The sequence below is a fragment of the Xanthomarina sp. F2636L genome (genome assembly GCF_026410195.1).
GTDB lineage: Bacteria > Bacteroidota > Bacteroidia > Flavobacteriales > Flavobacteriaceae > Xanthomarina.
Window position 1 is genome coordinate 1 of sequence record NZ_JAPMLM010000054.1, and the last position, 57,671, is coordinate 57,671.

Genomic DNA, 57,671 nt, shown 5'->3' on the forward strand with positions numbered 1-57,671 from the left:
TACGGATTAATAACAGAAGGAGGAGGAGATATTTGTGCGTCTTTAGATGTTGCAGGAGCACCAATTATGGTGACCAGCTGTGAAGCTGATGCAGGAACACTTATGGCGGATGCAGATACTGCCTGTTTAATAAATGGAGCAGCTACAATCTCTGCAACAGCAAATAACGATTCTAATGTTCCAGAAGGATATGAAACAGTTTATGTGTTAACAGAAGGTTCCGGATTGGTAATAGTAAATGCAGGAGCAATACCAAGTTTTGAAGTAACAGAAGGAGGAGATTATACCATCCATAGTTTGGTATACAATCCAGAGACTTTAGATTTAGGAATAGTTGTACCAGGCGTAACTACCGGTTTTGATGTTTACGGATTAATAACAGAAGGAGGAGGAGATATTTGTGCGTCTTTAGACGTTGCAGGAGCACCAGTTTCAGTAGAAAATCCACATGCAGGAACATTGTCTGCAGATATGGATTCAGTGACTTTAGTTGACGGCCTTGCAACAGTATCAGCAACAGCAAATGGCGATGCTAATGTGCCGGAAGGTTACCAAACGGTTTTTGTTTTAACTCAAGGTTCAGGATTAGTTATCATGAATGCAGGAGCATCGCCTAATTTTGAAGTTAGCGAAGCAGGAGATTATACCATTCATAGTTTGGTTTATAATCCAGAGACCTTAGATTTAGGAATCGTTGTTCCAGGTGTCACTACCGGTTTTGATGTTTACGGATTAATAACAGAAGGAGGAGGAGATATTTGTGCATCTTTAGATGTTGCAGGAGCACCAATTATGGTTTCAGAAAGTGAAGAATGTACAGCTTATGCAGGAACGATGTACTCAAACAACCCAATTAATTGTTTAGTAAATGGAAGTGCAACTATAGAGGCTATGCAAAATCAAATAGCAAATATTCCTACTGGATACGAGCAGTTGTTTGTATTAACGGAAGCTTTTTCTTTGACCATTTTAAATGTATCTTCAACTCCAGAGTTTACAGTTAATGACAGAGGGTTCTATAGAATACACAGTTTAGTTTATAACCCAGAGACTTTAGACTTAAGTGTTGTAATTCCAGGAGAAACAACAGGCTTTGATGTGATTAACTTAATTGATAACAATGATATTTGCGCTTCTTTAGATGCGCATGGAGCTGTTAATCTAGTGTTAGGTTACAATTGGTTCTGTTATTTCTTTAATAACTACTATTATAAAGTTGGTGAAGAAAACACAAAACAGTTAAACACCTATGTGAAAAGTTATGATAACTTTAAGGCGTTTGAAAAGGAATTTATTTTAGAAAATTCTGAAATAAGTTTATATCCAAATCCAGTAGTAACTAACTTAAACGTGAAAATTCAAGTGTTTGATGATGAAAATATGTCATTCAGAATAAACGATATAAGTGGAAGACAAGTTATAAGTGGTTCAAACTTAAATTTAAATAATGGAGCTATTTCAATAGATACAAACATGTTAGCAAACGGTATGTATATTATTAGCTTTGAATCAAATTATAGAACACTTACTAAGAAAATAGTGGTTAACAAATAAATGAAAAAGAAAATTTGATTAACATAAAAGAGCCACTCAACTTGAGTGGCTCTTTTTATTAATTTAATCGATAAACAGGATACTGTAAATAAGCTTTTTCAGCATGTTGAGATCGCTCATACAACCAATTTAATTGCGCATACCAATTGGCTGCAAAATCTTTATCGCTTTCTTTTTTCTTTAAAAATTCAGCTTTCAATTCAACATTAGCTTCTAACATGTTTTTGGCTGTGTCTTCAAAAACATAAGGAGAAAATCCTTCTTTTTTTTGAAGAATAGTATCGAAAAAATTCCAGTTAAAAAAGGAGTCCGGAGCTTCAGGTTCTAAGGTTTCTAATAAATAGCGTTTAGCAAGTTGATTTGTTGTTACAAAATAATCTCCTTTTCTGAAAGTTATTTTTTCTTTTGAAGATGTCACACTTGTATTATAATGTTGATAATGACCTTCGTAAGCATTTTTTCTGGTTTCAAAAGCAGCTATTTTATAAGCTGAAACAGTAACACTTGTATCTTTTTCAAAACGAGTCATTGCTACTTTGTTTAGTTGAAGTAATTCAATAACATCGTGCCAGCCTTGTGGAATTATATAGGCTTTTGGAACCATTACTTCAACACTTGGTTTAAAAAATTTTTTATATTCAACTTCTTTGGTAAAGGGCTTGTTTCTATTGTATTTTAAACGTTGAGAGCCAGTAACATCGCTGGTTATCATTTCGCCTTCAAAGCCTTTAAAGTTTAAAGTAGTCGATTTCGTTTCGTCTATAATCCAATCTAAAGGATACTTTGTGTTTTCTTTAAAATTAGAAACAGAGCCTTCTCTTAGTAAAGCAATCTTGTCGTAATTATCTTCAATAACTTCAACCATACTTATCAATAGATCATAAGTGCCTTCTACTCGTTGTTTATACGGTTTTAGCATATGGGTTTCAACCATCATACCTAACACATTCCATAAAGCTGTGTAGCCTGTTGAGTACCTTGGGTAATCCATAAACTGACTAAAACCAATTTCTGGCACCTGATTAAATACATTGACATAAGGTGTAATATCCCAATCTTTTTTTGCTAGTTTTTTCTCTAATTCAGGCATCATTTCTTGGTCTAAAAACAAACCTAAATTGCCGTTTAGTTTATTGTGTTGCGTAAATAAATGGGTTAATGTATATTGGTAATCTGCACCATTACTAACATGATTATCTATAAACACATCGGGTTGTACCAAATGAAAAATTTCAGTAAAACTCTTAGCATTTTTGGTGTCACATTTTATAAAATCTCTGTTTAAATCGTAATTTCTGGCATTTCCTCTAAACCCATATTCTTTTGGACCATTTTGATTGGCTCTTGTTCCCGTATTTCTATTTAAGCTGCCACCAATATTATAAATAGGAATGGTGACTAAAACGGTGTTTTTTGGAGCTTTAATTTTGCCTTGAGCTAAATCTCGATATAGCATCATAGTCGCGTCAATACCATCTGTTTCGCCTGGATGGATGCCATTGTTGATTAATAAAATGCGTTTGCTTTTTCTTATTTCTGAAAAATTAAATTGCTTTTCAGGATTGTAAGTTATTAAGTGTAAGGGTTCTCCAGAATCAGTTTTGCCCATTTCTTGAATTGATATTTCAGGATAAACATGACTTAAATTTCTAAAATAACTTATGACTTCTTGATAGGTTTCAGTTTCAGTTCCTCCACTTTTTTCAAAATTTGTAACAAACTCATGAGAAGTCTGAGATACTAAAATATTGAAAGACAAATAAATAAGGAAAAAAGCAGCTGTTTTTTTCATAATAAATGGTTTTAAGTATAAAACTAATCAATTAAAAATAATATAGCCTTGTGTTTAACCATATTAAGTCTATTTTTGCACCTCCAAAAAAAACACTAAAATGACAGAATTTATAAGAAGACGAACAGCTAATGCTAAAAACGATATTCTATCTGGTTTAACTGTGGCACTAGCTTTGGTTCCAGAAGCTGTTGCTTTTGCCTTTGTTGCAGGTGTAGATCCATTAGTTGGTTTGTATGCAGCTTTTATGGTGGGTTTAATTACGTCTGTTTTTGGAGGACGGCCAGGAATGATTAGTGGAGCCACTGGTGCCTTAGCTGTTGTGATGGTGAGTTTGGTGGCTGAAGGAAATGCCATGGGAGCAGCTGGAGAACAACTTGGACTTTACTATCTGTTTGCAACCGTTATTTTAATGGGAATTATTCAAATGTTGGCTGGTGTTTTTAAACTTGGAAAGTTTGTAAGACTTATTCCACATCCAGTAATGATGGGGTTTGTTAACGGCTTAGCTATTGTAATTTTCTTATCGCAATTAGGGATGTTTATGACTGTGGAAAATGGTGAGGAAACATGGTTACAAGGAACAAAGTTATGGACTATGATTGGGCTTGTAGCTTTAACTATGGGAATTATGTTTGGATTACCAAAGCTGACCAAAAAATTACCCGAAGCATTAATCGCCATATTAGCAGTTTCAGCTATTGTTATTTTTGGAAATTTGGATGTAGCAACTGTTGGTAGTTTTATTCGTGATGGTGGAGGTGAAGGTCTTAAAGGAGGTTTGCCTGCTTTTCAAACAGATATTTTTAATAAAGTACCTTTTACCTGGGAAACCTTAAAATTTATTTTTCCTTATGCTTTAATTCTTGCCGCTATAGGTTTAATTGAATCCTTAATGACTTTAAATCTAATAGATGAATTAACCGAAACCAGAGGAAATACCAATCGGGAATGTTTGGCTCAAGGTGGAGCAAATATCGTCACTGGATTCTTTGGTGGTATGGGAGGTTGTGCCATGATTGGGCAATCTATTATCAATATAAAAGGAGGAGGAAGAACCAGACTTTCTGGTATTGTGGCAGCTCTAGCCTTATTAGGGTTTATCTTATTTGCTTCAGGATTGATTGAACAGGTGCCTATTGCAGCATTAGTAGGTGTCATGTTTATGGTTGTTATTGGAACCTTTGCTTGGTCTAGTTTTAGAGTGGCGAGAAAAATTCCTAAAACAGATTTATTTGTGCTTATTTTAGTATCTGGATTAACGGTTCTTTTCGATTTGGCTATTGCAGTTATAGCTGGTGTTATAGTAAGCGCTTTGGTGTTTGCTTGGGAAAATGCTAGACGTATACGTGCCAGAAAACGTATTAAAGAGGATGGCACCAAAGTTTATGAAATATGGGGACCACTATTTTTTGGCTCAATACAAGCTTTTAACGAAAAGTTTGATGCTAAAAACGATCCAGAAAAAGTTATTATCGATTTTGTGGAATCACGTGTGAGTGATCATTCTGCTTTGGAAGCTATATTTAATATTGTTGAAAAATATGAAGCCGAAGGAAAACATATCAAATTAAAACATTTAAGTGAAGACTGCAAAGCTTTGTTGTATAAGGCCAATCCAAAATTTAGAGAAGTTATAGTTGAAGATATAGACGATCCACGATATCATTTAGCTGCAAATCCTGAAGATTTTCCGAAGCCTCTTTCAGAGTATAAACTATAGTTTGTTTTCAGCCTCAGAAGTAGTCGATAAGATTTTTATTTTCGAATTGTAGGTATCGCTTTGCGTATTTGAGATAGAATTCAAGCCAATTATTTAGCTCTCACACTTTTCGGAACCAAAACGGTATAATCCCCATTGTTTCTTATCACATCGCGAACAATACTAGAGCTTATATACGAGGTGCTAGCCGCTGTTAATAAAAATACGGTTTCTATTTTAGAAAGTTCTCTGTTGGTGTGTGCAATGGCCTTTTCAAACTCAAAATCGGCTGGATTTCTTAAACCACGAAGAATAAACTTGGCATCAACTTCTTTACAGAAATCTATAGTCATACCTTTATAGGTGGCTACTTTTACTTTAGGTTCGTCTTTAAAAGCATCTTTTATAAATTTTTGACGTTCTTCAAGACTGAACATGTAATTTTTATCAGCATTAATACCTATCGCAATTATAACTTCATCAAAAAGTTGTACACCACGTTTTATAATGTCGAAATGGCCTAAAGTTAATGGATCGAAAGATCCTGGAAAAAGTGCTCGTTTCATCGAAAATTTATTTTCATTCCCATGCAGGTGGGAATCTCTAATCCCAAATATAACATTTATTTACAGAACACTGTGACTGCAAACTGCATACTAGTTTAGTGCTTCTTCAATTGCATTTTCAAATAGTTCAGCTAGACTAATGCCTGCAGCTGCAGCTTGTTGAGGTAATATACTCGCTTTGGTTAAGCCTGGAACCGTATTCACTTCCAATAAATGTGGTTCTCCATCTTTAAAAATATATTCACTTCTACTAAAACCTGTCATTTTTAAAATGTCATAGACTTTTTTGGCTAATTCGCTTACTTTATCAGCCATGTCATCACTAATTCTTGCAGGGGTAATTTCTTTAGACTCACCTAAATACTTCGCTTTATAATCAAAGAAATCGTTATCACTAACAATTTCAGTTATTGGTAAGACTTTGGTTTCACCTTTATATTTAATAACACCTACAGAAACCTCCGTACCATCTAAATAGGATTCAATAATTATCTCATCATCTTCTTTAAATGCAACCTCAATGGCATTTTGCATCTCTTCTATTTTATAGACTTTGGTAATCCCGAAACTACTTCCCGCTTTATTTGCTTTGACAAAACAAGGCAATCCAACTTTTTTAACTATGGTTTCCGAGTTTATTTCGTCTCCTAAGTTAACATAAAAACTTTCGGCAGTTTTTATTCCAAAGGGTTTTAAAACACTTAAACAATCGCGTTTGTTAAAAGTGAGTGCTGCCTGATACATATCGCAACTGGTTTGAGGAATGTTTAAAAGCTTAAAGTAAGCTTGCATAAAGCCATCTTCGCCAGGAGTTCCATGAATGGCATTAAAAACGCAATGAAAAGTTATTTTCTTATTGTTAACTGAGATAGAAAAATCGTTCTTGTCTACCGGGAATTCTTTGTTTTCATCATTGACATAAACCCATTTGTTTTCAAAAACGTGAATTCTATACGCTGTGTATTTATCGTTGTTAAGCGTTTCATAAACAACGTTTCCACTCTTCAATGAGATTTCGTATTCGCTAGAGAAACCTCCCATAATGATGGCAATATTCTTTTTCATATAAATAAGAAACGATGGAAAAAACCGTTAAGCTAAAATATCACAATAAAAGCAAAAGAAAAAACAGTTCTGTTTTTATATCTTTGCTATTCAAATAAATTTAAAATGAGTCTTATAAAATTTCTTAAAAGTAAAACATTTTTAAAACAAATTGTTTTGGCTTTTGTGGCCATTTTTGTTTTGTCGTTTATTATGTTAAAATGGTTAAAAGCTACGACCAATCATGGGGAATTTGAAACAGTCCCAGAATTAAAAGGAAAATCTATTCAAGTGGCTAATATGGAGTTAAATGAAAATAATTTAGTCATGGAAATTTTAGATTCTTCTAACTATAATCCAGATTATCCTAAGTTTTCAGTTATTGAACAAGACCCTAGTGCTGGTGAAAAAGTAAAAGAAAACCGAAAAATATATCTAACCCTTAATCCTTCAGGATATAGAAAAGTCTTGGTGCCTGAACTACAAGAACGCACGTTTAGACAAGCAAAACCTACACTCGAAGCTTTAGGCTTTGAAGTTGGAAAACTAACTTATATAGATAATATTGCAAAAGACATGGTTTTGGATATGAGTTTTCAAGGTGAAAAAATAAAACCGGGAGATATGCTTCCAAAAACGTCTAAGATCGATTTGGTTTTAGGTAATGGTACCAGACCAAATTCAGAATAAAAATGACAGATTATACTCCAGAACAGGAAAGTGACGATGAATTATATGAACACCATGCGTTTACTGCAGACAAGGGGCAGCAACCTCTTAGAATAGACAAATATTTAATGAATTTTATTGAAAACGCCACACGTAATAAAATTCAATCAGCTGCTAAAAATGGTAATATTTATGTGAATGATGTACAAGTAAAATCTAATTATAAAGTAAAACCTTTAGACGTAATTCGTGTACTTTTCGAGCATCCACCTTACGAGAATTTATTAACTCCAGAGAACATTCCTTTAGATATTGTGTATGAAGATGATGATTTATTGGTTGTTAATAAACAAGCAGGCATGGTGGTTCATCCAGGTCATGGAAATTATTCTGGAACCTTAATAAATGCATTGGTTTATCATTTCGATAATCTCCCTAATAATTCCAGTAATCGTCCAGGCTTAGTACATAGAATAGATAAAGATACCAGTGGACTCTTAGTAATTGCTAAAAACGAAGAAGCCATGACACATTTGGCTAAACAGTTTTTCAATAAAACCAGCGAACGCGAATACGTAGCTATTGTTTGGGGAAATATGGAGGAAGACGAAGGAACTGTTGAAGGGAATATTGGGCGTCATCCAAAAAATAGATTACAAAATACGGTCTTTTTTGGTGAAGATGAAGACAAAGGGAAACCAGCAGTCACACATTATAAAGTTATTGAACGCTTAGGATATGTCACGTTAATTTCTTGTAAGTTAGAAACTGGACGTACACACCAAATTCGTGTACATATGAAACATATTGGACATACCTTGTTTAATGACGAACGTTATGGTGGCGAAAAAATATTAAAAGGAACCACCTTTACCAAATACAAGCAGTTTGTAGATAATTGTTTTAAAGTCTTACCAAGACAAGCGCTTCATGCAAAAACATTAGGTTTTAAACACCCAAGAACCGGAGAATTTATGAGTTTCGATTCTGAAATCCCTGAAGATATGCAGCAATGTATTGACAAATGGAGACATTATGTGAAGCATCAGGAAATGGAGTAAGTTTTTATATATTTCAACAATAATTAAACATAAAAAAAAGTTGAAAATTTTTAGAAAAGTTGGTTATATATATATTGCAATAACTTAAACCTACAAGATGATAAAAAACAACCTTTTCTACTTAGCACTATTAATTTCTTTAATAACAAATTTAAGTTGTAGTAAAGATGATGACTCAGCTGAGCAAGTCATTGAACAACCTGTTGATAATTTTTATATAGAGAGTTATCAATCAATTTATGCACAATACAATATCTATTTTTTTCCAAACCTAGCGTTTAGTGGTAGGATTTCATTTGAGTACGATGAACACAATAGAATAACAAAAAGACATGGAGATATATTACATATGAGCTCAAACGGAGTTGTAGGTGGATATCTTGACGACTCATTATATATCGATTTAACTTATGCTAACAATAAAGTATATCTTGAAAAAAAAGCTTCTCCATTTATAGATTATCAAACTCCTGAAAATGAAACCATAATAGAGTTAGACGAAAATAGTAAAATGATTCTCAAAACAGCGTTTCAAGAATATTTTAGCTTTACAAAAAGAGACACCACAAATTACACCTATAATGATGGGAAGTTAAGGTCATTTATTAAAACGACATATAGAGTATCAAGCAATGGCGATTGGATGGTTCGTTATTTTGATGAATCAAATCTGCATTATACCAATGATAATTTAGATAGTATTGTAACCATTTTTCTAAAAAAGAAAATTTAGTACCCTATACAATACTTTTAAAGAAAGAAACCGAGCATTTCAGTGGTTACGATACTGCTGAAAATCCATTTAGAAAACTTCAAATTTTTGAGGAAACATTCAATAGATCCTTATCTAAAAATAATTTTACAGAATATAGAGAAACTTCTAATAGGTACAATTATCCGAATGATGATTATTCTCAAGTACCAATTTTATACCCAACCCAAGAAGAAGCTTATCAAACTTGGAATTTGGCATACGATGAAAATGGCGAATGGATTTACGACCAATTTTAAAACTAAATTTTATTTTCTATACTTATTAAACCCTAAATCTTATGAAAACTTCCATTAAATTAATGACTATAATTGCCATATCATGCTTCACGATGCTACAAATTTCATGTAAAAGTGATGATGACAGTATTGTAGATGAATGTGAAGGTGTTACTTGTTCACCTGATATTTATATCCCTATCATTTTAATAATTGATGGGAACCAGAACCCAGTTGCTTTAGACTCTTATGAAGTGATTAATATTGCAACAGGAGATGTTCTAACTACGCCAATTCCACCAGCCATATTTGAACAATATCAGCAATCAGGTGAGTATCCATTGAAAACAGGTAATCTAGAATTACACCAAGAAAAAGATCTTTTATTTAAAGGGTTCATTAATGATATGGAAGTTATTAGAAGTAGTTATAAAGTTATAATGGGTTGTTGTGGTATAGGATTAGTCTCTGGAGATGTCATATTAGTACTTTAATAAAGGGTTACTTTTACCGTAACAAATCAAATATTTTTAGCTTCATTATAACATTTTGAATTCGTTATTTTATAGTTTTATCCGTAACTTTGAATAGCAAATTTGAAGACCTATGAAGCTTGTATTATCACCAGCAAAATCACTCGATTTTGAATCTAAATTGCCAACCACAAAATCTTCTGAATCTCAGTTTTTATCAGATTCTGAACGCATCCAAAAAGTGCTAAAAAAGAAATCGGCCAAGAGTTTATCGAAACTCATGAATATTTCAGATAATTTAGCCCATTTAAATTACGAGCGCAATCAAGATTGGCAACTACCTTTTACAAAAGAGAATGCCCGGCCAGCCATTTACACTTTTAATGGAGATGTATACAGAGGCTTAGATGTCTACTCTTTAGATGTTAAGAAATTAGATAAACTTCAAGATACGGTTAGAATTCTTTCAGGACTTTATGGTGTTTTAAAGCCCTTAGATTTAATGCAAGCTTACAGATTAGAAATGGGAACAAAACTTCCTGTTGGGAAAAATAAAAACCTTTATGAATTCTGGAAAAAGAAAGTTACCAAAGCCTTAAACGACGAATTGGAAGACAACGAGCTTTTTTTAAACTTAGCTAGTAACGAATATTTTAAAGCCATAGATACTAAAACTTTAAAAGTTCCAGTTATTGACATCGATTTTAAAGAGCTTAAAAATGGCGAATATAAAACCATTGGTATTTACGCTAAATTGGCAAGAGGATTAATGACACGTTATATTATTGAAAACAATGCCAAAACATTAGACGACATTAAAGGTTTTAATTTAGAAAATTATAGATTTCATGGACAACTATCCAAAGAAAACACTTTGGTCTTTACAAGATAATAAACGTACAGAAGACCAAAGAAATGCTTTTAAACCAACAGGTAAAAAGCCAAAAAATAAAACACCTCAGTATATTTTGGTGTCACTTTTAGTGCTATTTGTTGTGAGTTTTTTATTGCTTCAAATGTATCAAGAAGCTTTAGAAACCTGTATTACAGATACGTTTTGCATTAACTCTAAAGAGGATGTCTTGTTGTACACCCTCTATGTTTTTGCAAATATTTGTATTGTAGTTTTAGCTATTGTTGGCGCTTATGCCTTTGGTAGAAAAATGGCCAGAGAATTTAAGATTTAGGTTTCACTTTTTTATTAGGATCTAATTTATCCTCAAGACGTGGACGTTTTTTTATACGTGGACGTCTAACCCCATAAGAGCCTCTTTGAATTTTTCCTTTTTTGGTTTTTTTATCTCCTTTTCCCATGGTTTTTATATCTTTTGTAAGAACAGATAAAATACAAAAAATAAGCTTATAAATCAACAGATATATGTTCAAACATCTCCATCCTTACAAACCCTTTATTCCTGAGCATGCTACAAAATTAATTGTTGGTACGTTGCCACCTCCAAGGTTTACTATAGGAGATTTAAAGCCTGCAGATGTGGATTTTTGTTATGGAAGTAGCGACGGACAATTATGGAAAATTCTAGATGAATTGTTTGATCTGAATTTAAAATATGAAACCACAGAGGAAGCCATTCAGCAACGAAAACAATTCCTAATTGAGAGAGGTATTGGCATTTGCGATATGGTTGAAAGTGCCGAACGTGAGAAAATGGATGCTTCAGATTTAGGAATGCAAAATGTTGTTTATAGAGATTTAATTGGGTACTTAAAAGAATTTACAAATATAGATACCTTATTGTTTACAGGTGGAAATAGTAAAAATGGACCTGAATATTTTTTCAGAAGACATCTCAAAGAATATCATTTAAAATTGGAATTGGTTTCTAATGAGGTTCCAAGAATTCATCAATTTGAGTTATGTTATTCTGAGCCTTTCGACTTAGCTCAAGACAGGCTAAGTGAAGAAACTAAGACAAGTAATTGTAATGATGAGAATCCTCAATCGCAAAACTCATATCGGGAAGACAAAAGAATCATTAAAACCGTTTCACTAACTGCGCCTTCGGGTGCTGCCAACAGAGCGGTTGGAAGTATGCCTTTATACAAACAACTCAAACAAAAAAATCCAAAGTTTAATACCTTGGATTTTAGAGTGATGCAATATCGTGAGTTTTTTTAATTCTTTTTAAAGGCCTTTTCTATAGCTTTCTCGCCACCAACAATCGGTAAACTTAAAGATGTTTTATCTAAGTCTATGGTTAACTCTGTTCCTGGTTTTGGAAGTATCGTGTATTGATTGTCACTGGAAAAAATCATCAAACCTATTTGTTGTCCTTTAGGGATTATTTGATCGTCTGGTTGTAAATCGAAAGTCATACTATAGAATTTTCCTGGTTTTAAAGGTTCGCTTTCAGTCAAGGATTTATAGTTTTGAGGATCTGCCCAACCACGTGTAATAATATTATCTGTAATTTTTGCATCTTTTTCCCCATTCCATGGTAAAGACACCAACCAAACCGATAAGTTTGCTGCCGGTTTACTACTTGCAATATTTACTGTTATTTTTGCCAATCCAGAAATATGAACATCTTCAGATAAAGTTGGTGTTACATACAGTAAACGGTTTTTAGAGCTTTCGGCTTGAGCTAAATCCTCTCCAGAAATATTATGGTCGTCCACTAAAGTTTCTTTGCCTTGATTTTTAGATTTCTTATTAATTAGTACTCCGGTTTTTAAACCCTCTTTTTGAAGATGTAAAGTAACTGACGAAGCATCCGGATTTGGATATTCTTTATACGCTGTAGGTTCTTGTGGATTATCATTTTCTCTTACAATCCAAGCCTTAGCATCATTCTCTACACCATTATCAATACCATGCAAATAATGAGTAAACCATCTATTCATCATAGTTATTGGAGGTGGACCACCATGTCCGTTTTGGTGATAAAAAATTTGCGACGGAATACCTTGTTTTTTGGCAGCTTCGTAAATTCTATAACTGTGTTCGGGCATTACATTCCAATCGTTAAAACCATGAGCCATTAAAAGCGCGGCTTTCATTGGTTCCATATCATTTAGATAATCCCGGCCAGCCCAAAAATCGTTGTAATCTCCAGTAATTCTATCCAAACCATTTTTCATTTCAGTATTTCTTACAACTCGGTTGCTATAAGCGCGTTTGGATTCGTCTCCACTATGGATAAAATCGTATAATACATCAATATCTTCACCTAAATATCCTCCTGGCGATCTAACTAGACCATTCGATCTATAATAATGATAATAAGAGGTGTTTGGAGCAATAGGAATAATGGCTTCCAGCCCTTCAACTCCTGTAGTAGCAGCAGCTAGGGGTAGTGTTCCGTTATATGAAGTTCCTGTCATTCCTACTTTTCCGGTAGACCAATAGGCTTTAACTTCTTCGTTGCCATCTCTTTCAGTATAACCTTTTGCGCGACCGCATAACCAGTCGATTACAGCTTTTGGAGCTAGAGACTCGTTGTCGCCTCCAACCGTAGGAGAACCATCTGAAAGTCCTGTTCCTGGGGATGAGGAGTGAACCACGATATAGCCTCGGGGCACCCATTTTAAAATGTGTGAATTTGAAATGACAGGTCTTTCTCCCATGCGTTTAACTTCAACATGAGTACGTTCTTTAGCCGCTTCACCAAGCTCATGCTTGACATCCCAAAACAGGCCATCTTCATTTCTAGCTACGCCAGCAAAATAAGGACTGGTTACATAAATAACAGGAAGTTTTAAATCTTCAGAATCTGTTTGTGGTGGTCTGGTTACAGAGACATGCATTCGGTCTAATTTATCGTCACCATCTGTATCGAATTCGGTTTCAACCCATAAATCGTGTCTTATCCAAGCTTTAGGTTCGCTAAATTCTGGTACTATTTGAGCTTCACCATTTTCAAAAAATGGAACTGCTTTTTCTTGCGAAAAGGAAATTGTCACGCAAAAAAGAAATAGGAAACTGAGTAAAATTCTGAGATAAGTTTTCATGAGTATATGCTATTATTTGATGCTTACGAAGTTCGTTTTTTTTAGACTTAAAAACAAACTACAGATAATAATATGCCCAAGCCATTAGAACAAATTGAAGAGGTAGACGCAAAATTAAAATTGTTTTAGGAATTCCTGCACCTGCTTTTTCACTGGAAAGCATGTAGAAATGAACCAATAAGAATACAGTTAACATAGCTATAACCCCATAAACTGCAAGATCTCTAGTTTGATTAAAAAGTAATCCGAAACCTAAAACAATTTCAGCAATTCCACTTAATAAAACCAGAAATTTATGGTTTGGTAAATATTTTGGCATGATGCGCATATACATTTTAGGTTTTATAAAATGCATGATTCCAGCAAACACATAAATAGCTGCCATGAGGTATAAATGCCAGGGATTATTCATCTTTATATACTTTAAATGTTATTCCCATCCCGTAATTGTTTAAACCAGCTTTCAATAAACTAGAATCCTTAATATTACCTTTTTTAAATTGAATCCATTGGTTTCCTTGAACAAATACCCTTTTTATAAAGGTATTGTTCCCTGAAATTTCGTCAGTAAAAGGAAGGAGGGGTCTAAAGTTGGTTGGAATTCTTACCGTTTGTCCTCTACTTTTTATTTCCTTATATTTTTTATTTGGCAATAGTTTTCCAGCCTTATCTGTATAACCTAAGACTTGAAGAGAAACAAACAAACCAGACTCTGGAATGTAAATATCATAAGCGGAAATGTCTAGAGTAAAAGCATCCCCATCTTTTTCTGTTGCTCTAAATACAATGTTTTGATAGCTTAAAGGTTTTCCTGGAAGACCATTATCATTATAATAAATATTCACCTTAAATAAAGTTGAAAACGGCTTTTTCTCAGCATTCGATTTATGTCTTTTTTTCCAATCTACAGATTCTAAAGCAATGGGAAAATGAATTTCCGAAAGCTGCTTCAATTTAGCATCTGGGTTTTTAAAATACACAGCTATTTCAGATTCTATTGTTGGAAGCCAACATTTGTAATAATCATCATCCAAGTAGGGTTCAATACTTTCTTCTTTGTACTTTCTATCCAATTTAGCGCGAACAGTAACTTCATCTAATTGATCGACATGAGGTGTCAGTTCAAGGGTACTTTGTAAATTTTTAGTAGAAATATTCAAATCTTTAAATCCCAAAGCAGATATAAAAAGTGAGTCGATATCCGGATATATCTTACTTGTAAAATGAAATTGTCCTTCATCGTCTGCAAAAACGCCCTGTCCATCTCCAAAGGAAATAGTAGCATAAGACACTGGATATTTTGTTTGAGAATCTATAATCTTTGTTTGAGAAAAACCTAAAACTGAATAAAATAGAAACACAATTAAGATTACTTGTTTATGCATAAATTTAAAGAAACTAATAAAAATGAACTTTAAAGATAAAGATTCTAACACAAAATGAATTGTTTAAAAGATTAAAATACTCTAAAATTGAATGTCTGTGTTAAGAGGTTTATTCCTTATTGAAATAAATAGTTCTAAATAAAATGATTTGATAGTTTGGTATAAATTAATACCAGCGTTTTTTCTTCTTTTTGGAAGCTGCACTCTTCCTTCCTTTTTTATGTTTGCTTCCTGTTTGTTTAGATTTATGAATAATTGCTTTTGCTGCAGGATCTAAAGGATATGGGTGGTTTTCTTCAATAGGAATTTGAACTTGTAGTAATTGTTGAATGCTTTGTACATAGGTCTTTTCGTCTGCTCCACAGAAAGAGTAAGACATTCCAGAGTTTCCGGCACGTCCTGTTCTACCAATTCTATGAACATAGGTTTCCGGAATATTTGGTAAATCGAAATTAATTACAGCATCTAATTCGTTAATATCTATACCTCGGGCAGCTACATCTGTAGCAATAAGAATATTAACTTGTCCGCTTTTAAACTTTTTTAAAGCTGCTTGTCTATCGGTTTGAGATTTGTCGCCATGAAGCGTTTCCACCTGATAACCATTCTTTATTAAAGTTTTTTCTAATTTATCAACTCCAAATTTAGTGCGTCTAAAAATTAAAATACTCCCTTTTATTTCGTTTCTTAATAGATGTAAACACAGTTCAATTTTATTGCGTTTTGGTACATAATATAAAACTTGCCCTATGTTATTTGAACCAGATAAAGCTGCAGAAACTTCTATGCGTTCTGGACTTTTTAATATAGTATTAGCTAATTGTTCCACTTTAAAAGGCATGGTTGCAGAAAACAATAAAATTTGTTTTTTTTCAGGACATAAGCTAACTATATGTTTAACATCGTCTATAAACCCCATGTCTAGCATTAAATCTGCTTCGTCTAAAACCAATATTTCTACCTGATCAAGATTAATAACTTCTTGTTTTTGTAAATCAATTAAACGCCCAGGAGTTGCTACTAAAATATCGACACCTTTAGTTAAAACATCTATTTGTGGTTCTACAGGAGCTCCTCCAAAAATAACTGTGGTTCTTAAATTGGTGTGTCTTCCATAAGCTTTAAAGTTATTTCCAATTTGTAAGGCTAATTCTCTGGTAGGACTTACTATTAAAGCTTTTATGGTTTTCCCTCTTTTTACTGCATCTTGGTTTTTAGAAAGCAATTGCAAAATTGGCAAAGCAAAAGCAGCAGTTTTTCCAGTACCAGTTTGTGCTGAGGTAATAACATCTTTTTTTGCTAAAACAAAAGGAATGGTTTTCTGCTGAACTTGAGTAGGCGTTTTATAGCCTTGCTCTTCAATAGCTTTTAAAAGAGGATTGATAAGTTGTAAGTCTTTAAATGACATGCTGATATATTTCCAACAAAGATAGTTGAATTTTAAAGGAATTAATTTGTGAAAGAGACATTTTCGTTTTATTCGATAATCCTGATAAAATATATGATTTTTACGCTTGAATATTAATTTAGTTGCTTTGATAAATAAATCCTTGCTCTCGGACAATGATATAGCTGTTTCGTCCCTTAGCACTTGATATACTACTCTTCAATAACATACCTTTAAACATCTCCAAAGTCTGATCCTTATCTTAAATGGGTTTGTTGAAAACCATTTATTATATCATTATCACTTATTTCAATAATCATTTGCAATCGTTGCAAATACAGCTATTAATCAATTAAATTTAATTATTATGTTAAAAAAATGTATCACATCATTAATGATGTTAGTCATGGTCTTAGGAGTTTCATTTCAAACAAACGCACAAGACAAAAAAGATTATACCATGTGGGAGAATGTTATGCTAACTCCAGATTATACCAATCTTAAAGTGTTTGGTGAAAATATGAGAAAGCACAATGAGACCTACCATAAGGAAGGTCCTTACAAATCCACAGTTTACAATATTACAACTGGACCTAATTCCGGAAGTATGATTTGGCAAATGGGACCAATGATGTTTAAGCACAACGATTCTAGGCCAAAAGGAGCTCACGACATCGATTGGAGAGACAATGTTATGCCTTATGTAAAAAAAATAGAGACTGTAGAATATTGGACTCAAGATGAAGATTTATCGAATACAAGTATGCTTGCAGGAGAAAGTGTTAAGTATCCTATCTTGTTTGTGAGAGTTATGGAAATTGATAATGATCATCAATATCTAATGAATGACTTTTTCAAGAAAGTAAGTGAAACCATAAAGTCTCTACCAGGAGATAACCCTTGGGGATTATATTATAATGAGTTTATACAAGGAGACCTTGGACGACACGTAGCTTCAGTTAATTTTAGTAAAAACTGGACAGAGTTTGATGTAGAAGGACCGAGTTTTATTGAAGCTTATGAAAAAATAAACGGAAAAAACACGATTCAAAACTTAATGGACACAAGAGACAGTCTGTTTAAAGATACTTTTGATGAAATTTGGGAGTATAATAAGGAATTGAGTGGCGATTAAAAAAACCAATAATCAATTAACTTTATTAAAAAAAAACCACCTTGTTTTGCAAGGTGGTTTTGTATTTATCTATATTGAGATTACTTAATCATTTAGCTTCAATGATTATTTTATCATCTCGTAACTGCGTTTAATAAACTCGCTTAATTCTTTCCCTTTAAGCAATCCTTGAGACAATCTGGCTAAATCTAAACTTTGCGTAATTAAACGTTCTTGTTTCTTTTTAGTTTTAGTAGCTAAAATGTCACTTACTAAATCAGAATTTGTGTTTACAACCAAGTTGTACATGTCTGGCATGTTACCCATTCCAAACATTCCCCCACCGCCAGTTTGTTGCATTTCTTTCATTCTACGCATAAACTCCGGTTGGGTAATCATAAACGGAGTAGAAGAACTATCCATAGTTTCTAATTGTACAGAGAACTTTTCAGCAGGAATTACTTCTTTTAAAAGTGTTTCTAGCTCTGTTTTTTGCTCGTCTGTTAATTTAGAAATCTTAGTGTCTTCTTTCTTAATTAAATTATCTACGTGATCTGCATCTACTCTGGCAAACGTAATATTCTCTTTAGTAGACTCTAATTTCTGCATTAAATGACTAATAATTGGAGAATCTAATAATAAAACTTCGTAACCTTTAGCCTTAGCAGCTTCTATATAACTGTGTTGAGAATCTTCATTTGAAGCATAAAGAAGTACTAATTTTCCATCTTTATCTGTTTGATTGGCTTTTACTTTATTGAAAAGCTCCTCATAGGTATAATAGGTTCCATCAACTGTCGGATATAAAGCAAAAGCATCTGCTTTTTCAAAGAATTTATCTTCTGAAAGCATACCATACTCAATCACTATTTTTATATCATTCCATTTTGCTTCAAAATCTTCTCTATTTTCATTAAATAAAGATTTTAATTTGTCTGCAACTTTTCTCGTGATATAAGATGAAATCTTTTTAACAGCACCATCAGCTTGTAAATAAGAACGAGATACGTTTAGTGGAATGTCTGGCGAATCAATAACACCACGTAACATGGTTAAAAATTCTGGAACAATTCCTTCTACGTTATCTGTAACATATACCTGATTTTGGTATAATTGAATTTTGTCTTTCTGAAGATTTAAATCGTTTGTCATTTTTGGAAAATACAAGATTCCTGTTAAATTAAACGGATAATCAACATTTAAATGAATGTGAAATAAAGGCTCTTCAAATTGCATTGGATACAATTCTCTGTAGAAATTTTTATAATCTTTGTCTTCTAAATCTGCTGGTTGTTTGGTCCAAGCAGGATTTGGATTGTTAATGATATTATCTACAGTAATTTGTTTATGCGGCTCTGTAGTTTCCTTGCCGTCTTTGTCTTTAGTTGTTTTAGGTGTAAAATCTGGATCGTTTACTTCTTTAGTTCCAAATTTAATTGGAATAGGCATAAATTTGTTATACTTAATAAGCAATTCGTTAATTCTAGCCTCTTCTAAAAACTCTGTAGAATCTTCAGCTATATGAAGAATGATTTCTGTTCCTCTATCCGTTTTATCATGAGCTTCTAAAGTAAACTCAGGACTTCCGTCACATGTCCAATGCGCTGCCGGTTCATCTTTAAAAGATTTGGTTATAATTTCTACTTTTTCTGCAACCATAAAAGCTGAGTAAAAACCAAGACCAAAATGACCGATAATTCCAGAGTCTTTTCCAGAATCTTTATATTTATCTAGAAATTCTTCTGCGCCAGAAAATGCAATCTGGTTGATGTATTTTTCAACTTCATCAGCTGTCATTCCTAAACCTTGATCGATTATATGAAGTTTTTTACCTTCTTTATCGATTTTAATTTCAATTTTCGGATTACCATATTCAACCGAAGCTTCGCCAATACTTGTTAAATGTTTCAGCTTTAAAGTGGCATCTGTAGCGTTACTAATTAACTCACGTAAAAAGATTTCGTGATCGCTATACAGGAATTTTTTAATTAATGGGAAGATATTTTCTACCGAAACATTAATATTTCCTTTTGTCATAATTTAATTTATTTATCATTCCTTCCAAGAAAGGAATCTTATTAATAATATGTTTATTTCTAATGATTTTACTAAGTCAACAAAAATGCCAAGTGTTAAAAAGTGACAAACTGACACGATGATTAACGATTGGCAATTTTAGATTGTTAATTTTTCGATTTCTTATTCTCACATCTAAAAGAGGTAGAGGTATTATTGTATATTTAGTTTTTAAAATATTCCAATGTGAAATTAGATTACGATTATGTTATTATAGGAAGTGGTTTTGGAGGGTCTGTATCTGCTTTAAGACTTTCTGAAAAAGGTTATAAAGTCCTAGTTATTGAAAAGGGAAAATGGTTTCAAGACAAAGATTTTCCGAAAACAAATTGGAACCTGAAAAAATGGCTTTGGGAGCCAAAAGCACATCTACACGGGTTTTTTAAAATGACTTTTTTAAATCACGTTACGGTACTCTCTGGTGTTGGTGTTGGAGGAGGCTCTTTGATTTATGCCAATACTTTGCCAGTTCCTAAAAAGGATTTTTTTAACACTGGAAGTTGGGCTAATCTAAATGATTGGGAAAACGAATTAAAGCCTTTTTACAATACGGCATATAAAATGCTGGGAGCAGCCACAAATCCGAAATTATATGAATCTGATTTACTGATAAAAGATTTAGCTAAAGATATTGGAAAAGAAGCTCATTTTGAAGCAACTAAAGTGGCCGTATATTTTGGAGAAGCTGGTAAGAAAGTGGCAGATCCTTATTTTAATGGAAAAGGTCCGGATAGAACAGGCTGCGTATTTTGTGGTGCTTGTATGACGGGGTGTAGATATAATGCTAAAAATACCTTGGACAAGAACTATTTGTATTTAGCACAACAATTAGGTGCTGAAATTATTGCAGAAAAAGAAGTTTTTAATGTCTCTGTTTTAAAAAGTAAAGATGGTTCAGAAGGTTATAAAATAGATTATAAATCCAGTATTGGTGAAAAGAATAAAACAAGTATTACAACCAAAGGTGTTATTTTTTCTGGAGGCGTAATGGGAACGGTCCCTTTATTATTGAAGTTAAAAGAAACTACTTTGCCTAACTTGTCTGCTGCTGTTGGAAAAAACATCCGTACCAATAATGAATCCTTGTTATTAATAACTTCCACAGATAAGAACCCGAAAGATTACTCCAAAGGGATTGCCATAGGTTCTATTTTACATACAGATAAAAACAGTCATTTGGAGCCAGTCAGGTATGGTGAAGGTTCGAGTTTTTCTAAAGCTTTAACCATGCCAACAATTCATAATAAATTTGTGATTTTTAGATTATTTGGAATTATAGGTCTGTTTTTTAAACAGCCAACACGTTTTTTTAAAACTATCTTTTCAAAAAAATATGCTCAGAGAACAACCATTCTTTTGTTTATGCAAACTTTGGATAGTACGTTACAGATAAAATTAGGCAAGTTTACCAAAATGAAAACGGTTAAAGAATCTGGGCCAAAGCCAAATGCATTTATTCCTGAAGCCATGGAGTTAGGGGAAAAAGTAGGAAAAAAGGTGAATGGGATTCCGTATGCAAACTTTACAGATGCTTTGTTAGGAACACCCACAACAGCTCATATTTTGGGTGGAGCCGTTATGGCTGAAGATGATTCAAAAGGAGTGATTGATAAACATAATAAGGTGTTTGGTTATAAAAATATGTTGGTCTGCGATGGCTCGATGATTTCTGCAAATCCAGGTGTAAACCCATCTTTATCTATTACAGCAATTTCTGAACATGCCATGAGTAAAATAGAAGTAAAAAAAGGATAGTAAAATAAAATGTTTCATTGATATCGTCGAATCTTTGAATTCAGAATGAAGCGATGAATTTTTAAAATTTAAAATTGTCATTCCTTCGAAAGAAGGAATCTTATTTGATGAATATTAGATTTCTTACGACATTCGAAATGACAAAAATTAGCTAATAGGATGATATAAAAAAAACCACCAAATAGGTGGTTTTTTATTCTTATTAATTATAAGTTGTTAATTAGTTTCAGATTCAGATTCAGATTCAGTTTCTGGTCTGTTTTTTACATTGTTTTCAAGCCATTCATCTTGTTCCCAAAGCATGTGTAGAATAGACTCTTTGGCAGCGTAACCATGACTTTCCTTTGGAAGCATCACTAATCTAACTGGAGCTCCTAAACCTTTTAAAGCATTAAAATAGCGCTCACTTTGCAACGGATAGGTTCCAGAATTATTATCTGCTTCTCCATGAATTAAAAGCATTGGAGTCTTCATAGTATCTGCATGCATAAAAGGAGACATATTATAATAAATCTCTGGTGCTTCCCAATAATTACGCTCTTCACTTTGGAAACCAAAAGGCGTTAAAGTTCTATTATAAGCGCCACTTCTGGCTATTCCAGCTGCAAATAAGTTGGAATGAGATAATAAATTGGCTGTCATAAAAGCACCATAACTATGTCCTCCAACAGCTACTTTGTTTCTGTCGATATAACCTAATGCATCTACGGCATCTATGGCTGCTTTTGCATTAGATACTAATTGCGCGATAAAGGTGTCGTTTGGTTCTTCGTCTCCTTCACCAACAATTGGAAAAGAGGCATCATCTAAAACCACATAGCCCCTGGTTACCCAGTAAATTGGAGAACCATAATAAGGATAGGTAAACTCATTAGAACTTTTGGTGTTTTGTCCGGCACTGCTCTTGTCTTTAAATTCTTGCGGATAGGCCCACATAATCATCGGATATTTTTCTCCTACCTTATAATCAGTAGGTAAATAAAGTGTTCCTGTTAACTCTAAGCCATCAGCACGGTTGTATTTAATGACTTCTTTTTTAACATCTTGAATGCTTTTAAACGGATTGTCAAATTGCGTTAAGGGTTGTAATCCAATACGCTTTTTTATGTTTCTTATGTAATAGTTTGGATATTCATTTTTAGATTCAATTCTTACAATAAATTCGCCTTGTTTCGCATTTAAAGCCATGGAAATATCTTCCACTTGGTCGGTTAATGTTGAATGGTACAATCTGGTAGTTTTTAGAGTCTCTAGGTTTATTTCGTCTATAAAAGGAAACTTTCCAGCCTCGCTATAACCATCTCCAACTAAATAGGCCTTGTTTTTATCTAAGTCTAAAACAGTCTCATCATAATCGTTTTTGGTAGAGACAAAATTCCCGGGATTGCTATAGACATCTTGGTAATTTCTATCGAAAACAACTTTAGGTTTTTGTTTGTTATCTGAAGGATTGAATAAATAGGTTCTTGTATTTCTAGTATTCCACCAATAATCGTGAGCAATGGCCGTTTCGTCATTTCCCCATTGAATATATCTAAAGCGGTCTTTGGTTTTTAAAAGGGAAGTCGCTTTTCCAGTAAATGGAGCTGTTTGTTGAAAGACTTCGTCTCTAAAAGGGACTTCTTTTTCAGGATCTCCTCCATCTAAAGCTTCTGTCCAAACAAGGGTTGCAGGCTTATCGTTTCTCCAAGTTACATCTCTTTTTCCAGTTCTTTCAGCCATAAAACCTTTTGGTAAATCCTCAATTAAGGGAACTTCTAAAAAGGTGCTTACAAAATCGCCATTGGCTTTATAAATAGTGGTTGTTGAAGGGAATCTGTAATAAGGAACCAAATAAGAAAAAGGTCTTTTTATGGTGGTAACCATCACATAGTTTCCATCAGGTGAGAATGAAGTGTTCCGATACATGTCGCTTTTTTTCCAAAGCTTGGAACTTCCATCAATATTGATTTTATAAAGCTCAGCTTGTGTTAAGACTTCAAAATTATACTCGTCGTTTTTATTTTTAAGTAAATCTTGATAGGTTCTGTTTTGTGCCTCTACACCAGCTTCACTTATAGAGATTGTTGGTCCGGTAGGGATAGCTTCTTTGGCATCTATTAAGGCTTTTCTGTTAGTGGGAAGTGTTCTTACCAAAAGAGATTTACTGTCTTTAAACCAAGTAAATGGTCTTCCCGTGTTGGCATTTAAATTTGGCTGACTAATTTTAGTAGCTAGGGCATTATTAATGTCTAAAACCCAAAGTTCAACACCAGACGTTACCGTATTTGTAAAAGCCATATAGGCTTGGTTTGGCGACCAGGAAAAATTGGCAAAACGACCATTTTCTGGCAAGCCTCTAACATTTATCTCTTGAGCATCTGTTCCTTTTTTAACTTTTAAATCGATATAATATCTGGTTCTGCTACCAATATTTGTTACAGGATTGATACGCAAGCCTCCCAAACGCATTTCTGTTTCAGAAAGTTCTTCAATGCTTTTGTAATTACTTCTATAAAGAAAGACAATGTTATTTCCTTGTCTATCTATTTGAATGCTAGGAGCCAAAGGCGCTTCGGCTAATTCCAAAATATTTTGATGAGGTTTTTGATACGTCAGGTTTTCTTGTCCGAAACTTAAAAAAGTAACAAACAAAAACAGACTAAGTAAAGATGTTTTCATGTGGTTTATGTTTTGAATCTTAAAACTACTAAAACTTAAATATGAAATTACTAAAGCCTTGTTAAAAATTATACACTTTTGTGAAATTCATATTTTAAGAATTAAAAATTATAAGAATGCTATTTTTAATGTTTAAATTGCGAGTCTGATTAAACGACTAAAAACACATATTTATGTATAATTCAAAAATTATTGGTTTAGGAAAATATGTTCCCGATAATGTGGTAACCAACGACGATTTGTCAAAAATGATGGATACTAATGATGCATGGATTCAAGAGCGTACTGGAATTAAAGAAAGACGTTGGGTAAAACCAGGATCTGAAGACACTACATCTGTTATGGGTCTAAAAGCAGCTAAAGTTGCTATTGAACGTGCTGGGATTGATAAAAACGAAATAGATTTTATAGTTTTTGCAACTCTAAGTCCAGATTATTATTTTCCAGGGCCAGGTGTGTTTATTCAAAAAGAACTAGACATAAAAACAGTTGGAGCTCTTGATGTTCGTAACCAATGTTCTGGTTTTGTTTATGCCTTATCTGTTGCAGATAATTTTATAAAAACAGGGATGTATAAAACAGTACTTGTTATTGGTAGTGAATTGCATTCTCATGGTTTAGACAAAACAGATAGAGGTAGAGGAGTTTCCGTTATATTTGGAGATGGAGCAGGGGCAGCTGTTTTAACGAGAGAAGAAAATAATTCTAAGGGGATTCTATCTACGCATTTACATTCTCAAGGTGAATATGCTGAAGAATTGGTAGTTAAAGCACCAGGAATGGGAACCCGTTGGGTAACCGATATTATTGCTGAAAATAATCCAGATGACGAAAGTTTCTTTCCTTATATGAATGGACAATTTGTATTTAAAAATGCGGTGGTTCGTTTTAGTGAAGTAATTAATGAAGGGTTAGAAAAAAATAAGTTGAAGGTGGATGATATTGATATGCTAATTCCGCATCAAGCCAATTTACGAATTGCACAATTTATTCAGAAAAAATTTAGATTGTCAGACAATCAAGTGTTTAATAACATTCAGAAATATGGAAATACAACTGCAGCGTCTATTCCTATTGCTTTAACTGAAGCTTGGGAGGAAGGAAAAATTAAAGAAGGAGATACTGTGGTGCTTGCTGCTTTTGGTAGTGGTTTTACATGGGGCTCCGTAATTATTAAATGGTAAACTCCTTTGTAAGTAGGGTTTTTGAATACAAAATCAGTATTTATATTGATTGCACAAGATATTTTAATACAAAACAAAAAACCCGAAACAAGTCTGTTTCGGGTTTTTCTCTACTAACCAATTTTAACTAACACTAACCATAAAAAGTTTTTACAGTTAATTTACTTAAACTTATCACTTAATACTATAGACGTAGAAAAGATGATTTTATTTCATTGAAACCTTTATTTAACTATCATTTAACAATTCAAAATCAAAAACCCAAAGCTTTTGGCTTTGGGTTTTCTTAATTTAATAGCCAAACTTAACACTAACCATCAACTATTATGTAGGCTATTAAATATATTATAAGTTCATTTTAAGAATTCTAATTTTGTACTTAACTAATAGACGTCTATTTTTGACTATTGTTACTTTTTTTAATAAGTATTAACACAAATTTATATATGTATAAGAAAACATTAGTGCTTGGAGCTTCTTTAAAAGCTGATAGATATTCGAATATTGCAGTCAACCGACTAAAACAATCTGGGCATGAAGTTGTTGCTTTGGGCTTAAGAAAAGGAACAATTAATGGTGTAACCATCGACACAGATTTAATGCCTTATAAAGATATAAACACAGTAACACTTTATTTAAACCCCAAAAATCAAGTGACTTATTACGATTATATCCTGTCTTTAAATCCGAAACGTGTTATTTTTAATCCAGGAACAGAAAACTCAGAACTCTATAATATTCTAAAAATGAATGATATCGATTTTGAAGTAGCTTGTACCTTAGTCTTACTGTCTACAAATCAGTATTAATTATAAGAGGTAAAAAGAATAGCTCTATAAACGTCTTTTATTCTATAGTAATACACAGCGTAGTACTTAAGCTTTTCTCTTAATCATTAGTAATCCTATGAAAGTCAATAATCCATTTAAGATTAAGATAAAGAATCCAAATTCAAAATTAAGTTGTGCTGCACTAATCACACTTATTATATAGGATAATATTGGTGAAAGAATGGCTATTATAGGAACTAGCTTATCCTTTATTTGCCATTTTGTAAATAGTCCAAAAGCATATAAGCCTAATAAAGGCCCGTAAGTATATCCAGCAAAAACAAAGAGTTTGGCAATTACACTTTCGTCTTTTATTACATATTTAAACGAAATAATAACAAGAATTAAAATAACTGAAAAAAGGACATGAATTTGTTTTCTTTTAGCAACTTGTGCTTTTTCGTCTAATGTCTTTTCAATACCTAAAATATCTATACTAAAGGAGGTTGTTAAAGCGGTTAAAGCACTATCGGCACTGCTATATGCTGCAGCAATTAACCCTAAAAGGAAGAATATAAAGACACCTGTTCCTAAGTAATTTTTGGCAAGTAACGGGAATAAATCGTCTTTATGAGCATCAATTCCGTTTTGTTCTGCATACACTGTTAATAATAAGCCTAAACATAAAAATATAAAGTTAACTACCGTTAAAACAATGGTAAACCAAAACATGTTTTTTTGTGCATCTTTCAAAGTTTTACAAGTCAGGTTTTTTTGCATCATATCTTGATCCAGACCAGTCATGACAATCGCAATAAAAGCCCCAGAAATAAATTGTTTCCAAAAGTAATTACTTGATTTGAAATCGTCGAAAAAGAAGGTTTTCGATAAATCGCTATCTAATACAAATCCTAAAATATTGCCACCTGTTAAACCTAGTTCATCACTTACAAAATAGATGGTGACTCCAACAGCAATTAGCATAAACAATGTTTGTAAAGTGTCTGTCCAAACAATGGTTTTTATTCCAGATTTAAAGGTGTATAGCCAAATAAGCAACACAGTAATAATAACTGTTTGCCAAAAAGCAATCCCAATCTCATCAAACAAGATAACCTGTAAGACGTTGGCAACCAAAAACAACCTAAAACTAGCTCCAATGACTCTAGAAATCAAGAAAAATGAGGCACCAGTTTTATAGGAATAATCGCCAAAACGTTCCTCTAAGTATGTGTAAATGGATGTTAAATTAAGTCTATAATATAAAGGGAGTAGAACTGTTCCAATCACCAAATACCCAACAATATATCCTAAAACAACCTGCATATAGCTAAATTGGGAAGCTTCAATCCAACCTGGAACCGAAATAAAAGTAACTCCAGAAAGCGAGGCGCCAATCATTCCAAAAGCTACTAAGTACCAAGGGGATTGTTTGTTTCCTTTAAAAAAAGCATCGTTTCCAGATTTCTTTCCTGTGAAGTAGGAAATTAAAATTAAAACGCCAAAATAGCTTGTAATAAGTAGGATTATTTGAGTTGGATTCATAAGAATGTCTGTTTCAAGGGTTCAAATTACACGTATTATGACGCAAATTCCAAATTTTTATTTAAGAAGCTTTTTGTTGTAAAAAGAATTAGGTAAAATTAGTGTAATTTGAGGTTTAGTAGTAAATTCGCAGCTATGGAATTTTCGTCGAAACTTTTAGAAAAAGCAGTCAATGAGATGTCGCAATTACCTGGAATAGGGAAGCGCACAGCTTTGCGTTTGGTACTGCATTTACTAAGACAGCCTGAGGATCAGACTCTTCAGTTAGCAAAAGCATTAGAATCCATGAGAACAGATATAAAATTCTGTAAAAGTTGTAATAATATTAGCGACAATGAGATTTGTGAAATTTGCGCCAATCCACATAGAAGCAACGAAATTATTTGTGTGGTAGAGGATATTCGCGATGTTATGGCTATAGAAAATACGAGTTCTTTTAAAGGGTTATATCACGTTTTAGGAGGGAAAATTTCCCCTATGGATGGAATTGGTCCAAACGATTTAAACATCCAACCTTTAGTAGGGAAAGTAAAGCAAGGTCTTGTTAAGGAGCTTATTTTTGCTTTGGGTTCTACCATGGAAGGAGATACTACTAATTTCTATATTTATAAACAAATTCAAGATTATAAGGTTACCACTTCAACTATTGCTCGAGGGATCTCGGTTGGAAACGAATTAGAATATACAGACGAAATAACCCTTGGACGAAGCATTATTAACCGTATTCCTTTTGAGGCGTCATTAAAATCTTAATTACATACTTTTGAAGTTATCTGTTATTATCTTAAACTATAATGTACGCTATTTTTTAGAACTTTGTCTAAGAAGTGCTGAAGCTGCCATCTCTAATATGGATGCTGAAATTATTGTTATTGATAATAACTCTTCAGACGACAGTTGTCAAATGGTAAAGCAATTATTTCCTAATATAAAGCTTATTGAAAATAAGTCTAACGATGGGTTTTCAACAGGAAACAATATTGGTATAAAACAGGCTCAAGGAGAATATCTTTGTATTTTAAATCCAGACACGGTGGTTGCCGAAGATACTTTTGAAATCCTCTTGAAATTTGCAGATGCCACTCCAAATTTAGGTATTTTAGGATGTAAACTGATAGATGGAAAAGGTGGGTTTCTGCCAGAAAGCAAACGCAACATTCCAACACCAATGGTTTCAATACAGAAATTATTTGGGTATTCAAAACCATATTATGCTCATCATTTAAAATCAGATCAAACGGGAAAAGTGTCTATGCTTGTTGGGGCTTTTATGATTATAAAAAAGAGTGTTTATAACGAAGTGGGCGGTTTAGATGAAGACTATTTTATGTATGGAGAAGACATCGATTTGTCTTATAAAGTTTTAAAAGCTGGGTATCAAAATTATTATAATTCAGAAACTACGGTTATTCACTTTAAAGGGGAAAGTACTTTAAAAGATAAAACCTATGCGAAGCGTTTTAATGGCGCCATGCAATTATTCTTTTTAAAACACTTTAAACCCAATTGGCTATTTAACATCATACTTTGGATTGGGATTAAGATTATTTCAATTTTTTATCCTAAAGGGAAAGAATCTTCAAATAAGATTAATGAATACGTTTTTATTTCAAATGAAAACCATCAGCAATTACAGGCAACTCTTAATAAAAAAATAACCACTCAAGCTACTATAGCCAATTATCTGCCATATTATGAGTATATCTTGGATACAGATTTTTTAGATTTTAAGAAAACCATAGATATTGTAGCTAAAAACAATACAAAACATCCAAGTACTTTTAAATTCTTATTAAAAACATCTCAAGTTATATTAGGAAGCAATACGTCTAAAAGTCGTGGAGAAGTCATTCATATAAAAAATAATTAATTAAAGAAACTGCAATAGATTCAATGAATTTTCATTAATTTTGCAGTCATTATTTAAAAAACCACTTTTCCATTACAGATATGGCAAAATTTGAATTAAAACTCCCTAAAATGGGTGAAAGTGTTGCAGAAGCAACCATTACTTCTTGGTTAAAAGAAGTAGGTGATACTATAGAAGCAGACGAAGCGGTTCTGGAAATTGCAACTGATAAAGTAGATAGCGAGGTACCAAGTGAAGTGACAGGTGTTTTAGTTGAAAAATTATTCGACGTAGACGATGTAGTTCAAGTAGGACAAGTTATTGCAGTAATTGAAACTGAAGGTCAAGGGGCAGCTGATACTGTTGCAGCTCCAAAAGCTGAACCAGCAAAACAAGAAGCTGTTGCTCAAGTAGCACAAACGGTTGAGACAGCAAAAGAAGTTGCGACTTCAGTAAGTTCTTCAGAAGATAGATTCTATTCGCCTTTAGTTAAAAATATTGCTAAGAAAGAAGGGATTACACAAGCAGAATTAGATGCGCTTTCTGGAACAGGCAAAGATGGTCGAGTAACAAAGCACGATATTCTAGCACATTTAGAGTCTAGAAGTTCTGCACCACAACCTGCAAAAACAGCCGAAACTCCAAAAGAAGCTCCTGCTAAATCTGCAGCAGCTCCTATTATAGCTAGTGGAGACGACGAGATAATAGAAATGACCAGAATGGGCAAAATTATTGCGCATCACATGGTTGAGTCTGTTCAAACGTCTGCTCACGTACAAAGCTTTATTGAAGCCGATGTAACAAAAATATGGAACTGGAGAAAGAAAGTTAAAGATGGCTTTGCAAAACGTGAAGGAGAAAACTTAACCTTTACGCCAATCTTTATGGAAGCCATTGCAAAAGCTTTACGCGACTTCCCAATGATGAATATTTCGCTGCAAGGAGATACCATTGTTAAGAAAAAACATATCAATTTAGGAATGGCTGCAGCTTTAGGAGATGGAAACTTAATCGTTCCTGTTATTAAAGATGCCGACCAACTTAATTTAGTTGGAATGACCAAAAAGGTTAACGATTTAGCTAACAGAGCCAGATTAAACCAATTAAAACCAGACGATATTCAAGGAGGTACTTATACAGTTACCAACGTGGGAACTTTTGGTAGTATTATGGGAACCCCAATAATCAATCAACCACAAGTAGGTATTCTTGCGCTTGGAGCTATTAGAAAAGTTCCTGCAGTTGTAGAAACTCCTGAAGGCGATTTTATAGGTATCCGTTATAAAATGTTCTTATCGCATTCTTACGATCATCGTGTTGTAAACGGTGCTTTAGGTGGACAATTTGTAAAAGCCGTGAAAGATTATTTAGAGGCTTGGGATTCTAATAGAGAGATTTAAAACAATTATTCCGAGTTGTCACACTGAGCTTGTCGAAGTGTTATCGAAGAATCTTATATAAAAACGAAAAGCACAATCTTAAGATTGTGCTTTTTTGTTTTGATAAAGAAAGACTCTTATTGCTATGTGTATTATACTTTATGTGTTAGCCACAAAGCCTTCCCAGCGTCTCATATAATCAATAAAAATTTCGCTTAAACCTTCATTTTTTAAATAGCTAACCGACACTGGATTTTCAATTGGTATAAAGTTTGGGTTATCAATTACACGTTTCGGAAAATCGTGATGTAAAATTCCAGAGCGTCCAATAGTTACAAAGTCAACTCCAGCGTCTAATACTTTATGTACGTCTTCTCCGGTTCTTATATTTCCGGCAACAGTAAGTTTTACGTTTTTAAAATCTAAATCGGTTACCTGTTCTAATAATGTTTTTTTACTATCCAAATAATCTTCAGCCGGTTTAAAACAATCCCAAAGCGATAGGTCTAAGAAGTCAATATAATTTTCATCAATCAGTTGTTGACTAACTATTTTTATTTCCGAGAGTTTCATCCCAAAGCGTTCTGGAGACAAGCGTACACCAAGTAAGAATGTTTTACCACAAGCCTTTCTAATGCCTTCAATAATTTCAAAAAGTAAACGTGATCGGTTTTTCAAAGAACCACCATATTCATCGGTACGTTTATTGATATCGCTACTTAAAAACTGAGTTAAAATATAACCATGGGCACCATGAACTTCAACACCATCATATCCACATTTTTGAGCGCGAATAGCGGCTTGAATAAAATCCTCTTTAAGTTGTTTCACTTCTTCTAATGTTAAAGCCCTGGCATGATGCTTTTCGTTATCAGATGGACAAACGGCTTTTTGTTTAATAACCTCAAAAGGCGAACGCATTCCAGCATGATGCAACTGTATTACCGCCAGACTACCATAAGACTTTACTTTAGAAGTTAATTTTTTATGTCCATCTATTAAGTTATCTGAAAAGATACCTAGCTGTCCAGGAAAGCCTTTGCCAATTTCTTGAACATGAGATGCACAAGTCATAACCAAACCAAAACCACCTGTTGCACGCATAGTGAGCCAGTTGTATTCATTATCAGATAACTGTCCGTTTTCATGACTTTGCTGATTGGTTAAAGGTGCCAGCATAAACCGGTTTTTCATTTTTGTTCCACAGGAAAATTCGATAGAGTCAGAAGGCTTGTATTTCATAAAGTTTTTCGATTTTTGTTGTGTAAATTTCGGATATTCTAACAACAATTCAAATTCTAAGAATAGGTTTATAGTTTTAGTATTTCTAACTACCTTTGTCCAAAATTAATTTTTATGCAACTTAATCTTACAAAACCCATCTGCTTTTTCGATTTAGAAACCACAGGCGTTAATATTTCAAACGATAGAATAGTGGAAATTGCCATCATAAAAATTTATCCAGATGGAAAAGAAGAACGTTATACACGTTTGGTAAACCCTACCATTCCAATTCCAGTTGAGGTGACTAAAATCCATGGAATTTCGGATGCGGATGTGGCAGATAAACCAACCTTTAAAGAGTTGGCTAAAGAAATAAATAACCTGATTAAAGATTCAGATTTGGGTGGTTTCAATTCCAATAGATTTGATATTCCATTATTAGCTGAAGAAATGCTACGTGCCGATATCGATTTTGATATGAAAAATAGATTATCTGTTGATGTACAAACCATTTTTCATAAAATGGAACAAAGAACGCTAGTGGCTGCCTATAAGTTTTATTGCGATAAAAATTTGGAAGATGCACATAGTGCCGAAGCCGATACGTTTGCTACTTACGAAGTTCTAAAAGCACAAGTAGCAAAATATGATGATTTAGAAAACAACACCAAGTTTTTAGCGGAGTTTAGCTCTCGTAAAAAGTTTGCTGATTTTGCGGGTTTCCTTGTCTATAATAAAGAAGGAGAAGAATGCTTCTCTTTCGGAAAGCATAAAGGCAAACGGGTAGTAGATGTCTTAGAAACAGAGCCTGGATATTTTGGATGGTTATTAAATGCCGACTTCCCTTTATATACTAAAAAAGTTTTGACATCTATTAAGTTAAGGTCTTTTAATAACAAACTGGATTAATACTTTGCAATTATAATTTAACAACAAACGTCTAAACACAAGGTACATCAATGAAGATTATTTGCATCGGAAGAAATTATACAGACCATATTAAGGAATTGGAAAACGAAAAACCAGCAGATCCTGTCGTGTTTTTAAAACCAGATACAGCTATTTTATTAAAAAAGCAACCTTTTTTTATTCCTGATTTTTCAAACGATGTGCATCATGAAGTAGAAGTTTTGGTAAAAATCGCCAAAGTTGGAAAGTATATTGATAAAAAATTTGCACACAAATATTATAACGAAATTAGTTTAGGAATTGATTTTACGGCTCGGGATTTGCAAGCCAAACTAAAAGAAAAAGGTTTGCCTTGGGAAAAGGCTAAAGCTTTTGACGGTTCTGCAGTCATAGGAAATTGGATGTTAAAAGAAGAAATTAGTGATATAAATAATGTATCTTTTACGTTAGAGAAAAATGGAAACGTCGTTCAAACAGGAAATACCAGTCACATGCTCTGGAAAATTGATGAGTTGATAGAATATGTCTCAAAATATTTCACTTTAAAGATTGGAGATATTATCTTTACGGGAACTCCTGCTGGAGTTGGAAGAGTAATTGCTGAAGATAAATTGGGGGGATTTATAGAAAACAAACAAATGTTTTCAATAACAGTAAAATAAAATGGAACAACATTATAAATTATATCGCGTACGCGAACTTGCCGATGGCGATGAAGATTTTGTAAAAGCTTTGGCAGAAGCCTTTTTAGAAGAAGTGCCAGAAGATGCCGAACGTTTAAAAAAGGCAGTTTCAGAAAAAGACTATTACAATGCCTATCAGGCAGCGCATAAAATGAAACCAACTGTAGATTTATTCGAACTTGGAGTGCTTCAAGATTTAATAGAGGTTCAGGATTGGGGAAAATTTGAAAAAACAGGCTTAGATGTTTCAGATAAATTAAACCTTGTTTTAACAGCTGTAGATAATGCCTCTCAAGAATTAAAAGCAGACTTTAATCTGTAATGCAAGCAGAAATAATTACCATAGGAGACGAAATTCTCATTGGTCAGATAATAGATACCAATTCAGCGTTTATAAGTAAGGCTTTAAATAGTATTGGTGTTTCAGTGTACCAAATTGAGTCTATTCAAGATGATAAAGCACATATTTTAAAAGCTTTAAAAGAAGCTGAGAGCAATGCTGAAATCATCATCATCACAGGTGGATTAGGACCAACAAAAGACGATATTACCAAAAAAACCATTGCAGAATACTTTAACGATACTTTAGTGCAAAGCGATGCTGTGTTAAAAAACATCCAATATCTTTGGGAACATCACATCAAGCAACCTTTAGCTCAAGTAAATATTGATCAAGCTTTAGTGCCTTCAAAAGCTCAGGTTTTAATGAATGTTAATGGGAGTGCTCCAGGCATGTGGTTGGAACAGAATGGTAAAATATTTATTTCTCTTCCCGGAGTGCCTTTTGAAATGAAAGCCTTGATGGAAAATTTCGTAATTCCTAAATTAAGAGAAGCTTATCGGTTTCCATATATAAAGCATACCACCATTTTAACTTATGGTTTAGGTGAAAGTTCTTTAGCCGAAAGAATTGAAGCTTGGGAAGACAAGCTTCCAGATTTTATAAAATTGGCTTATTTACCAGGATTAGGAAGAGTGCGTTTGCGTTTATCGGCTAAGAATATAGATAAAAATTTGGTTGAAACTGAAATGCAAAATCAAATCGATAAACTGCTGCCTCAATTAGATGGCATCTTTGTGGGGTTTGAAGCGGATGATTCTATTGAAGCCATTTTAGGAAAACAACTAACTCATTTAGGAAAAACTCTGGCCACTGCCGAAAGTTGTACAGGAGGAAAAATTGCAGAATCTCTCACTAAAATTCCAGGGGCATCACATTACTTTAAAGGGAGTGTAGTAAGTTATGCTACCCAATCGAAAATTGATGTTTTAAAGGTTCCGGAAGCACTTATTAATAAGTATTCTGTGGTAAGCTCGCAAGTAGCAGAAGTCATGGCCAAGAATGTTTTAGAAATGTTTCAAACAGATTATGCCATAGCAACCACTGGAAATGCAGGACCTGATAAAGGAGATTCTAATGCTGAAGTGGGAACGGTTTTTATTGCTATTGCTACAAAAGACACCGTTTTCTCTGAAGAGTTTAACTTAGGAAATCACAGAACTAAAGTCATTAGAAAAGCTGTAAACAAGGCTTTTGAGATGCTTCAAAAAGAAATTTTAAAAAAGTAACAATTTTAGTTTGTTGATATTATAAAGTTTTACTAAATTTGCAGCCTGTTTAAAAACATCTATATAGTTTTTTAAGAAACAGAAACAATTAACAATATTTAAAGTTAGAAGAAATGTCAAGAGTTTGTGAACTTACTGGAAAGAAAGCGATGGTTGGAAACAACGTATCTCACGCAATGAACAAAACAAAACGTAAATTTGATGCAAATCTTATTAAAAAACGTTTTTATCTTCCAGAAGAAGATAAGTGGGTAACTTTAAAAGTTTCAACTGCAGCTTTAAAGACTATCAATAGAATTGGTATTGCAGCAGCACTAAAAGAAGCTAGATCTAAAGGGTTTTATAAATAATAACCTATAAGGTTCAGATTTCCTCCTTAGAGGGAATTAAAAATTAATATATTTTACAATGGCAAAGAAAGGTAACAGAATACAAGTAATTTTAGAGTGCACAGAGCATAAAGAGTCTGGACAACCAGGAACTTCTAGATATATTACTACTAAGAATAAAAAGAACACGCCTGATAGAATGGAAATTAAAAAATTCAATCCTATCTTGAAGAAAATGACTGTTCATAAAGAGATTAAATAATAATAAAACTAACTATAAGTAAAGTTTTAAAAAGCATAAGACATGGCAAAGAAATCAGTTGCATCGTTACAAACAGGATCTAAAAGATTAACAAAAGCTATTAAAATGGTAAAATCTCCTAAAACAGGAGCTTACATGTTTGTTGAATCAATTATGGCACCAGAACAAGTAAACGAGTGGTTATCTAAAAACTAACTCAAACTTGTTATACAATATTTTAAGCTGCTTTCTATTTAGAAAGCAGCTTTTGTTTTATATTTACATCAGTAAATTAACAAATGTGTAGCAAATCTAATAAGACAAGATTTTAGCTAAAAATAATATCATTGAATTGACATAAAATGAGTTTTTTTAAAAAAATATTTTCTTCTGAAAAAAAAGAAACACTGGATAAAGGTTTAGAAAAATCTAAAACTAATTTCTTTAATAAGCTAAGTAAAGCAGTTGCTGGGAAATCTAAAGTGGATGATGAAGTTTTAGATAATCTCGAAGAAATCCTTGTAACTAGCGATGTAGGCGTAGATACTACACTAAAAATTATCAAACGCATTGAAGCTCGTGTGCAAGAAGATAAATATCTTGGTACAGACGAACTTAATAAAATCCTTCGTGAGGAAATTGCAGGCTTATTAAGCGAAACAAATTCTGGTGAGGATACCGAATACACCATTCCAAAGTTGCCTGCAGATTCTCAGGGAAATAAAACACCTTATGTTTTAATGGTTGTTGGAGTTAACGGGGTTGGAAAAACTACAACTATTGGAAAGCTAGCTTATCAGTTTAAAAAACAAGGTTTAAATGTCGTATTAGGTGCAGCAGATACTTTTAGAGCAGCTGCTATCGATCAACTTCAGGTTTGGGCAGATCGCGTAGAGGTGCCAATGATTAAACAAGCTATGGGAAGCGATCCAGCTTCTGTAGCATTCGATGCAGTACAATCTGGTGTTACACAACAGGCTGATGTGATTATTATTGATACAGCTGGACGTTTACATAACAAGGTGAACTTAATGAACGAGTTAACCAAAGTAAAACGTGTCATGCAAAAAGTAATTCCAAATGCGCCTCACGATGTACTATTAGTTTTGGATGGTTCTACAGGGCAAAATGCTTTCGAGCAAGCCAAACAATTTACAGCGGCAACCGAAGTCACATCGCTTGCAGTAACCAAATTAGACGGAACAGCCAAAGGTGGTGTGGTAATTGGTATTTCAGATCAATTTCAAATTCCAGTAAAATATATTGGAGTAGGCGAAGGTATTGAAGATCTTCAGGTATTCAACAAATATGAGTTTGTAGATTCTTTCTTCAAATAAGATAATAGTTTGTCACACTGAGCTAAGCCTGTGCTGAGCGAAGCCGAAGCATCGAAGTGTCTATCAAAAAAACAATTAATTAATCAAAGTTGTGAATAAAGAAAGCTTCAAGTTATTCTTGAGGCTTTTTTTAGTTAATTAGATTGTATCTTTGCAGTCTGAAAAAATAGTATTATTAATAAAAGAGATTCCTGTTTCATCAGGAAACGCATATGAGAACAAAATCGCTTAAAAAGAACAAAATCAATGTGGTAACACTTGGCTGTAGTAAAAATGTGTACGATAGCGAAGTGCTAATGGGACAACTTAAAGCCAGTGGAAAAGAGGTTGTACATGAAGAGGAAGGCAATATTGTGGTAATAAATACCTGTGGTTTTATTAATAATGCCAAGGAAGAAAGCATCAATACCATTCTCAATTTTATGCAGAAAAAGGAAGATGGCGAAGTGGATAAAGTCTTTGTGACTGGTTGTTTAAGCGAACGTTACAAACCAGATTTACAAAAAGAGATTCCAAATGTGGACCAGTATTTTGGTACGACTGAATTACCAGGCTTATTGAAAGCTTTGGGTGCAGATTATAAACACGAATTAATAGGAGAACGTTTAACAACCACGCCAAAAAACTATGCCTATTTAAAAATTGCTGAAGGTTGCGACAGACCCTGTAGTTTCTGTGCCATTCCTATTATGCGAGGAAAGCACAGATCGACACCTATTGAGGACATTGTTATTGAAGCTGAAAAACTAGCCGCTAACGGAGTAAAAGAGTTAATTCTTATTGCCCAGGATTTAACCTATTACGGATTGGATTTATACAAAAAACGAAATCTGGCCGAATTACTTGAAGCTTTAGTAAAAGTGGAAGGTGTGGAATGGATTCGTTTGCACTATGCTTTCCCTACAGGATTCCCAATGGATGTCTTAGAGGTCATGAATCGAGAACCAAAAGTATGTAATTACTTAGATATTCCGTTGCAACATATTTCTGATGATATTCTTAAAAGTATGCGTCGTGGAACCACCAAAGAAAAAACGACGAAGTTACTTAAGGAATTCAGACAAGCTGTCCCAGAAATGACGATTAGAACAACGCTAATTGTTGGGTATCCAGGAGAAACAGAAGAAAATTTTCAAGAGTTAAAGCAATGGGTTTCAGACATGCGTTTTGAGCGTTTAGGCTGTTTTACCTATAGTCACGAAGAAAATACCCATGCTTATAATTTAGAAGATGATGTGCCAGAGGACGTAAAACAAGATCGTGCCAATCAGATTATGGAAATCCAGTCACAAATTTCTTGGGAGTTAAACCAAGCAAAAATCGGACAAACCTTTAAAGTGGTTATCGATAGAAAAGAAGGCGAGTATTTTATTGGACGTACAGAATACGATTCCCCAGATGTGGATAACGAAGTGTTAATTGATGCTACTAAAACTTATTTAAAAACGGGTGAGTTTGCAACTGTAAAAATTACTGAAGCAGCAGATTTTGACCTTTATGGAGAGGTTGCTGTTGTTTAAAATGTGCCACTAAGCGAAGTCGGAGTATAGAAGAATTTATGATTGTTCAAAAGTTTTCTCATGTCGTTAAAATAATAAAGTTAATTAACGACATGAAGATTGATTTGTAAATGGCCTTAATCGTTACAGCGTAAACTGTATTCATCAATAATTTCTATATACATCTCAAGGAAAAATTCTGTATCTAATTTATCTTCCTCCTTCTGTTTGTTTTTGGAACCTTTTATTAGTTTCAGTTTCTCTTTTTTCTTCTTTTTAAAATTTTTATACTTTTCTTTATTAGCTTTTCTCTTGTCTTTATTTCCGAATGATTTTTCCTGTTCATCTAAATATGTTAAAAAGGCTGGACAATCACTTCCTGCTTCTTTAAACGATTTGATAAATTTATCATCGATTTTACCTAAATTAAATATATTAATTCTATTGAAATCTATTGGGATATAAGCGAATTCTTGATTTATATTTTTAATATAAACTATCACGTACATCATTTCACAATTGTTATCATTAAGGCAGTTGTAGGCTCTCAATCCATATAAATTTATTTCAGCTTCTCTTATTAGAGGCATCATAACTTTCTTGTCTAAATCAACGACTTCATTTTTGGTGTTTATGGTTTTTAATTTTAATTTTTCGTAGGTAACGGTATCTGAGTCCATTATAACAATGGAATGAATGTTTTCTAAACCCAGTTTTTCAAAATCTTCATCGAGATTTCTTTTAAACTTAAAGGTTTGTTTGTCTAGGTTTAATTTTGATTCTATGGAACTAAAATCGTAAGCAGGTGTTCTAAATTCAAAAGATTTAGGTAAAGTGAAATCTTTAATATAACCATTCAAAATAGTACCATTGTTCATTACAATTTCACTAGGAATATAATCTTTAGTATAATTAGTAAATACAATGTCTTGTGCTTTAACGAGCGTTGTGAAAAGGATAATAATGAGTAGGCTAAGTTTTTTTGTCATGGTATTTTTAATTTGTTTTAAGCAATATATATATTTACTCATTTACCAACAAATCTCCAGATTGGCAAACCAACGCTTTACAAATTGCTTCCAAAGTTGATAAAGCGTAAATTTTTTTATGTGTTTTGGTTGCTAATCGATGTATAATTAATCTATCCGTGTATGGTTTCCTGTTTTACACCTAATTTCCATTTTTTAATAAAAGTCCAAATGTAAATATGTCATTTTATTGTGAGTAAATATGACAATTATTCAGAATTATGACAAAATTTCATAGAATATTAGTTAAAATTCCTAACAAAAGTCCTTTACTCGATTTTGGTATTTTATTTGTTTATTTATGGATGAAATCGAGAGAGATTTCAAATTTGAAATAATGTTTAATTTAAAATTTTGTAATTATGAGCAATTTAGCAACTGTTCCTAAAAACGGAACTTTATCAAACAGAAATTCAAATGGAAATTATTTAAATGTTTCCGATTGGTTAGATGACATTTTCAATAGGGATTTACCTTCCGTATTTACTTCAAATTTTAATACGGGAATGTCTTTACCGAAAATAAACATCAAGGAAACTGCCGATGCCTTTATGGTGGAAATGGCGGTTCCAGGTTTAAAGAAATCAGATTTCCATATTGACCTCGATAATCAAGTATTATCAATTTCTACAGAAACGAAGGAAGAAACTGAACACAAGGAAGAAAATTATACTCGTAGAGAGTTTGGTTACTCCTCGTTCAAAAGATCCTTTAATTTACCAGAAAGTATAAATGATGAAAAGATTAATGCGAACTATGAAAATGGTATTTTGAGTATTCTTTTACCAAAAAAAGAAGAGGCTAAACAAAAGCCTGCTAGAAGCATTAAGATTTTGTAGTTGTTTCACTAAATTTTAGGGTAAAATATTGAGATGGATGCTGATTTTTTCAGCATCCTCTTAATAATAAGTTTAATTCTTTAAAATTTTTATGTTATGCCAAGAAAGTTCAAATCTGGGGATTGGGTAAAAGTCAAAGGAAAACTTACCACCCCAAAAATGCAAGTTCTCAAATATGTTCCAAAAAATGATTTACTAATTGGTTTAGTTGATAATGACAGCTATTTGGAATGTGTTTGGTATAAAAATGGGGAGCGAATAAGTGAAGTGTTCCACCAAAATAAATTGATTAAAACCATAGAAACGGGTGGCTTGTTCAGAACATTTTTGCCAAGACCAAAATTAAGTTTAACTTAAAACCTAAAGTGATGAAAAAGCATGTTTTATTATTTATGGTTGGCCTGTTAAGCGTTAGTTGCAACGGTCAAAAAAATGAACACAAAAAAGCCGATGCAAATGAGAGTGATGGAAAATTAGTTGAACAGCCCAAAGGTTCTTGGAAGGTTGAGAGAGAATTTGATAATAGCGGGAATTTGATTAGATATGACAGTATTTATTCTTGGTCATCCGATAATAAGTTGGATAATCTATCATCGTTAGATCGTGATAGCTTGATGCAATCTTTTAAATCAAAATTCTTTGAGAATTATTCAGGATATGCTAATCAGGGGTTTGAGGGTGTTTTTTCTCAAGATTCACTTTTTAGTAAATATTTTTTTAATGATGATTTTTTCGGAAGTGATTTCGGTAATGACTTTATAGATATTGATAGGTTAAGACAACAAATGATTGCAAGGCAGAAGAAATTTTTAGAAAAATATCAGTCACAGTTTATTAAACCTGAAGACGAAAACTAAATGGTTTTCGTCTTTTTTCTTTTTAGTTTGGGCTTTTCTTACATTACACACAACTTGCTTATACAAATCCGTTTTAATGATGTATATATAGTGAAAACGAATTTAACTTTTTAAAATTAAAATGTCTATTCATTCACCAACAAATCTCCAGGTTGACAGTCTAAAGTTTCACAAATAGTTTGAAAAGTACTAAAACAGATGGCTTTGGCTTTTCCGTTTTTATGAGAAATAAATTAGGTAAATTTAATTCATGTTGCTTTTACCCATGTATGGTTTCCTGTTTCCCATATCTTTGAATGACTTCTGCTTCAAAATCTATCAGTTCTTGCCAGCGTCTATCTACGTCTACATCTTGTCCATACTTTCTAGCAAAACCTATAAAAAGCGTATAGTGTCCAGCTTCGCTAATCATTAATTCATGATAAAATTTTGAAAGTTCAGGGTCTTTAATTTTTTGAGATAAAAGTTTAAAACGTTCACAACTTCTGGCTTCAATCATGGCAGAAAACAAGAGTCTGTCTACCATAGATTGAACCCGACTACCACCTTTATTCATAAATTTATAAAGCTCATTAACATAACTATCCTTTCGTTCTCGTCCAAGCGTATATCCTCGTTTTTTGATGATATCATGAACCATTTGAAAATGTCCTAATTCTTCTTTTGCCAATTCAAGTAAATCAGTTACCAAATCTTCATATTCTGAGTTTTGAGTAATAATTGTTATCGCATTGGTTGCTGCTTTTTGTTCACACCAAGCGTGATCGGTTAGAATTTCTTCAATATTCGACTCAACAATGTCAACCCAACGTGGATCTGTAGCTAATTTTAAACCTAACATAATTAATTTTTGGGTAAAGATAAGTAATCTTTCTTAGCTTCTTTCCAAGGATATTTTAAGTTATTTTTAAGACTAGAAACCGTATCTTTACTTTTTAAAACTGCAAAGCGTAACTATGCCAACAGACTGTATCACGTATAAAGACACCAACTATTTTTCAAGTTTAATTTGCGATTATTTAGATGAAAAAGAGACTTTAAAACCGTATTATAATAGGTTCCCAAGCCTTGAAAATTTTAAAGCGCAAATAGATGAAAAAAAATCTCAGTTCTCTGAAATTTCTAGAACTGTTTTAGTTGAAAGTCTTAAAGCTCAATACATAAATGTTGAAACTTCAAATGAAACTGAAGCTAATATCAAATCGCTTTTACATAAAGATACCTTCACCATAACAACCGGCCACCAATTGAATTTATTTACCGGGCCTTTGTATTTTTTCTATAAAATTATTTCAACTATTAATTTGTGTAAAGAATTAAAAGCAGCATATCCTCAACAGGGTTTTGTACCTGTTTATTGGATGGCTACGGAAGACCATGATTTTGAAGAAATTAATTTCTTCAATTTTAAAGGCAAAAAAATCCGATGGAATAAAAATGCTTCGGGAGCAGTAGGAGAATTAGATTTGGAAGGCTTGCAACAGATTTTAGACCAGTTTGGATCACACTTAAATACCGGCAAAAACGCTGAAACCTTAAAGAATTTATTTCAAGACGCTTATATCAAATGTAGCAACTTAACCGAAGCGACTAGGTTTTTGGTGAACGAACTTTTTTCTGAAACGGGTTTAGTCATCATCGATGGAAACGATAAAGAGTTAAAACGTTTATTTCTTCCTTTTGCTAAGGAAGAATTACTTAACCAAACCTCATTTAGAAAGGTGACTGAGACCTCTCAACAACTTAACAACTTAACAGCTAACTACAAAATACAGGTTAATCCACGTGAGATTAATTTATTTTATTTAAAAGAAAACTTGAGAGAACGAATAGTCTTTGAAGATGAATTATACAAAGTCCTAAACACTAATATTACTTGGAACAAGAGTGAGTTAATAAAACACCTCAATGAGGTGCCGGAACGTTTTAGTCCCAATGTTATTTTAAGACCTTTGTACCAAGAAGTTATTTTACCCAATCTCTGTTATATTGGTGGAGGAGGAGAGCTGGCCTACTGGTTTCAGTTAAAATCTAATTTTGAAGCTCAAGACGTGACTTTTCCTATATTATTACTTCGGAATTCAGCCTTATTAGTTTCAAAAAAGCAACAGGATAAGCTAGAGAAGTTAGATGTGTCAAGCGCTGATTTATTTTTAAAACAAGACCAATTACTCGAAAAAGTAACTAGAGAACGATCCGCAGTTAAAATCGATTTTTCTAAGCAACAATCATTCTTAAAAAAACAGTTTGAAGACTTATACGACTTAGCCGAAAAAACAGATAAATCATTTCTTGGAGCCGTGTCTGCACAGGAAAAAAAGCAGATAAAAGGCCTTGAGAATCTTGAAAAAAGATTGCTTAAAGCTCAAAAAAGAAAATTAAAAGAGATTTTAGATCGTGTAACCTCACTTCAAAATGAATTATTTCCAAATATGAGTCTTCAAGAACGTCAGGCTAATTTTTCTGAGTTTTATTTAGAATATGGAGACCAATTTATTCAGCAGTTAATGTTAAATTTGCAACCTCTAAACCAGGAATTTTTAATATTAAACTTAGAGTAAACCCATGCACAAAATTGATATAGATCTAATAGAAATGACCTTAGACGTCATGAAATTTGCTATTGGTAGAATTTCAGCTACCGAGCATCCTATTGGAAAACCTAAAAAATACGAAGAACTTAAAGCACTTGTTGGCGAAACAGTTACCGAAAATGGCGTAGGAGGTGAATACGCTTTCAACCTATGGAAGGAGCATTTATCCAAAGCAAATGTTCCAGTAGATCACCCTAGAAATTTAGCCTTTGTACCAGCAGCTCCAACCCGTGCCGCTATTATGTTCGATTTAGTGACTTCAGCTTCAAGCATTCATGGCGCATATTGGATGGAAGGTGCTGGTGGAATTTTTTGTGAAAACGAAGCCATGTCGTGGATTGTGTCCTTAACAGGTTTACCAAAAGGAGCTTTTGGAGTATTTACAAGTGGAGGAACAGCAGCCAATTTATCGGCTATTGTTACAGCTAGAGAACACTGGAGAGAAGACGAAACTTATTCAAGGGAAAAAGGATTAATCATAACTTCTATTGGAGCGCATTCTTCAATAAAAGCTATGGCCAAAGTTGCCGATGTAGATATTTTGTTAGTAGATTCTGAGGAAGAACTAACAGGAGATGATCTTAGAAAAACAATCGACAAATTAAATTTTCACCAACGAAAACGTCTGTTTGCAGTTGTTGCCACAGGAGGGACAACCAATGCTGGAATTATTGATGATTTAGATGGAATAGCAGAAGTTTGCGAAAAAGAAAATATTTGGTTTCATGTGGATGCAGCCTACGGTGGAGGTGCTTTGGCAGCAGATTCTGTAAGGCCTTTGTTTAATGGAATTGAAAGAGCTGATAGTATTACTATCGATCCACATAAATGGATGTTCTCTCCATACGATTGTGGTGCCGTTATTTATAAAGATCCAGAATTAGCTAAAAATGCCCACTCTCAACAAGGCTCGTACTTAGATATTTTTAAAGATGAAGGGGCGCATGGTTTTAATCCAACAGATTATCAAATTCAGTTAACACGTCGTGTTCGTGGTTTGCCTTTATGGTTTTCATTAGCTACTCATGGCACTGATCAATATAAAAAATCAGTAGAAAGAGGCATCGAATTAGCTCAGATTGCTGGTAGATTAATTGACGAAAATCCGAATGTGGAATTAGTTAGAGAGCCAAGTTTATCTTGTGTTCTCTATCGAAGAATAGGATGGAAGCCTGAAGATTACACGCATTGGACATACGAAAATCATGAAAAAGGGTTTGCTCTGGTAACGCCTACTAAATGGAAAAATGGCGATACTTTTGAAACGGTTTCGCGTTTTTGCTTCATCAATCCAGATACTACAGAAAAAGATATCCAGATGATTTTGGAGTCTATGAATTAATTTCAAAAATTGGTTTGCTAAACTGATAATTAAAAAATCAATTACTATTTTTGCTCATGCAACACAACAAAGTACTTATTTTAGATTTCGGCTCGCAATACACACAGCTTATTGCTCGTCGAGTAAGAGAACTCAATATTTATTGTGAAATTTATCCATACAATAAAATTCCAAAAGAGGTAGAAGAATACAATGCCGTCATACTTTCTGGGAGTCCTAATTCTGTAAGAGCAGAAAACGCACTTCATCCAGATTTATCACAAATTAGAGGAAAGAAGCCTTTATTAGCCGTTTGTTATGGAGCGCAATATTTAGCTCATTTTTCTGGAGGCGAAGTAGCACCTTCAAACACTAGAGAATATGGTCGCGCAAAATTATCATATATTAAACCTAAAGAGGCGTTCTTTAAAAATATAAACGAAGGATCACAGGTGTGGATGAGTCATAGCGATACCATAAAAGATCTTCCAACCAACGGGTTGTTATTGGCAAGTACGCACGATGTGAAAAATGCTGCCTATAAAATTGAAGATGAAGACACCTATGCCATTCAATTTCACCCGGAAGTATATCATTCAACAGATGGGAAACAGTTATTAGAAAACTTTCTAGTACATATTGCACAGGTAGAGCAAGACTGGACACCACAATCTTTTGTGGAAGAAACCGTAGAAGATTTACAAAATAAAATAGGAAACGATAGAGTCGTGCTAGGACTTTCTGGAGGAGTTGATTCTTCAGTAGCAGCCATGCTATTACACAAGGCCATTGGCAAGAATCTATACTGTATTTTTGTTAATAACGGCTTATTACGAAAAAATGAATTTACAGATGTCCTAGATCAATACAAAGATATGGGACTTAATGTAAAAGGTGTGGATGCTTCCACTCGTTTTTTGGATGCACTTGCAGGATTAAGCGATCCGGAAGAAAAACGTAAAGCTATCGGCCGTGTTTTTATAGAAGTATTTGACGATGAAGCTCATGAAATTTCTGATGTGAAATGGTTGGCTCAAGGGACTATATATCCAGATATTATTGAGAGTGTTTCGGCAACTGGTGGCCCAAGTGCAACCATTAAAAGCCACCATAATGTAGGAGGTTTACCGGATTTTATGAAACTTAAAATCGTAGAACCTCTTAAAGCCTTGTTTAAAGATGAAGTACGTCGCGTTGGAGCTTCCATGGATATGGATAAAAATCTGTTAGGGCGTCATCCATTTCCAGGACCTGGATTGGCCATTCGGATTTTAGGAGATATTACTGCCGAAAAAGTTCGTATTTTGCAGGAAGTCGATGCTGTTTTTATTAATGGCTTAAAAGAATGGAATTTGTACGATAAGGTATGGCAGGCTGGAGCCATTCTCTTGCCAGTTAATAGTGTAGGAGTCATGGGAGATGAGCGTACGTACGAAAAATGTGTTGCATTAAGAGCCGTAGAAAGCACGGATGGTATGACTGCAGATTGGGTAAATTTACCATACGAGTTTTTACAAAAAACATCAAACGATATAATAAATAAAGTAAAAGGCGTTAATAGAGTAGTGTACGATATTAGTTCGAAACCACCTGCTACAATTGAGTGGGAATAAAATTCCTGAAGGGATAATTCTATTGATAAGAATAAATAGCCTTCTGCTTTGAGACTATGAAGTAAGTAAACTGTACACGTATATGTTTAAATGCCATTTTTAATTTTTGGCATAAAAATGGCATAACTAAAAAGGACGTTTCAATCTCAGCTTGTTAAAAGCTAGAGTTAATAAACTAAATAAGACTGTAATCTTTTGAGAAATGAGGTTGTGATTTAACTCTTAAGATTGTTGGAATAACTAAAAAGACATTCATTTTCAAGAATATTTCTATGAAAAAAATAATATACATATTATCTTTAGTTTTTATGTTTGGTTGTGCTTCTTCTCAAGCCCAAGACTTTAAAACACATAAAGTAAAACAAGGTGAAACCATTGAGAATATTGCAAAACTGTATCACGTTTCCGTTAATGATATTTATAGCTTAAATCCTGATGCGAAAAAGGGGATAAAAACAAATTCAGTCTTAATCATCCCTAAATCTAAAGGTTATAATCCAGCTCCGAAAGCCGTCATTGAGAAAGAGTTGGTCGGCTTTAAAGAACACCATGTTAGACGAAAGGAAACACTTTATAGCTTAGCCAAAGAATATGATGTTGAAGAAGCTGATATTAAAAAACACAACACGTTTTTATATGCGAACAACTTACGTAAAGGAGATGACTTAAAAATTCCGGTTTATAAAAAGGTTTTTAAAGTTACAGAACCAGAAGCGACTTCAAAAAAATACACTGTTTTGCCCAAAGAAGGCAAATGGCGTATTGCCTATAAATTTGGCATTACTATAGATCAACTAGAAGCTTTAAATCCCGATATGGGCGAGGTCTTAAATGTTGGAGATCAAATAAATGTGCCCAACCTAGATGTTAAAGAAGAAAAACCTATAGACGAAACTTATTCCTATTATAAAGTATTACCAAAAGAAGGCTTTTATAGGCTAAAATTAAAATTGAATCTTGAGCAAGAGCAATTAGAAATTTTAAATCCAGGGCTTAAAGAGTCAGGTTTAAAAGAAGGTATGATTTTAAAGATACCTTACAATATTGCTGTAGGAGAAACGATAAACACTAAGGTTGAAGGTGTTGATTTAACAGATAGTATTACTAGTTATAAAAGCAAGCATGTGGTAATTATGCTACCTTTTCAACTTCATAAGGTGAATGCAGATTCTCTTCAAGATGCAAAGGGAGAACTTAGCAGAAACCAACTATTAAACATGTCCTTGGATTTTCATTCAGGAGCATTAATGGCTTTAGATTCAGTTAAAAAGTTAGGAGTTTCTTTAAAGGTAGATGTGTACGACACAAAAAATATGTTGAGCGAAGTAACTCAGATTCTTAACCTAAACTCCTTTAGTGATGTAGATGTCGTAATTGGACCTTTAATGCAAAATAATATTGAAAAAGTAGCTTCAGAGCTAAAATCATACAACATTCCGGTAGTGTCTCCAATCACCAAAAATGTCACACTTTCTGAAAATGTATTTCAATCCAGACCTTCTGAATCTTTATTATATGATAAGATGGTAGATTTTGTAAAAAAGGATAGTCTAAAAACCAATGTAATTATTATTTCAGATTTAAAGCATACTAAAGTAAGCAATAACTTAAAGCAAACATTTATGTCTGCACCTCAGATATTTTCTAGAAAAAATAAAAAAGGAGAAGACGCTTTTTATATTTTAGACCAGGATATTTTAACTCATTTAAAACCGGGGAAAAATGTGGTGTTTTTAGAATCTGATAATTCCGGATTTATTTCAAATGTAACTAGTAAATTGAATTCTATGAAGAACAAAGAAAGTAACATCATCTTGGTAACCACCAACTTGAATGCTGCCTTTGAAGACGATGAGGTTTCTAATTATCACCTTTCTCATTTAGAATGTCATTTTCCTACTATTTCAAAATCTTATAACGAAGACGATAATAACTCGTTTGTAAACGCATACAAAAAACGCTATGGAGTAACTCCAAACAAGGTTGCTGTTCGTGGTTTTGATATCACTATGGATATCGTGCTGCGTTTAGTGAGTTCAGAAGATTTATACCTGTCGGCTATAGAAGCGCCTTTAACGGAATATGTAGAAAATAAATTTGCATATAAAAAGAAGTTTTTAGGCGGCTATTATAATGATACCGTTTACCTGGTTAAATATCAGGATTTAAAAATTGTTGAAGTCAATTAAAACGCTTAGCTACTTACAATATGATAAAGAATAACAGGTTTAAATTTAATGACCATGTGGCTTAAAAGAATTTTAATATGTCCTGTTTTATTAAGTTCTTTTGTCTGTTTCTCACAAAAAGATATGTCTAATATACGCTGGAATGATACCTTGCAATTGTCTTGGCAAAATTTTAAAGACCAACCAGACCCAAATACGGATGTTGTTGCAATAACAGCCTCAGGCATGACGTTTCAATATTCTATAAAAAAAAGTAACAATATTATTGTAGGTTTTACTTCTAATATTGAAACCAATTTTTACCCTGAGAAATCGTGGTATAAACCAGAGAGAGCAAATGCGCATATTTTATCGCATGAGCAACTTCATTTTGATATTACAGAATTACATGCAAGGAGATTTAGACAGCAAATATCTAAGTTAATAGTCTCAAAAAACTTACCCAAAAACTTAGACATGTTACATAATCAAATTCAAAACGACTTAAAAAACATGCAGGATTTATATGATACAGAAACGGATTATTCAAGGCAAATAGAAGCTCAAGTTAAATGGCAAAAACAAATAGCTTTAGAATTATCTAATCTGTCAAATTTTAAATCTTCAAATTAATTTTGCTACAACCAGATAAAGATTTCCTTATTAAATTGGCTCATACTAAGATGCCTTTTGGTAAATATAAAGACCGTTATCTTATAGATTTGCCGGAGTATTATGTGGTCTGGTATCACAATAAAGGGTTTCCAAAAGGAAAATTAGGGGATATGTTGGAAACCGTTTACGAACTTAAATTAAACGGTTTAGAAGATTTGATTAGAAACATAAAAAGGCAATTTCCCAGATAAGGAAATTGCCGTTTATTTTTTAGTGAAAATTTTAATCAGCCTTTTCTAAACTAATTGCCATCGCTTCGGCGTAGGTTAAAATAACAACCTGCCCAACATGAAGTTTTTGAATGAGCTCTTTGTCTTTCATTTTTATTGAAGTAAAATTCCCATTCGGACCCTCAATATTAACATACATGAAAGGTAGGTTAATAACCTGAATGGTTACTACAGCTTGAATCACGGCTCCAATAGCTGCACCAGGTTTCAAGTTGGCATCAGCTTTACCTTCTTCAGTTAGAACGACTAAAGGGTTTTTTAACTCTTCCTCCGTTGGAGCTCGAAATTCAGCTTTTATGTACTTATAAAAGCTAAAAGTAACAACATCTCCAACTTCAATATCGTTAAAACGTTTTACGTCTTCTCCTGCTGTTACTGTATGTAATTCTCCTTTAGATCCAATAATTGTAACTTCTCGAGTTTCTTTGTTGATTTCAGTAATGGTACCCTTCATTTCAACTAGCTCGCTTTGTTCTTTATCTTTTAAATCATGATCGGTATTTTGAGCTAAACTAACCTGAGCAATTAGTAAAAATAGAATTAAACACGTCCAATTGTTTGTTATAGATTTCATAAATTAAGTTTTAATTTTTTTAGTGAATAAGTTTGCGTTAAATTTAAGTTTATTTTTTTTATACCCCTGAAAAACAAGTGATTATTTTAATTAAATAATTAGAAATAAATTACTTTCAACAATGCCATATTAACGAGTTTAATTTTGTAAATTTGCAGGCGTTTAACAACGCAACATGACAACTACAACAAAATACATATTTGTAACAGGAGGCGTAACTTCTTCATTAGGAAAAGGCATCATTGCAGCTTCCCTGGCAAAACTACTTCAAGCTCAAGGTTACAGAACAACCATTCAAAAATTAGACCCGTATATCAATGTTGATCCAGGAACTTTAAATCCTTATGAACATGGAGAATGTTACGTAACGGATGATGGTGCAGAAACCGATTTAGATCTAGGTCATTACGAGCGTTTTTTAAACGTCCCAACCAGTCAGGCAAACAATGTCACTACCGGTAGAATTTATCAAAGCGTTATTGAAAAAGAACGTAGAGGTGAGTTTTTAGGTAAAACCGTACAGGTAATTCCTCATATTACAGACGAGATTAAAGAACGTGTGCAGATTTTAGGTAATTCTGGCGATTACGATATTGTAATTACCGAAATAGGTGGAACTGTAGGAGATATAGAATCCTTGCCATATGTAGAAGCTGTTCGTCAGTTAAAATGGGATCTAGGAGACAATAATGCCATTGTTATTCATTTAACTTTAGTCCCTTATTTGTCTGCAGCTGGAGAACTTAAAACCAAACCTACTCAACATAGTGTAAAGACACTCATGGAGTCTGGTGTCATGGCTGATATCCTAGTGTGTAGAACAGAACACGAATTACCACAAGAATTAAGAAGCAAATTAGCTAAGTTCTGTAATGTGCGTGAAGAAGCAGTTATTCAATCTATAGACGCTTCTACCATTTACGATGTGCCTAATTTGATGTTGGAACAAGGTTTAGATAAAGTTGTTTTAAAGAAATTAGCATTAGAAAGTCATACCCCAGATTTAACAAATTGGAACAAGTTTTTACAACGTCATAAAAATCCAACAACCGAGGTAACTATTGGTTTAATTGGAAAGTATGTGGAGTTGCAGGATTCTTATAAGTCAATATTAGAAGCCTTTATTCATGCAGGGGCAGAAAACGAAGTTAAAGTTCATGTGGAGCCTATTCATTCAGAATATATAAACGAAGATAATGCTAAAGCCAAGCTCTCTCATTTAGATGGCGTTTTGGTTGCTCCAGGTTTTGGAGAAAGAGGTATTGAAGGTAAAATTGATGCCATAAAGTATGTTCGTGAGAATAACATTCCTTTTTTAGGAATTTGTTTAGGTATGCAAATGGCTGTTATAGAATTTGCTAGAAATGTCTTAAATCTTAAAGAAGCCAGTTCGTCAGAAATGCATCCAAATACACCAGACCCTGTTATTAATTTAATGGAAGAGCAAAAAAGTGTTACAGATAAAGGAGGAACTATGCGACTTGGTGCTTGGGCCTGCGATATAAAAATGGATTCCTTAGCTCAAAAAATTTATAAGTCTAATAGCATTCTAGAAAGACACAGGCACCGTTACGAGTTTAATAACAAGTACAAAGAGCAATTGGAACATGCTGGAATGGTTGCTACAGGATTAAATCCAGAAACGGGTCTTGTTGAGATTATTGAAATCCCAACCCATCCATGGTTTGTTGGTGTGCAATACCATCCAGAATATAAGAGTACAGTTAAAAGTCCTCACCCCTTATTTGTTGCTTTCATAAAAGCAGCTTTAAAGCATAAAAAAACAGGTAAAAGTGTCACTATGGCACAAAAATAAAAATGGATTAGTTTTTGACTCATCCAAAAGTGTCTTACAATAAAAGAGTTATTAAAATAAACCACCAAAGTTCTCTTTAATAGAAAAGAAGAGAAATTATTACATATGGAAGAAAAGAAAATTGACTTAAATTCGATTATCGGATTTGTACTTATTTTTGGAATACTTGTGTACATGATGTACATGAATAAACCAACAGAAGAAGAGCAAGCAGCTCAAGAACAAGCCAAACAAGAACAAGTTGAAGCTGAGAAAAAAGCCACAGAAAAAGCAGATACCCTTGTTACAACTGCCGAAGATTTTTCTGCAGCAACTCTTACAGATTCTACACAACTAGTAGCTCTAAACAATAAACTAGGTGCATTTGCCTATTCTTCAACCTTGCCTTCAGCTACAAACAACGAAACCCTTGTAGAAACAGATGTGTTATCTCTTAAGTTTAGCAATAAAGGTGGTTATTTAACGGAGATTAAACTGAAACAATTTGTCGATTTCGATTCTATTCCTATTTACTTAGTTAGAAAAGGCAATACAGATTTCAATATTAATTTTGGAACCACAGATAGCCGAATTCTAAACACCAAGGATCTTTACTTTCAACCTACGGTTACAAAAAATGGTGAGAATACTGTAGTTTCCATGAAGCTTAAAGTCTCTTCAGAAAAATATTTAGAGTATCGTTATGAGCTGAAACCAGACGATTATATGGTAGATTTTACCATTAAATCTCAAGGCTTAAGCAATGTTATTAACAGGTCTCAGGAAGTTAATTTAAATTGGACTTTAGACACCTATCGTCACGACCAGAGTATTACTTACGAAAATCGTTATACCCGTTTAACTTACCAATACGATGGTGGGAAAATTGATAAACTATCCCAAGCAGGTGAAGATGATGAAATTGTTGAAGATGTAAAATGGTTATCATATAGACAGCATTTCTTTAGTTCTATTTTAGTGTCTAAGGAGCCTTTAAAAAGCGTAAAAATTACTTCAAAAGATTTAGTAGCTGATGAAGATATCGATACTGTTTTTACAAAACAATTTTATACCAAGTTCCCTTTAACTTTTGAAGCAGGAGAAATTAATCAACCTTTAAAATTCTATTTTGGACCAACAGATAGTAAAATTTTAAAGACCTATGAAAACAATTTAGACGATAGTATTCCCTTTGGTTGGGGAATTTTCGGATGGATTAATAAAGCCTTATTTATTCCTTTATTCGGATTCTTAAGTGGCTTTCTTCCATACGGAATTGCCATTATTGTTATGACCATTATTATTAAATTATTAATGTCTTTTGTTCAATACAAGCAATTCTTATCTCAGGCAAAATTAAAGGTGTTAAAGCCAGAATTAGATGCTATCAGAGAAAAGCATAAAGACAATAAAATGAAAGCGCAACAGGAAACTATGGCGCTTCAAAACAAAGCAGGAGCAAGTCCCTTAAGTGGTTGTATTCCTGGATTAATCCAGTTGCCAGTGTTCTATGCCTTGTTTATGTTTTTTCCTACGGCTTTCGATTTAAGACAGAAAAGTTTCCTTTGGGCAGACGATTTATCATCATACGATGCTGTAGCTTATTTGCCATTTAAAATACCATTTTATGGAGACCACGTAAGTTTGTTCCCAATCTTGGCAGCCATTGCTATTTTCTTTTATATGAAAATGACAACAGGACAACAAATGGCATCGCAACCAACACAAGAAGGGATGCCTGACATGGCAAAAATGATGAAGTATATGATTTACTTCTCTCCATTAATGATGTTATTCTTCTTTAATAACTATGCCTCAGGATTAAGTTTATATTACTTTATTTCAAATACCATTAGTATTGGAATTATGTTGGTTATTAAGAATTATATTCTTGATGAAGATAAAATTCATGCCCAAATTCAGGTAAATAAAAAGAAGCCTAAAAAACAGAACAAATTCCAAAAGAAAATGGAACAAATGATGGAACAGGCAGAAGAGCAAAAACAAGCGCAGCAAAAGCGTAAGAAATAATTTAAAGCTGCCACCTTTGGCAGCTTTTTTGTTATACTATTTTAACGTCCAAGACGTTTTATAAAGAGTTTAATTTTTTTTAATGAATATGAAACAGATTCTAGTTATTTTATTTTTATTCATTCCAACTATATTCATAGCACAGAACATCAATCAACTTGATGAAAATGGTAAACGACATGGTATATGGAAAAAGAATTTCGATAAAACCCAAATCATTCGGTATGAAGGTGAGTTTTATCATGGAAAAGAAATTGGGGTTTTTAAGTTTTATAAAAATATCAACAACGAAGCTGTTTTAACGGCTACCAAACACTTCAACGACAAAGACAATTTAGCTGAAGTAACTTATTATGCTTCCAACGGAAAAGTAATTAGTAAAGGTATCATGAACGGGAAAGATTATCAAGGCGAATGGACCTACTATCATAAAAATTCCACACAGGTTATGACCTCAGAACATTATAACAACCAGGGCCAGTTGGATGGTGAGAGTTTGGTTTATTATAATTCTGGTCAGCTAGCAGAAAAACGAGTTTATAAAGATAATAAACTACAAGGCAAAGCCACTTGGTATTATGAAAACGGAAATGAAATGAAAACCTATGTTTATAGTAAGGGGCTTTTACATGGGGAAGCCAAATTCTATGATGCCACTGGCGCATTAGAAATAGAAGGGCAGTACAAAAACGATAGAAAAGATGGGATTTGGAAATACTATAAAAATGGGGAATTAACGGAAGAAAAGGATTTTACAGTATATAGTAAAAACCCATATTTGAAGAAGGATTAAAATGCCTCTAAGGGATTAAAAATATAAAAGCTCCTTATAAAAATAAGGAGCTTCACTTTTTTAGGTATATCTCAAGTTGAGTAAGCTATTAATCAATCGAAGTAGGAGTCCACCTAAACATAAGTGAAGTAAATATATACAAAATTATCAAGATTTAAAACTTTCAAAACTTAAAAAACACCATATCCTTTGTAAGTGTCTGTAGGTAAAAAGGTTAAATCAAGTAGTTTTTTATTAAAAACAAGTAAAAGAGTCAGATTTATGTAAAATCAGTATCTTTGCAAACCAAAATTATGAAAAAGAAACGTGTGATAGTTGGACTTTCTGGAGGAGTAGATTCCAGTGTAGCAGCCTACTTGTTAAAAGAACAGGGGTATGAGGTTATTGGCTTGTTTATGAAAAATTGGCATGACGATTCTGTGACCATTTCTAACGAATGTCCTTGGCTGGACGATAGCAACGATGCTATGTTAGTCGCAGATAAATTAGGCATTCCTTTTCAAACCGTTGATCTTAGTGAACAATATAAAGAACGTATTGTTGATTATATGTTTAACGAATATGAAAAAGGAAGAACACCAAATCCAGACGTGCTTTGTAACCGTGAAATAAAGTTCGATGTCTTTATGAAAATTGCCTTGGAGCTCGGAGCAGATTATGTGGCTACGGGGCATTATTGTAGAAAAAGTACCTTTGAGAAAGATGGAAAGCAAATGCATCAGTTATTAGCTGGAGCCGATAACAACAAAGACCAATCGTACTTTTTGTGTCAGTTATCTCAAGGCCAACTTGCAAAAGCCTTATTTCCAATTGGCGAACTACAAAAATCAGACGTTAGAAAGATTGCAGCAGAACAAAACTTGATTACTGCAGATAAAAAAGATTCCCAAGGACTTTGTTTTATTGGAAAAGTGAGATTGCCAGAATTTCTTCAGCAACAACTGAAGCCAAAAGAAGGCCTGATAGTTGAGGTGTCAGAAAATTTTGAGGCCTATCATCAAGAGATTCCAAGTTTCCCATCTAAAGAAGAGGCACTTCAATATGCATCAAAAAAGATTCCATATACGCTTCAAGATGGAAAGGTGGTTGGAAAACATCAAGGGGCTCATTATTTTACTAAAGGACAGCGTAAAGGCCTGGCAGTGGGTGGTACAGTAGAACCTCTTTTTGTGATAGATACAAATGTGGACGACAATATTATTTATACCGGACAAGGGAAAGAGCATCCAGGACTGTATAAATCAGTACTTTTTGTTTCAAACGAAGAATTACATTGGGTTCGTGAAGATTTAAAATTGCAGGAAGCCGAAACTATGGAGGTGATGGCAAGAATTCGTTACAGACAAGCCTTGGAAAAAGCAACCTTATATAAAGTGGCTTCAGGATTGTATGTAGAATTTCAAAACCCTCAGTCTGCCATGACCGAAGGACAATTTGTTGCTTGGTATCTAAAAGATGAATTAGTTGGTTCAGGAGTAATTTCTTAAATTGCATGAGTAAATTATACACTCATGACCTCAAGACTACTTTTTTTATTACTACTTTGTTTTCAACTTCAGATTTTTGCCCAAGAAGATGCTTGGGTTTATTTAACAGATAAAGAAAATGTCGCTGCCTCTATTGCAGACCCTATTTCTATTTTAACTCAAAAAGCTATTGATAGAAAAGCAGCACATGCTGTGCCTATCGATGCTCGGGATGTGCCTGTAAACGAAACATATATTTCTCAAATAAAAACAGAACCTGGAATCATAGTTCTTGCCAAGTCCAAATGGTTTAATGCAATCCATGTTAGAGGTAGCGAAACAGATATCAATAATTTATCAGGTTTGGCTTTTGTGGATAACATTGTTTATGCCGATAATAATTTGAATGCTAGAACTAGTGAGCCAGAGAATAAATTCAATTTAGAAACGCTTCGTGCAACTTTTAATTATGGGGCTGCTACCAATCAAATTGAAATGATTCAAGGAGATCTGCTTCATCAGGAAAATTATACCGGAACAGGCTTGACTATTGCCGTGATTGATGCAGGTTTTCCTAACGTGAATACTATGGGAGGTTTTCAGCGTTTAAGAGATAATAATGGGATTCTTGGAGGTTACGATTTTTTTGATAGAAACCCAGATGTCTATGCCAATACCTCTAGTTCTCATGGAACACTGGTTTTAAGTACCATGGCTGGATATATTGAAGATTCCTATGTTGGTACAGCTCCGGATGCGTTTTATTATTTGTTTAGAACTGAAAATGCACCAAATGAAAACCCAGTAGAAGAAAGTCTTTGGGTAGAAGCTGCCGAACGTGCTGATAGTTTAGGAGTCGATATTATCAATTCTTCATTGGGATATAAAACTTACGATAACCCCAATTATACTCATTCAGATGCCGATTTAGATGGTTTGACTACCTTCATTAGTAAAGGAGCTAATATGGC

The 57,671-nt window shown here is 33.4% G+C and carries 56 protein-coding genes (1 of these 56 running past the window's edge); 39 read left to right on the forward strand and 17 right to left on the reverse strand.

Features of this window, described 5'->3' with window-relative positions:
• Positions 1-1,554: T9SS type A sorting domain-containing protein (locus OS191_RS00290; protein ID WP_267153708.1), on the forward strand; the 1,554-nt coding region annotated here is incomplete at its 5' end.
• A 58-nt stretch (positions 1,555-1,612) separates the two neighbouring features.
• On the opposite strand, the gene OS191_RS00295 is transcribed toward OS191_RS00290, so the two are convergent.
• Positions 1,613-3,346, reverse strand: coding sequence for a M14 family metallopeptidase (locus OS191_RS00295; protein WP_267153709.1), 1,734 nt, complete (start codon positions 3,344-3,346; stop codon positions 1,613-1,615).
• Between the two features lie 100 nt (positions 3,347-3,446).
• Between OS191_RS00295 and OS191_RS00300 the strand changes: the two genes are divergently transcribed.
• Positions 3,447-5,069 (forward strand): SulP family inorganic anion transporter, encoded by a 1,623-nt coding sequence (locus OS191_RS00300; protein WP_267153710.1) that lies wholly within the window; start codon positions 3,447-3,449, stop codon positions 5,067-5,069.
• An 89-nt stretch (positions 5,070-5,158) separates the two neighbouring features.
• Here OS191_RS00300 and coaD read toward each other — a convergent pair whose 3' ends face one another.
• Together coaD and OS191_RS00310 are read right to left on the reverse strand one after the other, a co-directional pair.
• Entirely contained in the window at positions 5,159-5,614 is a 456-nt protein-coding gene (coaD, locus tag OS191_RS00305; protein ID WP_267153711.1) for a pantetheine-phosphate adenylyltransferase, read from the reverse strand.
• 90 nt (positions 5,615-5,704) lie between these two features.
• On the reverse strand, positions 5,705-6,679 hold the full coding sequence (locus tag OS191_RS00310) for a D-alanine--D-alanine ligase (protein ID WP_267153712.1): 975 nt from the start codon (positions 6,677-6,679) through the stop codon (positions 5,705-5,707).
• Between the two features lie 105 nt (positions 6,680-6,784).
• On the opposite strand from OS191_RS00310, the gene OS191_RS00315 reads away from it, so the two are divergent.
• The 6 genes from OS191_RS00315 to OS191_RS00340 all read left to right on the forward strand — a co-directional run bounded on the left by OS191_RS00315 (position 6,785) and on the right by OS191_RS00340 (position 11,038).
• A complete protein-coding gene (locus tag OS191_RS00315) occupies positions 6,785-7,348 on the forward strand; it encodes a PASTA domain-containing protein (protein ID WP_267153713.1) in 564 nt (187 codons plus the stop codon).
• Between the two features lie 2 nt (positions 7,349-7,350).
• Positions 7,351-8,388 carry an RluA family pseudouridine synthase gene (locus tag OS191_RS00320; protein WP_267153714.1) on the forward strand — a complete coding sequence of 346 codons (1,038 nt, stop codon included), beginning with the start codon at positions 7,351-7,353 and terminating at the stop codon, positions 8,386-8,388.
• A 97-nt stretch (positions 8,389-8,485) separates the two neighbouring features.
• A complete protein-coding gene (locus OS191_RS00325) occupies positions 8,486-9,121 on the forward strand; it encodes a hypothetical protein (RefSeq protein ID WP_267153715.1) in 636 nt (211 codons plus the stop codon).
• A gap of 319 nt (positions 9,122-9,440) precedes the next feature.
• Positions 9,441-9,872 (forward strand): hypothetical protein, encoded by a 432-nt coding sequence (locus OS191_RS00330; protein WP_267153716.1) that lies wholly within the window; start codon positions 9,441-9,443, stop codon positions 9,870-9,872.
• Positions 9,873-9,984: 112 nt separating this feature from the next.
• Positions 9,985-10,743, forward strand: a complete 759-nt coding sequence (gene yaaA, locus OS191_RS00335) for a peroxide stress protein YaaA (RefSeq protein WP_267153717.1) — start codon at positions 9,985-9,987, stop codon at positions 10,741-10,743.
• A complete protein-coding gene (locus tag OS191_RS00340) occupies positions 10,700-11,038 on the forward strand; it encodes a hypothetical protein (RefSeq protein WP_267153718.1) in 339 nt (112 codons plus the stop codon). Before yaaA ends, OS191_RS00340 begins: the two co-directional genes overlap by 44 nt.
• Here the strand turns inward: OS191_RS00340 and OS191_RS00345 are convergent.
• The gene (locus tag OS191_RS00345) at positions 11,028-11,165 is read right to left on the reverse strand and encodes a 30S ribosomal protein THX (RefSeq protein ID WP_267148033.1); all 138 of its coding nucleotides are present in this window, start codon (positions 11,163-11,165) and stop codon (positions 11,028-11,030) included. The genes OS191_RS00340 and OS191_RS00345 overlap by 11 nt on opposite strands.
• Positions 11,166-11,229: 64 nt before the next feature.
• Here OS191_RS00345 and OS191_RS00350 point away from each other — a divergent pair, with 64 nt between their 5' ends.
• Positions 11,230-11,988: a uracil-DNA glycosylase family protein gene (locus OS191_RS00350; protein ID WP_267153719.1), complete on the forward strand. Its 759-nt coding sequence runs from the start codon at positions 11,230-11,232 to the stop codon at positions 11,986-11,988.
• Here the strand turns inward: OS191_RS00350 and OS191_RS00355 are convergent.
• The 4 genes from OS191_RS00355 to OS191_RS00370 all read right to left on the reverse strand — a co-directional run bounded on the left by OS191_RS00355 (position 11,985) and on the right by OS191_RS00370 (position 16,613).
• Positions 11,985-13,820 carry a Xaa-Pro dipeptidyl-peptidase gene (locus OS191_RS00355; RefSeq protein WP_267153720.1) on the reverse strand — a complete coding sequence of 612 codons (1,836 nt, stop codon included), beginning with the start codon at positions 13,818-13,820 and terminating at the stop codon, positions 11,985-11,987. The genes OS191_RS00350 and OS191_RS00355 overlap by 4 nt on opposite strands.
• Positions 13,821-13,878: 58 nt before the next feature.
• On the reverse strand, positions 13,879-14,232 hold the full coding sequence (locus OS191_RS00360) for a DoxX family protein (protein WP_267153721.1): 354 nt from the start codon (positions 14,230-14,232) through the stop codon (positions 13,879-13,881).
• A complete protein-coding gene (locus OS191_RS00365; protein ID WP_267153722.1) occupies positions 14,225-15,205 on the reverse strand; it encodes a peptidase associated/transthyretin-like domain-containing protein in 981 nt (326 codons plus the stop codon). The genes OS191_RS00360 and OS191_RS00365 overlap by 8 nt, the downstream gene beginning before the upstream one ends.
• 166 nt (positions 15,206-15,371) lie before the next feature.
• Positions 15,372-16,613: a DEAD/DEAH box helicase gene (locus OS191_RS00370; RefSeq protein ID WP_267153723.1), complete on the reverse strand. Its 1,242-nt coding sequence runs from the start codon at positions 16,611-16,613 to the stop codon at positions 15,372-15,374.
• Positions 16,614-16,959: 346 nt separating this feature from the next.
• On the opposite strand from OS191_RS00370, the gene OS191_RS00375 reads away from it, so the two are divergent.
• A complete protein-coding gene (locus OS191_RS00375; protein ID WP_267153724.1) occupies positions 16,960-17,727 on the forward strand; it encodes a hypothetical protein in 768 nt (255 codons plus the stop codon).
• A gap of 105 nt (positions 17,728-17,832) precedes the next feature.
• On the opposite strand, the gene htpG is transcribed toward OS191_RS00375, so the two are convergent.
• Positions 17,833-19,743 carry a molecular chaperone HtpG gene (gene htpG, locus OS191_RS00380; protein ID WP_267153725.1) on the reverse strand — a complete coding sequence of 637 codons (1,911 nt, stop codon included), beginning with the start codon at positions 19,741-19,743 and terminating at the stop codon, positions 17,833-17,835.
• 225 nt (positions 19,744-19,968) lie between these two features.
• Between htpG and OS191_RS00385 the strand changes: the two genes are divergently transcribed.
• Entirely contained in the window at positions 19,969-21,537 is a 1,569-nt protein-coding gene (locus tag OS191_RS00385; RefSeq protein ID WP_267153726.1) for a GMC oxidoreductase, read from the forward strand.
• A gap of 216 nt (positions 21,538-21,753) precedes the next feature.
• On the opposite strand, the gene OS191_RS00390 is transcribed toward OS191_RS00385, so the two are convergent.
• Positions 21,754-24,198: an alpha/beta hydrolase family protein gene (locus OS191_RS00390; RefSeq protein ID WP_267153727.1), complete on the reverse strand. Its 2,445-nt coding sequence runs from the start codon at positions 24,196-24,198 to the stop codon at positions 21,754-21,756.
• A gap of 173 nt (positions 24,199-24,371) precedes the next feature.
• On the opposite strand from OS191_RS00390, the gene OS191_RS00395 reads away from it, so the two are divergent.
• Positions 24,372-25,382 carry a 3-oxoacyl-ACP synthase III family protein gene (locus OS191_RS00395; RefSeq protein ID WP_267153728.1) on the forward strand — a complete coding sequence of 337 codons (1,011 nt, stop codon included), beginning with the start codon at positions 24,372-24,374 and terminating at the stop codon, positions 25,380-25,382.
• A gap of 446 nt (positions 25,383-25,828) precedes the next feature.
• On the forward strand, positions 25,829-26,191 hold the full coding sequence (locus tag OS191_RS00400) for a CoA-binding protein (protein WP_267153729.1): 363 nt from the start codon (positions 25,829-25,831) through the stop codon (positions 26,189-26,191).
• 66 nt (positions 26,192-26,257) lie between these two features.
• On the opposite strand, the gene OS191_RS00405 is transcribed toward OS191_RS00400, so the two are convergent.
• Complete coding sequence (locus tag OS191_RS00405; RefSeq protein ID WP_267153730.1) at positions 26,258-27,697, reverse strand: sodium:solute symporter; 1,440 nt, start codon at positions 27,695-27,697, stop codon at positions 26,258-26,260.
• A gap of 135 nt (positions 27,698-27,832) precedes the next feature.
• On the opposite strand from OS191_RS00405, the gene recR reads away from it, so the two are divergent.
• The 3 genes from recR (at position 27,833) to OS191_RS00420 (ending at position 30,946) form a co-directional block, all read left to right on the forward strand.
• Positions 27,833-28,450 carry a recombination mediator RecR gene (gene recR, locus OS191_RS00410; protein ID WP_267153731.1) on the forward strand — a complete coding sequence of 206 codons (618 nt, stop codon included), beginning with the start codon at positions 27,833-27,835 and terminating at the stop codon, positions 28,448-28,450.
• Between the two features lie 10 nt (positions 28,451-28,460).
• Entirely contained in the window at positions 28,461-29,567 is a 1,107-nt protein-coding gene (locus OS191_RS00415) for a glycosyltransferase family 2 protein (RefSeq protein ID WP_267153732.1), read from the forward strand.
• Between the two features lie 80 nt (positions 29,568-29,647).
• A complete protein-coding gene (locus OS191_RS00420) occupies positions 29,648-30,946 on the forward strand; it encodes a dihydrolipoamide acetyltransferase family protein (protein ID WP_267153733.1) in 1,299 nt (432 codons plus the stop codon).
• 138 nt (positions 30,947-31,084) lie between these two features.
• On the opposite strand, the gene OS191_RS00425 is transcribed toward OS191_RS00420, so the two are convergent.
• On the reverse strand, positions 31,085-32,167 hold the full coding sequence (locus tag OS191_RS00425) for an NADH:flavin oxidoreductase (protein ID WP_267153734.1): 1,083 nt from the start codon (positions 32,165-32,167) through the stop codon (positions 31,085-31,087).
• A gap of 114 nt (positions 32,168-32,281) precedes the next feature.
• Between OS191_RS00425 and OS191_RS00430 the strand changes: the two genes are divergently transcribed.
• From OS191_RS00430 to rimO, 9 genes are all read left to right on the forward strand, one after another.
• Positions 32,282-33,058 (forward strand): 3'-5' exonuclease, encoded by a 777-nt coding sequence (locus tag OS191_RS00430; protein WP_267153735.1) that lies wholly within the window; start codon positions 32,282-32,284, stop codon positions 33,056-33,058.
• A gap of 50 nt (positions 33,059-33,108) precedes the next feature.
• The gene (locus tag OS191_RS00435) at positions 33,109-33,720 is read left to right on the forward strand and encodes a fumarylacetoacetate hydrolase family protein (RefSeq protein ID WP_267153736.1); all 612 of its coding nucleotides are present in this window, start codon (positions 33,109-33,111) and stop codon (positions 33,718-33,720) included.
• Between the two features lies 1 nt (position 33,721).
• The gene (locus OS191_RS00440) at positions 33,722-34,063 is read left to right on the forward strand and encodes an Hpt domain-containing protein (protein ID WP_267153737.1); all 342 of its coding nucleotides are present in this window, start codon (positions 33,722-33,724) and stop codon (positions 34,061-34,063) included.
• Positions 34,063-35,310, forward strand: coding sequence for a competence/damage-inducible protein A (locus tag OS191_RS00445; protein WP_267153738.1), 1,248 nt, complete (start codon positions 34,063-34,065; stop codon positions 35,308-35,310). Before OS191_RS00440 ends, OS191_RS00445 begins: the two co-directional genes overlap by 1 nt.
• A gap of 113 nt (positions 35,311-35,423) precedes the next feature.
• The gene (gene rpmB / locus OS191_RS00450; RefSeq protein ID WP_267153739.1) at positions 35,424-35,660 is read left to right on the forward strand and encodes a 50S ribosomal protein L28; all 237 of its coding nucleotides are present in this window, start codon (positions 35,424-35,426) and stop codon (positions 35,658-35,660) included.
• A gap of 58 nt (positions 35,661-35,718) precedes the next feature.
• Positions 35,719-35,901, forward strand: a complete 183-nt coding sequence (gene rpmG, locus OS191_RS00455) for a 50S ribosomal protein L33 (protein ID WP_109307876.1) — start codon at positions 35,719-35,721, stop codon at positions 35,899-35,901.
• 42 nt (positions 35,902-35,943) lie between these two features.
• Complete coding sequence (locus OS191_RS00460) at positions 35,944-36,096, forward strand: DUF4295 domain-containing protein (protein WP_267153740.1); 153 nt, start codon at positions 35,944-35,946, stop codon at positions 36,094-36,096.
• A gap of 146 nt (positions 36,097-36,242) precedes the next feature.
• Positions 36,243-37,217 carry a signal recognition particle-docking protein FtsY gene (gene ftsY, locus OS191_RS00465; RefSeq protein ID WP_267153741.1) on the forward strand — a complete coding sequence of 325 codons (975 nt, stop codon included), beginning with the start codon at positions 36,243-36,245 and terminating at the stop codon, positions 37,215-37,217.
• A 212-nt stretch (positions 37,218-37,429) separates the two neighbouring features.
• Positions 37,430-38,737 (forward strand): 30S ribosomal protein S12 methylthiotransferase RimO, encoded by a 1,308-nt coding sequence (rimO, locus tag OS191_RS00470; protein ID WP_267153742.1) that lies wholly within the window; start codon positions 37,430-37,432, stop codon positions 38,735-38,737.
• A gap of 116 nt (positions 38,738-38,853) precedes the next feature.
• On the opposite strand, the gene OS191_RS00475 is transcribed toward rimO, so the two are convergent.
• The gene (locus OS191_RS00475; RefSeq protein WP_267153743.1) at positions 38,854-39,705 is read right to left on the reverse strand and encodes a hypothetical protein; all 852 of its coding nucleotides are present in this window, start codon (positions 39,703-39,705) and stop codon (positions 38,854-38,856) included.
• 34 nt (positions 39,706-39,739) lie between these two features.
• Positions 39,740-39,853 (reverse strand): helix-turn-helix domain-containing protein, encoded by a 114-nt coding sequence (locus OS191_RS15565; protein ID WP_416236342.1) that lies wholly within the window; start codon positions 39,851-39,853, stop codon positions 39,740-39,742.
• A 253-nt stretch (positions 39,854-40,106) separates the two neighbouring features.
• Here OS191_RS15565 and OS191_RS00480 point away from each other — a divergent pair, with 253 nt between their 5' ends.
• From OS191_RS00480 to OS191_RS00490, 3 genes are all read left to right on the forward strand, one after another.
• Positions 40,107-40,583: an Hsp20/alpha crystallin family protein gene (locus OS191_RS00480; protein WP_267153744.1), complete on the forward strand. Its 477-nt coding sequence runs from the start codon at positions 40,107-40,109 to the stop codon at positions 40,581-40,583.
• A 96-nt stretch (positions 40,584-40,679) separates the two neighbouring features.
• Positions 40,680-40,940: a YodC family protein gene (locus tag OS191_RS00485; RefSeq protein WP_267153745.1), complete on the forward strand. Its 261-nt coding sequence runs from the start codon at positions 40,680-40,682 to the stop codon at positions 40,938-40,940.
• A gap of 11 nt (positions 40,941-40,951) precedes the next feature.
• Positions 40,952-41,440, forward strand: coding sequence for a hypothetical protein (locus OS191_RS00490; RefSeq protein WP_267153746.1), 489 nt, complete (start codon positions 40,952-40,954; stop codon positions 41,438-41,440).
• Positions 41,441-41,565: 125 nt separating this feature from the next.
• Here OS191_RS00490 and OS191_RS15570 read toward each other — a convergent pair whose 3' ends face one another.
• Positions 41,566-41,670, reverse strand: coding sequence for a helix-turn-helix domain-containing protein (locus OS191_RS15570; protein WP_416236343.1), 105 nt, complete (start codon positions 41,668-41,670; stop codon positions 41,566-41,568).
• Between the two features lie 29 nt (positions 41,671-41,699).
• On the reverse strand, positions 41,700-42,281 hold the full coding sequence (locus tag OS191_RS00500) for a MiaE family protein (protein ID WP_267153747.1): 582 nt from the start codon (positions 42,279-42,281) through the stop codon (positions 41,700-41,702).
• A 115-nt stretch (positions 42,282-42,396) separates the two neighbouring features.
• On the opposite strand from OS191_RS00500, the gene bshC reads away from it, so the two are divergent.
• The 6 genes from bshC to OS191_RS00530 all read left to right on the forward strand — a co-directional run bounded on the left by bshC (position 42,397) and on the right by OS191_RS00530 (position 50,002).
• Positions 42,397-44,001, forward strand: a complete 1,605-nt coding sequence (gene bshC, locus OS191_RS00505; protein ID WP_267153748.1) for a bacillithiol biosynthesis cysteine-adding enzyme BshC — start codon at positions 42,397-42,399, stop codon at positions 43,999-44,001.
• Between the two features lie 4 nt (positions 44,002-44,005).
• A complete protein-coding gene (locus tag OS191_RS00510) occupies positions 44,006-45,376 on the forward strand; it encodes a pyridoxal phosphate-dependent decarboxylase family protein (protein WP_267153749.1) in 1,371 nt (456 codons plus the stop codon).
• A gap of 56 nt (positions 45,377-45,432) precedes the next feature.
• Positions 45,433-46,968, forward strand: a complete 1,536-nt coding sequence (gene guaA, locus OS191_RS00515) for a glutamine-hydrolyzing GMP synthase (RefSeq protein ID WP_267153750.1) — start codon at positions 45,433-45,435, stop codon at positions 46,966-46,968.
• Positions 46,969-47,240: 272 nt separating this feature from the next.
• A complete protein-coding gene (locus OS191_RS00520) occupies positions 47,241-49,157 on the forward strand; it encodes a LysM peptidoglycan-binding domain-containing protein (RefSeq protein WP_267153751.1) in 1,917 nt (638 codons plus the stop codon).
• Between the two features lie 123 nt (positions 49,158-49,280).
• On the forward strand, positions 49,281-49,769 hold the full coding sequence (locus OS191_RS00525) for a DUF922 domain-containing protein (RefSeq protein ID WP_267153752.1): 489 nt from the start codon (positions 49,281-49,283) through the stop codon (positions 49,767-49,769).
• 2 nt (positions 49,770-49,771) lie between these two features.
• Positions 49,772-50,002, forward strand: coding sequence for a DUF3820 family protein (locus OS191_RS00530; protein ID WP_267153753.1), 231 nt, complete (start codon positions 49,772-49,774; stop codon positions 50,000-50,002).
• Between the two features lie 31 nt (positions 50,003-50,033).
• On the opposite strand, the gene OS191_RS00535 is transcribed toward OS191_RS00530, so the two are convergent.
• Positions 50,034-50,615, reverse strand: coding sequence for a hypothetical protein (locus OS191_RS00535; protein ID WP_267153754.1), 582 nt, complete (start codon positions 50,613-50,615; stop codon positions 50,034-50,036).
• Between the two features lie 175 nt (positions 50,616-50,790).
• Here OS191_RS00535 and pyrG point away from each other — a divergent pair, with 175 nt between their 5' ends.
• From pyrG to OS191_RS00560, 5 genes are all read left to right on the forward strand, one after another.
• Complete coding sequence (gene pyrG / locus OS191_RS00540) at positions 50,791-52,431, forward strand: CTP synthase (protein WP_267153755.1); 1,641 nt, start codon at positions 50,791-50,793, stop codon at positions 52,429-52,431.
• A gap of 105 nt (positions 52,432-52,536) precedes the next feature.
• Positions 52,537-54,441: a membrane protein insertase YidC gene (yidC, locus tag OS191_RS00545; protein ID WP_267153756.1), complete on the forward strand. Its 1,905-nt coding sequence runs from the start codon at positions 52,537-52,539 to the stop codon at positions 54,439-54,441.
• 88 nt (positions 54,442-54,529) lie between these two features.
• Positions 54,530-55,234, forward strand: a complete 705-nt coding sequence (locus tag OS191_RS00550; protein WP_267153757.1) for a toxin-antitoxin system YwqK family antitoxin — start codon at positions 54,530-54,532, stop codon at positions 55,232-55,234.
• A gap of 293 nt (positions 55,235-55,527) precedes the next feature.
• Positions 55,528-56,721, forward strand: coding sequence for a tRNA 2-thiouridine(34) synthase MnmA (gene mnmA / locus OS191_RS00555; protein WP_267153758.1), 1,194 nt, complete (start codon positions 55,528-55,530; stop codon positions 56,719-56,721).
• A 24-nt stretch (positions 56,722-56,745) separates the two neighbouring features.
• Positions 56,746-57,671: the 5' portion of a S8 family serine peptidase gene (locus tag OS191_RS00560; RefSeq protein ID WP_267153759.1), read on the forward strand. The gene runs 676 nt beyond the window's last position; 926 of the gene's 1,602 nt are visible here — the first part of the coding sequence; the start codon lies at positions 56,746-56,748; its stop codon lies off the right edge, out of view.

Coding starts and splice junctions, on each gene's coding strand:
- OS191_RS00425 (WP_267153734.1), bottom strand. CDS start 32,167: ATGAAATACAAGCCTTCTGACTCTATCGAATTTTCCTGTGGAACAAAA.
- OS191_RS00435 (WP_267153736.1), top strand. CDS start 33,109: ATGAAGATTATTTGCATCGGAAGAAATTATACAGACCATATTAAGGAA.
- OS191_RS00460 (WP_267153740.1), top strand. CDS start 35,944: ATGGCAAAGAAATCAGTTGCATCGTTACAAACAGGATCTAAAAGATTA.
- OS191_RS00365 (WP_267153722.1), bottom strand. CDS start 15,205: ATGCATAAACAAGTAATCTTAATTGTGTTTCTATTTTATTCAGTTTTA.
- yidC (WP_267153756.1), top strand. CDS start 52,537: ATGGAAGAAAAGAAAATTGACTTAAATTCGATTATCGGATTTGTACTT.
- coaD (WP_267153711.1), bottom strand. CDS start 5,614: ATGAAACGAGCACTTTTTCCAGGATCTTTCGATCCATTAACTTTAGGC.
- OS191_RS00535 (WP_267153754.1), bottom strand. CDS start 50,615: ATGAAATCTATAACAAACAATTGGACGTGTTTAATTCTATTTTTACTA.
- OS191_RS00510 (WP_267153749.1), top strand. CDS start 44,006: ATGCACAAAATTGATATAGATCTAATAGAAATGACCTTAGACGTCATG.
- OS191_RS00400 (WP_267153729.1), top strand. CDS start 25,829: ATGTATAAGAAAACATTAGTGCTTGGAGCTTCTTTAAAAGCTGATAGA.
- htpG (WP_267153725.1), bottom strand. CDS start 19,743: ATGACAAAAGGAAATATTAATGTTTCGGTAGAAAATATCTTCCCATTA.
- OS191_RS00320 (WP_267153714.1), top strand. CDS start 7,351: ATGACAGATTATACTCCAGAACAGGAAAGTGACGATGAATTATATGAA.
- OS191_RS00360 (WP_267153721.1), bottom strand. CDS start 14,232: ATGAATAATCCCTGGCATTTATACCTCATGGCAGCTATTTATGTGTTT.
- OS191_RS00315 (WP_267153713.1), top strand. CDS start 6,785: ATGAGTCTTATAAAATTTCTTAAAAGTAAAACATTTTTAAAACAAATT.
- rimO (WP_267153742.1), top strand. CDS start 37,430: ATGAGAACAAAATCGCTTAAAAAGAACAAAATCAATGTGGTAACACTT.
- ftsY (WP_267153741.1), top strand. CDS start 36,243: ATGAGTTTTTTTAAAAAAATATTTTCTTCTGAAAAAAAAGAAACACTG.
- OS191_RS00445 (WP_267153738.1), top strand. CDS start 34,063: ATGCAAGCAGAAATAATTACCATAGGAGACGAAATTCTCATTGGTCAG.
- OS191_RS00500 (WP_267153747.1), bottom strand. CDS start 42,281: ATGTTAGGTTTAAAATTAGCTACAGATCCACGTTGGGTTGACATTGTT.
- OS191_RS00485 (WP_267153745.1), top strand. CDS start 40,680: ATGCCAAGAAAGTTCAAATCTGGGGATTGGGTAAAAGTCAAAGGAAAA.
- OS191_RS00440 (WP_267153737.1), top strand. CDS start 33,722: ATGGAACAACATTATAAATTATATCGCGTACGCGAACTTGCCGATGGC.
- OS191_RS00310 (WP_267153712.1), bottom strand. CDS start 6,679: ATGAAAAAGAATATTGCCATCATTATGGGAGGTTTCTCTAGCGAATAC.
- OS191_RS00520 (WP_267153751.1), top strand. CDS start 47,241: ATGAAAAAAATAATATACATATTATCTTTAGTTTTTATGTTTGGTTGT.
- OS191_RS00550 (WP_267153757.1), top strand. CDS start 54,530: ATGAAACAGATTCTAGTTATTTTATTTTTATTCATTCCAACTATATTC.
- OS191_RS00325 (WP_267153715.1), top strand. CDS start 8,486: ATGATAAAAAACAACCTTTTCTACTTAGCACTATTAATTTCTTTAATA.
- OS191_RS00390 (WP_267153727.1), bottom strand. CDS start 24,198: ATGAAAACATCTTTACTTAGTCTGTTTTTGTTTGTTACTTTTTTAAGT.
- OS191_RS00370 (WP_267153723.1), bottom strand. CDS start 16,613: ATGTCATTTAAAGACTTACAACTTATCAATCCTCTTTTAAAAGCTATT.
- OS191_RS00420 (WP_267153733.1), top strand. CDS start 29,648: ATGGCAAAATTTGAATTAAAACTCCCTAAAATGGGTGAAAGTGTTGCA.
- OS191_RS00350 (WP_267153719.1), top strand. CDS start 11,230: ATGTTCAAACATCTCCATCCTTACAAACCCTTTATTCCTGAGCATGCT.
- OS191_RS00340 (WP_267153718.1), top strand. CDS start 10,700: ATGGACAACTATCCAAAGAAAACACTTTGGTCTTTACAAGATAATAAA.
- bshC (WP_267153748.1), top strand. CDS start 42,397: ATGCCAACAGACTGTATCACGTATAAAGACACCAACTATTTTTCAAGT.
- recR (WP_267153731.1), top strand. CDS start 27,833: ATGGAATTTTCGTCGAAACTTTTAGAAAAAGCAGTCAATGAGATGTCG.
- OS191_RS00430 (WP_267153735.1), top strand. CDS start 32,282: ATGCAACTTAATCTTACAAAACCCATCTGCTTTTTCGATTTAGAAACC.
- OS191_RS00405 (WP_267153730.1), bottom strand. CDS start 27,697: ATGAATCCAACTCAAATAATCCTACTTATTACAAGCTATTTTGGCGTT.
- mnmA (WP_267153758.1), top strand. CDS start 55,528: ATGAAAAAGAAACGTGTGATAGTTGGACTTTCTGGAGGAGTAGATTCC.
- OS191_RS00355 (WP_267153720.1), bottom strand. CDS start 13,820: ATGAAAACTTATCTCAGAATTTTACTCAGTTTCCTATTTCTTTTTTGC.
- rpmG (WP_109307876.1), top strand. CDS start 35,719: ATGGCAAAGAAAGGTAACAGAATACAAGTAATTTTAGAGTGCACAGAG.
- OS191_RS00525 (WP_267153752.1), top strand. CDS start 49,281: ATGTCTAATATACGCTGGAATGATACCTTGCAATTGTCTTGGCAAAAT.
- OS191_RS00295 (WP_267153709.1), bottom strand. CDS start 3,346: ATGAAAAAAACAGCTGCTTTTTTCCTTATTTATTTGTCTTTCAATATT.
- OS191_RS00345 (WP_267148033.1), bottom strand. CDS start 11,165: ATGGGAAAAGGAGATAAAAAAACCAAAAAAGGAAAAATTCAAAGAGGC.
- OS191_RS00300 (WP_267153710.1), top strand. CDS start 3,447: ATGACAGAATTTATAAGAAGACGAACAGCTAATGCTAAAAACGATATT.
- pyrG (WP_267153755.1), top strand. CDS start 50,791: ATGACAACTACAACAAAATACATATTTGTAACAGGAGGCGTAACTTCT.
- OS191_RS00395 (WP_267153728.1), top strand. CDS start 24,372: ATGTATAATTCAAAAATTATTGGTTTAGGAAAATATGTTCCCGATAAT.
- OS191_RS00475 (WP_267153743.1), bottom strand. CDS start 39,705: ATGACAAAAAAACTTAGCCTACTCATTATTATCCTTTTCACAACGCTC.
- OS191_RS00330 (WP_267153716.1), top strand. CDS start 9,441: ATGAAAACTTCCATTAAATTAATGACTATAATTGCCATATCATGCTTC.
- yaaA (WP_267153717.1), top strand. CDS start 9,985: ATGAAGCTTGTATTATCACCAGCAAAATCACTCGATTTTGAATCTAAA.
- guaA (WP_267153750.1), top strand. CDS start 45,433: ATGCAACACAACAAAGTACTTATTTTAGATTTCGGCTCGCAATACACA.
- OS191_RS00490 (WP_267153746.1), top strand. CDS start 40,952: ATGAAAAAGCATGTTTTATTATTTATGGTTGGCCTGTTAAGCGTTAGT.
- OS191_RS00375 (WP_267153724.1), top strand. CDS start 16,960: ATGTTAAAAAAATGTATCACATCATTAATGATGTTAGTCATGGTCTTA.
- OS191_RS00480 (WP_267153744.1), top strand. CDS start 40,107: ATGAGCAATTTAGCAACTGTTCCTAAAAACGGAACTTTATCAAACAGA.
- rpmB (WP_267153739.1), top strand. CDS start 35,424: ATGTCAAGAGTTTGTGAACTTACTGGAAAGAAAGCGATGGTTGGAAAC.